50 protein-coding genes, 1 tRNA gene and 1 pseudogene are annotated in these 56,336 nt (G+C 64.7%); 28 read left to right on the top strand and 24 right to left on the bottom strand.

The features are described from left to right. Positions 1 to 102 precede the first annotated feature (102 nt). The gene (locus sphst_RS11575) at positions 103 to 1,881 is read left to right on the top strand and encodes a cation:proton antiporter domain-containing protein (RefSeq protein WP_107045561.1); all 1,779 of its coding nucleotides are present in this window, start codon (positions 103 to 105) and stop codon (positions 1,879 to 1,881) included. A 7-nt stretch (positions 1,882 to 1,888) separates the two neighbouring features. Here sphst_RS11575 and sphst_RS11570 read toward each other — a convergent pair whose 3' ends face one another. The 7 genes from sphst_RS11570 to sphst_RS11540 form a co-directional block, all read right to left on the bottom strand. Continuing rightward, entirely contained in the window at positions 1,889 to 3,481 is a 1,593-nt protein-coding gene (locus sphst_RS11570; RefSeq protein ID WP_031395752.1) for a long-chain fatty acid--CoA ligase, read from the bottom strand. A gap of 18 nt (positions 3,482 to 3,499) precedes the next feature. Further along, complete coding sequence (dnaE, locus tag sphst_RS11565) at positions 3,500 to 6,988, bottom strand: DNA polymerase III subunit alpha (protein ID WP_107045560.1); 3,489 nt, start codon at positions 6,986 to 6,988, stop codon at positions 3,500 to 3,502. Between the two features lie 321 nt (positions 6,989 to 7,309). Then, the gene (locus sphst_RS11560) at positions 7,310 to 7,786 is read right to left on the bottom strand and encodes a glutathione peroxidase (RefSeq protein ID WP_031396029.1); all 477 of its coding nucleotides are present in this window, start codon (positions 7,784 to 7,786) and stop codon (positions 7,310 to 7,312) included. Then, complete coding sequence (locus tag sphst_RS11555; RefSeq protein WP_031396030.1) at positions 7,783 to 8,379, bottom strand: GNAT family N-acetyltransferase; 597 nt, start codon at positions 8,377 to 8,379, stop codon at positions 7,783 to 7,785. The genes sphst_RS11560 and sphst_RS11555 overlap by 4 nt, the downstream gene beginning before the upstream one ends. Then, positions 8,376 to 9,089: an ABC transporter ATP-binding protein gene (locus sphst_RS11550; protein WP_042467156.1), complete on the bottom strand. Its 714-nt coding sequence runs from the start codon at positions 9,087 to 9,089 to the stop codon at positions 8,376 to 8,378. The genes sphst_RS11555 and sphst_RS11550 overlap by 4 nt, the downstream gene beginning before the upstream one ends. Continuing rightward, entirely contained in the window at positions 9,082 to 10,332 is a 1,251-nt protein-coding gene (locus sphst_RS11545; RefSeq protein ID WP_031396032.1) for a lipoprotein-releasing ABC transporter permease subunit, read from the bottom strand. Before sphst_RS11545 ends, sphst_RS11550 begins: the two co-directional genes overlap by 8 nt. Before the next feature lie 478 nt (positions 10,333 to 10,810). After that, positions 10,811 to 13,273 carry a TonB-dependent receptor gene (locus tag sphst_RS11540; RefSeq protein ID WP_199848964.1) on the bottom strand — a complete coding sequence of 821 codons (2,463 nt, stop codon included), beginning with the start codon at positions 13,271 to 13,273 and terminating at the stop codon, positions 10,811 to 10,813. Between the two features lie 242 nt (positions 13,274 to 13,515). Between sphst_RS11540 and sphst_RS11535 the strand changes: the two genes are divergently transcribed. Continuing rightward, entirely contained in the window at positions 13,516 to 13,980 is a 465-nt protein-coding gene (locus sphst_RS11535; protein WP_031395052.1) for an Hsp20 family protein, read from the top strand. Positions 13,981 to 14,344: 364 nt separating this feature from the next. On the opposite strand, the gene sphst_RS11530 is transcribed toward sphst_RS11535, so the two are convergent. Both sphst_RS11530 and secG read right to left on the bottom strand, forming a co-directional pair. Then, positions 14,345 to 15,979 (bottom strand): CTP synthase, encoded by a 1,635-nt coding sequence (locus sphst_RS11530; protein ID WP_031395051.1) that lies wholly within the window; start codon positions 15,977 to 15,979, stop codon positions 14,345 to 14,347. A gap of 84 nt (positions 15,980 to 16,063) precedes the next feature. Further along, positions 16,064 to 16,456: a preprotein translocase subunit SecG gene (gene secG, locus sphst_RS11525; RefSeq protein ID WP_031395050.1), complete on the bottom strand. Its 393-nt coding sequence runs from the start codon at positions 16,454 to 16,456 to the stop codon at positions 16,064 to 16,066. Between the two features lie 235 nt (positions 16,457 to 16,691). On the opposite strand from secG, the gene sphst_RS11520 reads away from it, so the two are divergent. From sphst_RS11520 to eda, 8 genes and pseudogenes are all read left to right on the top strand, one after another. Beyond that, on the top strand, positions 16,692 to 17,009 hold the full coding sequence (locus sphst_RS11520) for a MarR family transcriptional regulator (RefSeq protein WP_031395049.1): 318 nt from the start codon (positions 16,692 to 16,694) through the stop codon (positions 17,007 to 17,009). Beyond that, the gene (locus tag sphst_RS11515; protein ID WP_234387592.1) at positions 16,948 to 17,379 is read left to right on the top strand and encodes a hypothetical protein; all 432 of its coding nucleotides are present in this window, start codon (positions 16,948 to 16,950) and stop codon (positions 17,377 to 17,379) included. Before sphst_RS11520 ends, sphst_RS11515 begins: the two co-directional genes overlap by 62 nt. After that, a complete protein-coding gene (argC, locus tag sphst_RS11510) occupies positions 17,376 to 18,305 on the top strand; it encodes an N-acetyl-gamma-glutamyl-phosphate reductase (protein ID WP_107045558.1) in 930 nt (309 codons plus the stop codon). The genes sphst_RS11515 and argC overlap by 4 nt, the downstream gene beginning before the upstream one ends. A gap of 23 nt (positions 18,306 to 18,328) precedes the next feature. Continuing rightward, positions 18,329 to 19,792, top strand: a complete 1,464-nt coding sequence (gene zwf / locus sphst_RS11505; protein ID WP_037528659.1) for a glucose-6-phosphate dehydrogenase — start codon at positions 18,329 to 18,331, stop codon at positions 19,790 to 19,792. 251 nt (positions 19,793 to 20,043) lie between these two features. Then, positions 20,044 to 20,748, top strand: a complete 705-nt coding sequence (gene pgl / locus sphst_RS11500) for a 6-phosphogluconolactonase (protein WP_031396120.1) — start codon at positions 20,044 to 20,046, stop codon at positions 20,746 to 20,748. A 1-nt stretch (position 20,749) separates the two neighbouring features. Then, positions 20,750 to 22,563, top strand: a pseudogene (edd, locus tag sphst_RS11495) (phosphogluconate dehydratase). A gap of 88 nt (positions 22,564 to 22,651) precedes the next feature. Further along, positions 22,652 to 23,620 (top strand): glucokinase, encoded by a 969-nt coding sequence (gene glk / locus sphst_RS11490; protein WP_031396123.1) that lies wholly within the window; start codon positions 22,652 to 22,654, stop codon positions 23,618 to 23,620. Then, positions 23,617 to 24,225 carry a bifunctional 4-hydroxy-2-oxoglutarate aldolase/2-dehydro-3-deoxy-phosphogluconate aldolase gene (eda, locus tag sphst_RS11485; protein WP_031440818.1) on the top strand — a complete coding sequence of 203 codons (609 nt, stop codon included), beginning with the start codon at positions 23,617 to 23,619 and terminating at the stop codon, positions 24,223 to 24,225. The genes glk and eda overlap by 4 nt, the downstream gene beginning before the upstream one ends. Before the next feature lie 44 nt (positions 24,226 to 24,269). Here eda and mltG read toward each other — a convergent pair whose 3' ends face one another. The 6 genes from mltG to fabD form a co-directional block, all read right to left on the bottom strand. After that, on the bottom strand, positions 24,270 to 25,238 hold the full coding sequence (gene mltG, locus sphst_RS11480; RefSeq protein ID WP_031440819.1) for an endolytic transglycosylase MltG: 969 nt from the start codon (positions 25,236 to 25,238) through the stop codon (positions 24,270 to 24,272). Positions 25,239 to 25,338: 100 nt separating this feature from the next. Then, the gene (gene fabF, locus sphst_RS11475; protein ID WP_031393970.1) at positions 25,339 to 26,601 is read right to left on the bottom strand and encodes a beta-ketoacyl-ACP synthase II; all 1,263 of its coding nucleotides are present in this window, start codon (positions 26,599 to 26,601) and stop codon (positions 25,339 to 25,341) included. A 121-nt stretch (positions 26,602 to 26,722) separates the two neighbouring features. Beyond that, a complete protein-coding gene (locus sphst_RS11470) occupies positions 26,723 to 26,959 on the bottom strand; it encodes an acyl carrier protein (protein ID WP_031393971.1) in 237 nt (78 codons plus the stop codon). Positions 26,960 to 27,120: 161 nt separating this feature from the next. Then, positions 27,121 to 27,858 carry a 3-oxoacyl-[acyl-carrier-protein] reductase gene (fabG, locus tag sphst_RS11465; RefSeq protein ID WP_031393972.1) on the bottom strand — a complete coding sequence of 246 codons (738 nt, stop codon included), beginning with the start codon at positions 27,856 to 27,858 and terminating at the stop codon, positions 27,121 to 27,123. 1 nt (position 27,859) lies between these two features. Beyond that, positions 27,860 to 28,288 (bottom strand): GxxExxY protein, encoded by a 429-nt coding sequence (locus sphst_RS11460; RefSeq protein ID WP_031393973.1) that lies wholly within the window; start codon positions 28,286 to 28,288, stop codon positions 27,860 to 27,862. Between the two features lie 33 nt (positions 28,289 to 28,321). Next, on the bottom strand, positions 28,322 to 29,281 hold the full coding sequence (gene fabD / locus sphst_RS11455) for an ACP S-malonyltransferase (RefSeq protein WP_056405616.1): 960 nt from the start codon (positions 29,279 to 29,281) through the stop codon (positions 28,322 to 28,324). A gap of 194 nt (positions 29,282 to 29,475) precedes the next feature. Between fabD and sphst_RS11450 the strand changes: the two genes are divergently transcribed. From sphst_RS11450 to sphst_RS11410, 9 genes are all read left to right on the top strand, one after another. Next, on the top strand, positions 29,476 to 29,832 hold the full coding sequence (locus sphst_RS11450; protein ID WP_031393976.1) for an RcnB family protein: 357 nt from the start codon (positions 29,476 to 29,478) through the stop codon (positions 29,830 to 29,832). 172 nt (positions 29,833 to 30,004) lie between these two features. Next, the gene (gene rpsF, locus sphst_RS11445) at positions 30,005 to 30,439 is read left to right on the top strand and encodes a 30S ribosomal protein S6 (RefSeq protein WP_031393977.1); all 435 of its coding nucleotides are present in this window, start codon (positions 30,005 to 30,007) and stop codon (positions 30,437 to 30,439) included. A 2-nt stretch (positions 30,440 to 30,441) separates the two neighbouring features. Next, complete coding sequence (gene rpsR, locus sphst_RS11440; RefSeq protein ID WP_031393978.1) at positions 30,442 to 30,666, top strand: 30S ribosomal protein S18; 225 nt, start codon at positions 30,442 to 30,444, stop codon at positions 30,664 to 30,666. Between the two features lie 11 nt (positions 30,667 to 30,677). Beyond that, positions 30,678 to 31,274, top strand: coding sequence for a 50S ribosomal protein L9 (gene rplI / locus sphst_RS11435; protein WP_031393979.1), 597 nt, complete (start codon positions 30,678 to 30,680; stop codon positions 31,272 to 31,274). A 379-nt stretch (positions 31,275 to 31,653) separates the two neighbouring features. Beyond that, complete coding sequence (locus sphst_RS11430) at positions 31,654 to 31,965, top strand: hypothetical protein (protein ID WP_031393980.1); 312 nt, start codon at positions 31,654 to 31,656, stop codon at positions 31,963 to 31,965. A gap of 75 nt (positions 31,966 to 32,040) precedes the next feature. Next, positions 32,041 to 32,853, top strand: a complete 813-nt coding sequence (locus sphst_RS11425) for a hypothetical protein (protein WP_107045557.1) — start codon at positions 32,041 to 32,043, stop codon at positions 32,851 to 32,853. Further along, positions 32,850 to 33,212, top strand: coding sequence for a Rap1a/Tai family immunity protein (locus sphst_RS11420; protein WP_031393653.1), 363 nt, complete (start codon positions 32,850 to 32,852; stop codon positions 33,210 to 33,212). Before sphst_RS11425 ends, sphst_RS11420 begins: the two co-directional genes overlap by 4 nt. A gap of 267 nt (positions 33,213 to 33,479) precedes the next feature. After that, positions 33,480 to 36,560, top strand: coding sequence for a TonB-dependent receptor domain-containing protein (locus tag sphst_RS11415; RefSeq protein WP_031393652.1), 3,081 nt, complete (start codon positions 33,480 to 33,482; stop codon positions 36,558 to 36,560). A 206-nt stretch (positions 36,561 to 36,766) separates the two neighbouring features. Then, entirely contained in the window at positions 36,767 to 37,078 is a 312-nt protein-coding gene (locus sphst_RS11410) for a hypothetical protein (RefSeq protein WP_031393651.1), read from the top strand. Positions 37,079 to 37,217: 139 nt separating this feature from the next. On the opposite strand, the gene sphst_RS11405 is transcribed toward sphst_RS11410, so the two are convergent. Together sphst_RS11405 and mutL are read right to left on the bottom strand one after the other, a co-directional pair. Continuing rightward, complete coding sequence (locus tag sphst_RS11405; protein ID WP_146163682.1) at positions 37,218 to 37,529, bottom strand: hypothetical protein; 312 nt, start codon at positions 37,527 to 37,529, stop codon at positions 37,218 to 37,220. A gap of 529 nt (positions 37,530 to 38,058) precedes the next feature. Continuing rightward, positions 38,059 to 39,873: a DNA mismatch repair endonuclease MutL gene (mutL, locus tag sphst_RS11400; RefSeq protein ID WP_107045556.1), complete on the bottom strand. Its 1,815-nt coding sequence runs from the start codon at positions 39,871 to 39,873 to the stop codon at positions 38,059 to 38,061. Positions 39,874 to 40,022: 149 nt separating this feature from the next. On the opposite strand from mutL, the gene sphst_RS11395 reads away from it, so the two are divergent. The 6 genes from sphst_RS11395 (at position 40,023) to sphst_RS11370 (ending at position 46,008) form a co-directional block, all read left to right on the top strand. Then, positions 40,023 to 41,066, top strand: a complete 1,044-nt coding sequence (locus tag sphst_RS11395) for a rod shape-determining protein (protein ID WP_031439534.1) — start codon at positions 40,023 to 40,025, stop codon at positions 41,064 to 41,066. Between the two features lie 101 nt (positions 41,067 to 41,167). Further along, positions 41,168 to 42,055, top strand: coding sequence for a rod shape-determining protein MreC (gene mreC / locus sphst_RS11390; RefSeq protein ID WP_107045555.1), 888 nt, complete (start codon positions 41,168 to 41,170; stop codon positions 42,053 to 42,055). A gap of 46 nt (positions 42,056 to 42,101) precedes the next feature. Then, the gene (gene mreD, locus sphst_RS11385; RefSeq protein ID WP_031440173.1) at positions 42,102 to 42,623 is read left to right on the top strand and encodes a rod shape-determining protein MreD; all 522 of its coding nucleotides are present in this window, start codon (positions 42,102 to 42,104) and stop codon (positions 42,621 to 42,623) included. A 13-nt stretch (positions 42,624 to 42,636) separates the two neighbouring features. Then, positions 42,637 to 44,709 (top strand): penicillin-binding protein 2, encoded by a 2,073-nt coding sequence (mrdA, locus tag sphst_RS11380; protein WP_107045554.1) that lies wholly within the window; start codon positions 42,637 to 42,639, stop codon positions 44,707 to 44,709. Then, complete coding sequence (gene rodA, locus sphst_RS11375; RefSeq protein WP_031392826.1) at positions 44,706 to 45,815, top strand: rod shape-determining protein RodA; 1,110 nt, start codon at positions 44,706 to 44,708, stop codon at positions 45,813 to 45,815. The genes mrdA and rodA overlap by 4 nt, the downstream gene beginning before the upstream one ends. Before the next feature lie 117 nt (positions 45,816 to 45,932). Continuing rightward, a tRNA-Lys gene (locus tag sphst_RS11370) sits at positions 45,933 to 46,008 on the top strand. Between the two features lie 410 nt (positions 46,009 to 46,418). On the opposite strand, the gene sphst_RS20540 is transcribed toward sphst_RS11370, so the two are convergent. Both sphst_RS20540 and sphst_RS11365 read right to left on the bottom strand, forming a co-directional pair. After that, a complete protein-coding gene (locus tag sphst_RS20540) occupies positions 46,419 to 46,664 on the bottom strand; it encodes a hypothetical protein (RefSeq protein WP_159043590.1) in 246 nt (81 codons plus the stop codon). 1,533 nt (positions 46,665 to 48,197) lie between these two features. Further along, the gene (locus sphst_RS11365) at positions 48,198 to 48,377 is read right to left on the bottom strand and encodes a helix-turn-helix domain-containing protein (protein WP_199848963.1); all 180 of its coding nucleotides are present in this window, start codon (positions 48,375 to 48,377) and stop codon (positions 48,198 to 48,200) included. Between the two features lie 333 nt (positions 48,378 to 48,710). On the opposite strand from sphst_RS11365, the gene sphst_RS20535 reads away from it, so the two are divergent. Further along, positions 48,711 to 49,874: a hypothetical protein gene (locus sphst_RS20535; protein ID WP_159043589.1), complete on the top strand. Its 1,164-nt coding sequence runs from the start codon at positions 48,711 to 48,713 to the stop codon at positions 49,872 to 49,874. Further along, positions 49,871 to 50,419, top strand: coding sequence for a GNAT family N-acetyltransferase (locus sphst_RS11355; RefSeq protein WP_199848962.1), 549 nt, complete (start codon positions 49,871 to 49,873; stop codon positions 50,417 to 50,419). The genes sphst_RS20535 and sphst_RS11355 overlap by 4 nt, the downstream gene beginning before the upstream one ends. Here the strand turns inward: sphst_RS11355 and sphst_RS11350 are convergent. The 5 genes from sphst_RS11350 to sphst_RS20530 all read right to left on the bottom strand — a co-directional run bounded on the left by sphst_RS11350 (position 50,397) and on the right by sphst_RS20530 (position 55,309). Beyond that, positions 50,397 to 50,966, bottom strand: coding sequence for an ATP-binding protein (locus sphst_RS11350; RefSeq protein ID WP_081877373.1), 570 nt, complete (start codon positions 50,964 to 50,966; stop codon positions 50,397 to 50,399). The genes sphst_RS11355 and sphst_RS11350 overlap by 23 nt on opposite strands. Then, positions 50,930 to 51,349 (bottom strand): hypothetical protein, encoded by a 420-nt coding sequence (locus tag sphst_RS11345; protein WP_051916152.1) that lies wholly within the window; start codon positions 51,347 to 51,349, stop codon positions 50,930 to 50,932. The genes sphst_RS11350 and sphst_RS11345 overlap by 37 nt, the downstream gene beginning before the upstream one ends. Next, the gene (locus sphst_RS11340; protein ID WP_031392830.1) at positions 51,327 to 52,382 is read right to left on the bottom strand and encodes an acetyltransferase; all 1,056 of its coding nucleotides are present in this window, start codon (positions 52,380 to 52,382) and stop codon (positions 51,327 to 51,329) included. Before sphst_RS11340 ends, sphst_RS11345 begins: the two co-directional genes overlap by 23 nt. 624 nt (positions 52,383 to 53,006) lie before the next feature. Next, on the bottom strand, positions 53,007 to 54,173 hold the full coding sequence (locus tag sphst_RS11335; RefSeq protein WP_031392831.1) for a tyrosine-type recombinase/integrase: 1,167 nt from the start codon (positions 54,171 to 54,173) through the stop codon (positions 53,007 to 53,009). Positions 54,174 to 55,132: 959 nt separating this feature from the next. Further along, on the bottom strand, positions 55,133 to 55,309 hold the full coding sequence (locus sphst_RS20530) for a hypothetical protein (protein ID WP_156360243.1): 177 nt from the start codon (positions 55,307 to 55,309) through the stop codon (positions 55,133 to 55,135). A 407-nt stretch (positions 55,310 to 55,716) separates the two neighbouring features. On the opposite strand from sphst_RS20530, the gene sphst_RS11325 reads away from it, so the two are divergent. Continuing rightward, a complete protein-coding gene (locus tag sphst_RS11325) occupies positions 55,717 to 56,181 on the top strand; it encodes a DUF6265 family protein (RefSeq protein ID WP_031392833.1) in 465 nt (154 codons plus the stop codon). The last annotated feature ends 155 nt before the right edge of the window (positions 56,182 to 56,336 follow it).

Raw genomic sequence — 56,336 nt, 5'->3', positions numbered from 1 at the left:
CCCCCCCCCCCCCGCGCTGCCGCTCGCAGGCGCACGAACCGCGCGGCGGTGGGGCGGTATTATTCCCTGACGAATCGGGGAGGCGTCGCCTAAGGTCGGGGGATGGCATTACGGCTCGACAATCAGGGTTTCAGCGACACACTCGTCATTCTCGGTGCGGCGGGGCTGGTGATCCCGGCGTTTGCGCGGTTCAGGGTCAGTCCGGTGATCGGGTTCATCCTGGTCGGGCTGCTGGTCGGGCCGGCGGGGCTGGGTTCGCTCACCGGGGCGGTGCCGTGGCTCTATTACCTGACGATCTCCAACCCCGAGGCGATCGAGCCGTTCGCCGAGTTCGGGATCATCCTGCTGCTGTTCTCGATCGGGCTCGAGCTGTCGTTCCGACGGCTCTGGTCGATGAAGCGGCTGGTGTTCGGGACCGGGGCGGCCGAGCTGATCGGGTCGGCGATGATCATCGCGGTCGCGCTGCATTTCATCGGGCAAGGCTGGGCAGGCGCGATCGGGCTGGGCTTTGCGCTGGCGCTGTCGTCGACCGCGCTGGTGCTGCCGCTGGTCGGGACGACCGGCGCGGTCGGGCGCGGGGCGTTTGCGATGCTGCTGTTCGAGGATCTGGCGCTGGTGCCGCTGATCTTCGTGCTGGGCGCGCTCGCCCCGACCGCGACCGCGGACGGGTGGAGCAATCTGGCAGGCGTGGCGCTGCGCGGCGCGGGCACGGTGGTGGCGATGTATGTCGGCGGGCGGCTGATCCTGCCGCGGCTGTTCGGGCAGGCGGCGCGGACCAAGAGCCCCGAACTGTTCCTGGCGGCGTCGCTGCTGGTGGTGATCGTGGCGAGCGTGGCGACGACCGCGGCGGGGCTGTCGCCGATCGTCGGCGCGCTGCTCGCCGGGCTGCTGATCGCGGAGACCGAATATCACAGCGAGGTCGAGGTGATCACCGCGCCGTTCAAGGGGCTGGCGCTGGGCGTGTTCCTGATCACGGTGGGGATGAGCCTCGACCTGCGGCTGATCGCGCAGAACTGGCCGTCGCTGCTGCTCGCGGTGACCGGGGTGGTCGCGACCAAGGCGGTCGTGACGTTCCTGTTCCTGCGCGTCGCCAATTCGCGGCGCGGGGTGGCGGCGGAGACCGGGTTGCTGATGGGCAGCCCGTCCGAGACGACGCTGATCGTGCTGGCGACCGCGGCGCAGGCGCAGCTGATCCTGCCGTCGACCGCGAGCTTCTGGCAGACGGTGACCGCGATCGGGCTGACGATCACGCCGCTGCTCGCCAAGCTCGGCCGCACCGTGTCGCGTCAGCTGGAAAGCCGGTCGACCGCGGATGCGGGCGATGTCGAGATCGACGAGGAGGGTCCGGGGACGGTGGTGATCGGCTTCGGCCGGGTTGGGCGGATGGTCGCGGACATGCTCGCGGTGCACGGCCAGCGCTATGTCGCGGTCGAGGCGGATATCGATTCGGTCGAGGCCGCGCGGGCGCAGGGGCATCCGGTGCTGTTCGGCGACGTCGCGCGGCTCGAACTGGTCGACCGGTTGAAGCTCGATACCGCCAAGGCGCTGATCCTGACGATGGACGACCCGGTGTTGACGGTGCGGCTGGCGCGGCGGGTGCGATTGCTGGCGCCCAATTTGCCGATCGTCGCGCGTGCGCGCGACACCGCGCATGCCGCCGAGCTGTACCGCGCAGGCGTGACCGATGCGGTGCCGGAGACCTTGGAAAGCTCGCTGCAGCTGGCGGAGGCGGTGCTGGTCGACCTGGGCGTCGCGATGGGGCCGGTGATCGCGTCGATCCACGAGAAGCGCGACGAACTGCGGCAGGAGATCAAGGCCGCGGCGGACATGCTGGTCGAGCCGCGGGTCCGCAAGGCCAAGCGGACGCCGCGGAAGGTTTAGGAGGGCGTCAGGCGTCGGTGAGGGTGAAGTCCCTGAACCGTTCGCGCAGTGCGGTTTTCAGGAGTTTGCCCGTTGCGGTGTGGGGCAGTTCGTCGACGAAGACGATCGCGTCGGGGAGCCACCATTTGGCGACGTGCTGCGCCAGGTGATCGCGGATCGCGGTGTCGGTGACGGTGCTGCCGGGCTTGCGGACGACGATCAGCAGCGGGCGCTCGTCCCATTTGGGGTGGTGGATGCCGATCGCCGCGGCCTCCGCGACGCCGGGGCAGCCGATCGCGGCGTTTTCGAGATCGACCGAGCTGATCCATTCGCCGCCCGACTTGATGACGTCCTTCGACCGGTCGGTGATCTGCATCGTGCCGTCGGTGTGGAGCATCGCCACGTCGCCGGTGTCGAACCAGCCCTCCGCATCGACCGCGTCGCTGTCCGCGCCGAAATAGCGCTGCACCACCCAGGGCCCGCGGACCTGGAGCGAGCCGGCGATCGAGCCGTCGCGCGGCAGCACCTGCCCCTGATCGTCGATGATGCGCAGTTCGATGCCGAAGGGGACGCTGCCCTGTTTGGTGACGAGATCGAGCTTCTCGTCATGCGTCATCATGTCCCAGTGCGGCGGCGCGAAGCCCGCGGTGCCGATCGGCGAGGTCTCGGTCATGCCCCAGAGGTGCTTGACGGACGCGCCCATGGTCATGATCCGGTCGATCATCGCGCGCGGGGCCGCCGCGCCGCCGATCGTCACCAGCTTCAGATGCTCGGGCGCCTCGCCGGTGGCGTCGATATGCCCGAACAGCGCGAGCCAGACGGTCGGCACGCCCGCCGAATGCGTGACATGCTCCTGGTTCATCAGCCGGCACAGCACGCCGGGATCGTTGATCGCCGAATAGACGACCTTCGCCCCCGACAGCGCGCAGGCGAAGGGCAGCCCCCAGGCGGCGGCGTGGAACATCGGCACGACGGGCAGCACGACCGCGCTGGGGGACAGATCGAACACCCAGGGCGCGACCTCCGCCATCGCGTGGATCAGCGTCGAGCGGTGCTTGTAGAGCACGCCCTTGGGATTGCCGGTGGTGCCGCTGGTATAGCAAAGCATGCACGGATCACGCTCCGGCCCCTCGACCCAGGCATAGTCGCCATCCTGCTCGTCGAGCAGCGCGCGAAAGCCGTCGGGGCCGAGATCGTCGAAACAGACATAGTGCCGCACGCTCGACCATTGGCCGCGCAGCCGGTCGACGATGGGCTGGAAGGCCTTGTCGTAGAGCATCACCCGGTCTTCGGCGTGGTTGGCGATATAGACGAGCTGTTCGTCGAACAGCCGCGGGTTGATCGTGTGGATCACCCCGCCCATCCCGATCGTGCCATACCAGGCGATCAGGTGGTGTGCGTGGTTCATCGCCAGCGTCGCGACCCGGTCGCCGGGACGGACGCCAAGCTTCTCAAGCGCTTGGGAGAGCTTCTTCGCGTCGCGTGCGATCCCGGACCAGTCGGTGCGGGTCTCGCGGCCGTCCGCCCAGTAGCTGACGATCTCGCGACGCCCATGCTCGCGCGCGGCATGGTCGATCAGCCGGGGGACGCGAAGCTCGAAGTCCTGCATTCCACCCAGCATTCCCGCTCTCCCAAGCTGTTATCCGACGAGAGCCAGCCGCGTTTCCGAGGTCTTGAGCTCCACCTTTGTCACACCGTGCAACGACTCGATGTGCTCTGCAAGCTCGCCGTCGAGCAGGAAATCGCGGCCGAGCAGGATGCTGACCTCGCCGTCCGGGAGCATCGCGCGGACGCGCACCTCGCCGCGCGCACCGCGGTGATCGGCGAGCAAGGACGCGAGCCCGGCGAAGGCGGCCATGTCCGAAATGGTCACGACGACCTGGAAGCGCGCGATGTTGGCGAGCCCCTCGAACGGCTGGATCCGCTTAATGCTGACGCGCGGCGTGTCCTCGCCGGGCTTGCGGTCGAGCTCGACGGTGATGAGGCCGCAACCGCCCGCCTTGGCGGCGTCCTCGAGATCCTTCGAGACCTGATCGTCGAAGCAGGTCGCCATGAACTGGCCGCTGGCGTCCGAGCATTGCGCCATCATGAAGCGCTTGCCGCGGGCGGAGGTGCGGTAGCGCGCATCCTCGACCAGCACCGCCATCGTCGCGCCCGCGCGGCTGCCGTCGTCGGGGATGTTGAGCTCCGACAAGGCGGTATAGGCGCGCGCGCCGTGGCTGTTGGCGATGTGGCGGTGGCGGTCGACCGGGTGCGCGGAGAAATAGAAGCCGAACGCCTCCTTCTCCTGGTCCATCCGCTGGCTGAGCGTCCAGCGGACCGCGGGCGGCAGCTTGATCGCGTCGCCCGCGGGCTCGGCATCGCCGAACAGACCGCCCTGCCCGCTGGTCTTGGCGGCGTGGGTACGGGCGGCGATCGCGAGGATCGTCTCGGCGGTGGCGTGGATGCCGGCGCGGTTGGGCTCGAACCCGTCAAACGCGCCCGCGGCGGCGAGCGTTTCGAGCTGGCGCTTGTTGAGCAGGCGCGGGTCGACGCGCTTGGCGAGATCGTCGAGCCCGGCGAACGGGCCGTTCTGGACGCGCTCGACGATGAGCTTCTCCATCGCGCCTTCGCCGACCGACTTGAGCGCGCCGAGCGCGTAGCGGACCGCGGGTTCGCCGTCCTTCACCTCGACGTCGAACTCGGCCTTGCTCGCGTTGATGCAGGGCGGCAGCGTGGCGATGCCGAGGCGGCGCATATCGTCGGTGAAGATTGCAAGCTTGTCGGTCTGGTGCAGGTCGTAGCACATCGACGCGGCGAAGAATTCGTGCGGGTGATGCGCCTTCAGCCACGCGGTCTGGTAGGCGAGCAGCGCATAGGCGGCGGCGTGGCTCTTGTTGAAGCCATAGCCCGCGAACTTGTCGATCAAATCGAACAGCTCGTTCGCCTTGGCCTTCGGGATGGCGTTCACCTTGGCGCAGCCCTCGACGAAGATCGCGCGCTGTGCGTCCATCTCGGCCTTGATCTTCTTGCCCATCGCGCGGCGCAGCAGATCGGCGCCGCCGAGCGAGAAGCCCGCGAGGATCTGCGCGGCCTGCATGACCTGTTCCTGGTAGACGAAGATCCCGTAGGTCTCCGACAGGATCGATTCGAGCGCGGGGTGCGGATATTCGATCGTTTCGGTGCCGTTCTTACGCCTGCCGAACGACGGGATATTGTCCATCGGGCCCGGTCGGTAGAGCGAGACGAGCGCGATGATGTCGCCGAAATTGGACGGGCGGACCGCGGACAGCGTGCGGCGCATGCCCTCCGATTCGAGCTGGAACACGCCGACGGTGTCGCCCTTCTGGAGCAGCGCATAGACGCCGGCGTCATCCCATTCGAGCGCGTCGAGATCGACCTTGATCCCGCGCTTCGCGAGCAATTGCACGCCCTTCTGGAGCACCGAGAGCGTCTTGAGCCCGAGAAAGTCGAACTTCACGAGGCCCGCACCCTCGACATATTTCATGTCGAACTGCGTGACGGGCATGTCCGAGCGCGGATCGCGGTAGAGGGGGACGAGCTGGGCCAAGGGCCGGTCGCCGATCACCACGCCGGCGGCGTGCGTCGACGAGTGGCGCGGCAGCCCCTCCAGCTTCATCGCCAGATCGAGCAGCTTTCGCACGCCATTGTCGTTGGCATATTCCTTGGCGAGTTCGCCGACGCCGTTCAGCGCGCGCTCGAGCGTCCAGGGATCGGTCGGGTGGTTGGGGACGAGCTTTGCCAGCCGGTCGATCTGGCCATAGCTCATCTGCAACACGCGGCCGGTATCCTTCAGCACCGCGCGCGCCTTCAGCTTACCGAAGGTGATGATCTGCGCGACCTGATCGCGGCCGTATTTCTCCTGGACGTAGCGGATCACCTCGCCGCGGCGGGTTTCGCAGAAGTCGATGTCGAAATCGGGCATCGACACGCGTTCCGGGTTCAGGAAGCGCTCGAACAGCAGCCCCAGCTTGATCGGGTCGAGATCGGTGATCGTCAGCGCCCAGGCGACGACCGAGCCTGCGCCCGAGCCACGGCCCGGACCGACCGGAATGTCGTGATCCTTCGCCCATTTGATGAAGTCGGCGACGATCAGGAAATAGCCGGGAAAGCCCATCTGGACGATCACGTCGACCTCGAAGGCGAGGCGCGCGCGATAGACGTCGCGCCAGCCGTCCTCGGCCTCTCCGTGGAGCTCGGTGATACGCGCGAGACGCGCCTCGAGCCCGGCCTCGGCATCGTCGCGGAGCAGTTTCGCCTCGCCCTCGATATCGCCGGCGAGGCTGGGGAGGATCGGCTTGCGATAGGGCGCCATCACCGCGCAGCGCTGCGCGACGACCAGCGTGTTGGCGATCGCCTCGGGCAGGTCGGCGAACATCTCGTGCATCACCGGCGCGGGCTTCATCCACGCTTCGGGGCAGCTGCGGATGCGGTCCTCGGTCTCGACATAGGTCGAGTGCGCGATGCAGAGCATGGCGTCGTGCGCGTCGCCGAACGCGCTTTCGGTGAAGCAGCACGGGTTGGTCGCGACCAGCGGCAGGTTGCGCTCATAGGCGATGTCGATCAGCGCGTCCTCGGCGGCGATCTCGGTCGCGTCGCCGCGGCGTGAGAGCTCGATGTAGAGGCGGTCACCGAACAGGTGCTGGAGGCGGTCGAGATAGGCGCGGGCGCGGTCGGGCTGGCCCTCCGCGAACAGCCGGGCGAGACCGCCCTCGCCGCCCGCGGTCAGTGCGATCAGCCCGTCGGCATGGCGCTCGAGCGCTGCGAAATCGACATGCGCGGGCATCTCGATCGGGCGGTCGAGATGCGCCATCGAGACGAGCGCGCAGAGATTGTCATAGCCCTTCGCGTTCTGGGCGTAGAGCGCGATCCAGTCGAACGGGGTGGCGATGCCGTCGGGCATGTCGGGACGGCTGAGCCCGAGCATCACGCCGATGACCGGCTGGACGCCGTCCTTCTTGGCGGCGTCCGAATAGGCCATCGCGGCGTAGAGCCCGTTGCGGTCGGTCAGCGCGGCGGCGGGAAAGCCGAGCGCGCGCGCCTGCTTGGCGATCGCCTTGGGATCGATCGCGCCGTCGAGCATGGTGTAGCAGGAAAAGACGCGGAGCGGGACGTAACCGGAATGCATGGGTGAGAGGTAGGCGTTGCGGCGTGATTCGACCAGACGCGATGGCGGGGGGTGCGGGTTGGGACGCGATGAGTTGAGGTGGGGTGTGGGTTTGTGGTTCGAGGCTGTTCTCCCGCGAAGGCGGGAGTCCAGTCTGGGCCCCCGCCTTCGCGGGGGAACGGTCTTGTGGTGCGGGTGCTGCCTACAAATACCACCCCGGCGGAGGCCGGGGCCCAGGTGGGGGACGTTGCTGACTGAGGTCTGCGCTTCGTTACGGCGACCTTTCCAACTGGGCCCCGGCCTTCGCCGGGGTGGTGCCAGTGGGGCCGGTGGTAGTGTGCGTTAGAGCAGTTTTTCGATGTCGGTGCGGATGTCGGCGGGTTTGGTGGTGGGGGCGTAGCGGTCGACGACCTTGCCGTTGCGGTCGATCAGGAACTTGGTGAAGTTCCATTTGATCGCCTTCGAGCCGAGCACGCCGGGCGCGTCCGATTTGAGGCGGTCGAACAGCGGGTCGGCCTCGCCGCCGTTGACGTCGACTTTCGCGAAGACGGGGAAGGTCACGTCGTAGGTGAGCGTGCAGAAATTCGCGATCTCCGCGGCGTCGCCGGGTTCCTGCGCGCCGAACTGGTTGCAGGGGAAGGCGAGAACCTCGAACCCGCGATCGGCATAGTCGCGGTGGAGCGCCTCGAGCCCCTCATATTGCGGGGTGAAGCCGCATTTGGAGGCGGTGTTGACGATCAGCAGCACCTTGCCGGCATAGGCCGCGAGCGACGCGGGGGTGCCGTTGGCGGTCTTCACGGTGAAGTCGGTGATGGTCATGCGCGGTCCTCGTGTCGGGCGAGCAGATAGGTCAGGTTCTGACGGACGCCCGGCCATTCGTGCGCCAAAATGCTGTAGACGATGGTGTCGCGCAAGCGGCCGTCCGCCATCACCTGATGCCCGCGCAGCACGCCGTCGCGTTTCGCGCCGAGCCGCTCGATCGCGGCCTGTGAGCGCTTGTTGAGGCTGTCGGTGCGGATCTGGACGCATTCGCAGCCGAGCGTGTCGAAGGCGTGGGTCAGCAGCATCCGCTTGGCCTCGGTATTGACGCCGGTGCGCTGGACCGCGGTGGCGTAGAAGGTGCCGCCGATCTCGAGCCGCTTGTTCGCCGCGCTCATCCGCATGAAGCGGGTGCTGCCGCGGACGATGCCGTCCACCACCACCGCGAAGACCCGCGCGCGGCCAAAGTCCTGCTGCTCGAACGCCGCCGCGAGCCAGCGATCGGGCGCCTTCATCAGCGCGACATTGGCGTAGAACAGGTCCCACAGGTTGTCCGCCGATGCGGCGGCAACGAGCGCATCCTTGTCCGCCGCGACCAGCGGGCGGAGCGTGACGTGACGCCCGACGAGCGTCGGTGTCGCGTCCCAGCTCAAGCCAGCCGGCCCTCGTGCAGCCGGAACACGCGGTCCATCCGCGCGGCGAGGCGTTCGTTGTGGGTCGCGACCAGCGCCGCGGTGCCCTGTTCGCGGACCAGCCGGACGAATTCGGCAAAGACGATGTCCGCGGTATGCTCGTCGAGATTGCCGGTCGGCTCGTCCGCCAGCACCAGCGCGGGCTTGTTGGCGAGCGCGCGGGCGACCGCGACGCGCTGCTGCTCGCCGCCCGAGAGCTGGCTGGGGCGGTGCGTGAGGCGGTGGCCGAGCCCGAGCTGGGTCAGGAGTTCGGCCGCACGCGCATCCGCCTGCGCGCGCGTCGCGCCGTGGACGAGCTGCGGCAGGACGACATTCTCGGTCGCGTTAAAATCGGGGAGGAGGTGGTGGAACTGATAGACGAAGCCGAGGCTGTCGCGGCGTACCACGGTGCGCTCGTGCGCGTTGAGCTTCGACGCCTCGGTGCCGGCGATCTTGATCGATCCCTGGAAGCCACCTTCGAGCAGCCCGACCGCCTGGAGCAGCGTCGACTTGCCCGAGCCCGACGGGCCGAGCAGCGCGACGATCTCGCCCGGTGCGATTCCGAGGTCGATGCCGCGCAGCACGTCGATCGTCGCGCCGCCCTGCGTGAAGCTTTTGGTCAGGCCGCTGGTCTGCAGGACATAGTCGTACGCCTGCGCGCTGCGCCGCTCGATCGGAAGGCCATTATTCATAACGCAGCACCTGCACGGGGTCGGTACTCGCCGCCTTCCAGGCCGGATAGAGCGTGGCGAGGAAGCTGAAGATCAGCGCCATCAGCGCGATCACGATGATCTCGACCGGATCGGTCTTGGACGGGAGTTCGGTCAGATAGCGGATCGAGGGATCCCAGAGATTCTGCCCCGTCACGAGCTGGACGAAGTTCACCACGCCCTGCCGATAGAACAGGAAGACGAAGCCGAGCCCGAGCCCGGCGAGCGTGCCGAGCGCACCGATCGTCGTGCCGACGACGATGAAGATCCGCATCAGCCCGCCGCGCGTCGCGCCCATCGTCCGCAGGATCGCGATGTCGCGCGTCTTGGCGCGGACCAGCATGATCAGCGACGACAGGATGTTGAACACCGCGACGAGGATGATGATCGACAGCACGGTGAACATCGCGACGCGCTCGACCGCCAAGGCCTCAAACAGCTGCGCGTTCATCGTCCGCCAGTCCTGGATGACCGCGCGGCCGCCGATCTTTTCGGCGAGCGGCCGCAGGATCTCGCCGACCTTGTCCGCATCGACGGTCTTCAGCTCGACCATGCCCGCGGCGTCGCCCATCAGGAGGAGCGTCTGCGCATCCTCGATCGGCATGATGATATACGCCTTGTCGTAGTCATAGACGCCGATCTCGAAGATCGCGCCGACCTTGTAGCTGACGATGCGCGGCACGGTGCCGAACGGCGTGGTCTGACCCTGCGGGCTGAACAGCGAGATGTCCGAGCCGACCTGCGCGCCGAGCGACTCGGCGAGCCGCGAGCCGATCGCGATCCGGCCGGACCCTTGCGTGATCGACTGGAGCGACCCCATCAGCACCTTGTCCTGGATCGTCGAGTTGCGACGGATGTCGTCTACGCGCATGCCGCGGACCAGCACCGCCTCCGCGCGGCCGTTATAGGTGGCGGCGAGCGGCTGTTCGATCAGCGGTACCGCGCTGGTGACGCCGGGGGTGGCGCGCGCCTGTGCGACGATCTCGCGCCAGTCGGGCATCCGGCCGCCGAGCGGCTGGACCACGGCATGGCCGTTGAGCCCGACGATCTTGTCGAACAGCTCGGCGCGGAAGCCGTTCATCACGCTCATCACGATGACGAGCGCGGCGACGCCGAGCATGACGGCGACCAGGCTGATCGAGGCGACGAGGAAGATGAACGCCTCGCCCTTGCCCGGCAGCAGATAGCGCCGGGCGATCATCCGTTCATAGCGTGACAGGATCATGGGTGCGGGGGTTCGATCGTTAGAAGAGATGTCCACCGGCTCTAGGACGCGGCCCCGCGCGAGGCAACCGTGGCCGCGTCTGGATTGGTCTGTTGCGGATTCGACACAGCCCCCTGCCAATCGTGTGGCGCGCCCCGCAAACAGGGTGACAAACACCACGCAATTACTTAGCAAAAACCTCGCTGAGACACAGGCAACGGCCGTGGTTCGGGGAATGCTTTGACGCCGCACCGAAGGTGCAGAGCGGAAGCGACAAAATGGGGGCTGACGAGCGATCGTCACGCAGGCGCCCGGATCGGAAACGGTCCGGGCGTTTGCTTGTCCGGGCCATTTTCCTTACAACGAATACACTATTCGCCGTTCCCGGAACCCCCGAAGTGCAACAGGCACCGGACGAAGAGTGGGAGCTTCCAATTCTCACCCTTCGCCCGGATCTCTCTTTATAGCAGATAGAGTAGAGCAGCGTTTGTGAACCGTATCAGAACGAGCGCGAGATCGTGACGCCGTAGGTGCGCGGATCGCCCGGCTGGCCGACCACCAGCCCCGTGCTGCCCGATTGCAGCGCGAGCAATTCGTAATAATCCTTGGCGAAGACGTTACGGACCCAGCCGAAGACGTTCAGCCGGTCCTCGCCGCGGAAGCCCAGCCGGACATTGCCAAGCGCATAGCCCTTGATGTCGGTATAGGCCGAGGCGGACGGGTTGGACGAGAAGGTCGAGCGGTAGCTGCCGTCATAGCCCAGATACACCTGGCCATCGAGACCGCCGATCCGTGCGGGCAGGTCGTACTCCGCGCCGTAGGAAAAGGCCCATTTCGAGATGCCCGGCAGGCGCTGGCCCGATATGTCGCAGTTTGCGGGGCTGATCCCGCCCGGGGTCCCTGCCGGGCTTGGGCTCTGGCCCGCGGTGGCGGTGGTGCCGCCCGACAGCTCGGGCGGGCATGGCGCATCGACGAAGCGGACATATTTGGCGTCGGTATAGGCGCCGTTGACGTAGAGGTTGAAGCGCGACGTCGGGCGGAACGCCGAGTCGAATTCGAACCCGCGCGTCCGCACCTTGCCCGCATTGGCGAGATAGCCGCGCAGCACGCCGAGCTGGCCGTTGGTGACGGTCGCCTGGTAATCGTTGATCTCGGTCCAGAAGCCCGCGAGGTTGAGCGTCACGCGGCGGTCGAGGAACTGCGTCTTGAGGCCCAGTTCGTAATGGTTGACCGTCTCGGGCTTGACCGTCGCCGAGGCGAGGATCGGGTTGTTCGCGCCGTCGAGCGGGAGCCCCGACAGGTTGATGCCGCCCGATTTGTAGCTGCGCGCATAGGTCGCATAGGCATGGATGTCCTGGGCGACGTCATAGGCGAGCGTCGCGTCGCCCGACACGTTCCAGTCGTCGAAGGCGGGGGTGTAGACCTGGGGCGCTAGCGTGCTGCACCGGTCGCGGGTGACCGAGCTGGCCGCCTGCGCGGTCGTCGAACAGTTGAGTACCGCCCCCGCCCCTGTCGTCACGACCGAGACATAGGAACCGGTCTTCTTGTCGTAATTGACGCGGACGCCCGGGGCGAAGGACAGCTTGTCGGCGATGTGCCACGTCACCTTGCCGAACCCGGCAGCCGACGTGTTCTTGAAGCCGATCGTGTTGGTCGAAGTCAGGCCGTCCAGCACCGCGGGGTTGGATGCGTTCGCGCTGGTCGGGTTGAGCAGGTAGCGGCTCGCGGCGGCGCCCTGGACCTGGAGACCCTGCGTGTCGATCGTCTGGTGGAAGTAGAACAGCCCGGCGACGTAATCGACCGTGTTGCGGCCGTTGGACGAGAGGCGGACCTCCTGGCTGACCTGTTCCTGCTGCGACGGGTTGGCGGAGACCGAGGTGATCGGCAGGCCGATGAAGTCGCGGTCGTTCGACGGCTTCCAGTCCCAGATGCGCCATGCCGAGACCGAGGTCAGCGACACCGGTCCGAGATCCCATTCGGCGAGCAGTGCGGCGCCACCGAGCTCCTGCCGCGCGCGCAGCGGGGTGTCGAGATCGGTCACGCGGTCGAACGCGTCGCGCGACGGCGGGGTGTAGTTGAGCGCGGCGGCGAGCGCGTCATATTGCCGCGACACGGGCCGCTGCGTGGTGCCGACGCGTGCGAAGATCTGCGCGCAACAATCGGGGTTCTGGTGATTATAGTCGCCCGACAGCGTGAGATCGAGATTGCCGGTCGCGTGCCAGAAGAGCTGGCCGCGCAGGCTCTGATTGTCCTGCGCGTTGACGTCCTTGCCGGTGCGGAGATTGCGGATCGTGCCGTCGCGCCGGGTGATCGACGAGGACAGACGGATCGCGAGCCTTTCGTCGACCAGCGGGCCCGACACCGACGCCTTGGCCTGGACGAAGCGGAGATTGCCGGTGGTGAGCTCGATCCGCGCCTCGGGGGTGAAGCTGGGCTTGCGCGTGTAGATGTTGATCGCGCCCGCGGTGGTGTTCTTGCCGTAGAGCGTGCCCTGCGGCCCGCGCAGGATCTCGATCCGTTCGGTGTCGGTAAAGTCGAACGTCGCCGACGCGATGCGGCTGTAATAGACCTGGTCGACATAGATGCCGACGCCCTGTTCGATGCCGTCATTGGTGAGGCCGAACGGCGCGCCGAGCCCGCGGATGTTGGCGGCGGAGTTGCGCGGGTTGGTCGAGTAGAATTGCAGCGTCGGCTGAAGCTGCGTGATGCGGTTGACGTTGTACGCGCCGGTGTCGGCGATCGCCTGGCCGCCGATCACCGACATCGCGATCGGCACGCTCTGGATCGTCTCGGCGCGGCGGCGTGCGGTGACGACGATGTCTCCCCCGCCCTGCTGTGCCGCGCCGAGCCGGCCGGTGTCGCGCTGTGCGTCCTGCGGCGCGGGCGCGGCTTGATCGGCGGGTGCCGGCAGCGGTGATGCGGCCGCCTGTGCGGCGACCAGCATCGCGAAAATATGGGCCATGATCGTCTCCCTTGAACCTTGATGCTAAAAATCCATTGATTTGGTGGGAGTTCAATCGGGAACGGCTTTGCAGGGGCAAAGCTGCGCTATCGAGGGCCTTTAAAAAATCTTGGCGGGGCGATCTTGAAGGTTTTTGCGGGGTGACCAGATCACTGCCGCACGGCGCCTGATGGGCCGTGTGCCCGGGCCGCGCACAGGCGGGCCAGGGCTGATGTTGGATTGCTCAAGACGAGGATTTGACCATGCGACTCGACCTTACCCCCTATCGCCGCTCGACCGTCGGGTTCGACCGGCTGTTCGACATGATCGAGACGAACGCGCGCGGCGCGACGTCCGACAATTACCCGCCGTTCAACCTCGAGCGGATCGCGCAGGACCGTTACCGGATCACGCTGGCGATCGCCGGCTTCTCGCGCGACGAGATCGCGATCACCGCGCAGCAGAACCTGCTGCTGGTCGCGGGCAAGAAGGAGGAGCGCGCGCCCGAGGGCCAGCTGCTCCATGTCGGCATCGCCAACCGCTCGTTCGAGCGGCGGTTCGAGCTGGCGGACTTCGTGCTGGTGGAGGATGCGCGGCTGAACGACGGGCTGCTGGTGATCGACCTGGTCCGCGAAGTGCCCGAGGCGATGAAGCCGAAGAGCATCGCGATCAAGACCGGCGCACCGCTGGCTGCGGTCGATTCGGTTGCTGTCGATCAGGCTGCCTGATTTCTGGTCAGCGCTGTGGGGCGTCCGGATCTTTAGGGTCCGGGCGCCTTTTTTGTGTCTGGGGTTCGGAGGGTAGAAGGGTTTGTTCGCGCGGAGGCGCGGAGGCGCGGAGGTCTTCCTGGCCGCGTTGCGGCCCTCATGAATTCCTGCGCGAACCTGAGTGAGGCTGGCTGCGATAGGCCAAGAATGCACTCCGCGTCTCCGCGTCTCCGCGTGAACCACTTCTTCTGTTCGGACTGTGCGGAGGGGGTTGTTGTTCGCGCGAAGGCGCGAAGGCGCTAAGATTCTGGGTCCCTTTGCGCCTTTGCGCCTTCGCGTGATCGATATTCGCTCTGGCGGGCGCCCGTGAGGGCGCCCGGTCGGGTCAGACGAGGCGGCTCTGTTTGACGGCGGCTTCGATGAAGCTGGCGAACAGGGGGTGCGGGTCGAAGGGTTTGCTTTTGAGTTCGGGGTGGAACTGGACGCCGACGAACCAGGGATGGTCGGGACGCTCGACGATTTCGGGCAGCGTGCCGTCGGGCGACATGCCGGAGAAGACCAGACCGCCCTGTTCGAGCACGTCCTTGTACCCCGTATTCACCTCGTAGCGGTGACGATGGCGTTCCGAGATGTCGGTGCCGCCATAGATCGCCGCGACGACGCTGTTGCCGTCGAGCTTGGCGTCATAGGCGCCGAGCCGCATCGTGCCGCCGAGATCGCCCTCGGCCGCGCGCGTCTCGAGACCCTCGCGGCCCATCCATTCGGTGATCATGCCGACCACCGGCTTGTCGGTCGGGCCGAATTCGGTCGACGAGGCATCGGGGACGCCGCCGAGACCGCGTGCGCCCTCGACGCACGCCATCTGCATCCCGAAGCAGATCCCGAAATAGGGGATCTTGCGTTCGCGCGCGAACTTGACCGAGGCGATCTTGCCCTCCGCGCCGCGTTCGCCGAACGCACCGGGGACGAGGATCGCGTCGCAGGGCTCGAGCTGGCCGGCGATGTCGCTTTCGGCATTCTCGAACAGCTCGGCATCGATCCAGCGGACGTTGACCTTGACGCGGTTGGCGATGCCGCCATGGACCAGCGCCTCGTTGAGCGACTTGTAGGCGTCCTGCAGCCCGACATATTTGCCGACCACGCCGATCGTGACCTCACCCTGCGGATTGGTCAGCCGGTCCATGATCTCGGTCCAGCGCGACAAATCGGGCGCAGCGGCCGGTTCGATCCCGAACGCGCGCAGCACTTCGATATCGAGACCCTCGCCGTGATACTGGAGCGGCACCGCATAGATGCTCTTCGCGTCGAGCGCGGGGATGACCGCACTGGCGGGGACATTGCAGAACAGCGCGATCTTCGCGCGCTCCGACGGCGGCAGCGGGTGTTCGCAGCGGCAGACGAGCACGTCGGGCTGGACGCCGAGTGCGGCGAGTTCGCGGACCGAATGCTGGGTCGGCTTGGTCTTCAGCTCGCCCGCGGCGGCGATGTAGGGGACGAGCGTCACGTGGATGCTGATCGCCTTGCCGCGCCCTTCCTCGTTCTTCAGCTGGCGAATCGCCTCGATGAAGGGGAGCGATTCGATGTCGCCGACGGTGCCGCCGATCTCGCAAAGCACGAAGTCGACATCGTCGGTCTCGGCCCGCGCGAACGCCTTGATCGCGTCGGTAACGTGCGGGATGACCTGCACCGTCGCGCCGAGATAGTCGCCGCGGCGTTCGCGCGCGATGATCTGCTGATAGATGCGGCCGGAGGTGACGTTGTCCGACTGGCGCGAGGGCACGCCGGTGAAGCGTTCATAGTGACCGAGGTCGAGATCGGTCTCGGCCCCGTCGTCGGTCACATAGACCTCGCCGTGCTGATAGGGCGACATCGTGCCGGGATCGACGTTCAGATACGGATCGAACTTCCGGATCCTGACGCTGTAGCCGCGTGCCTGGAGGAGGGCGGCAAGCGATGCCGCCATGAGACCTTTACCGAGCGACGATACCACGCCCCCGGTGATGAAAATGTACCGAGCCATGGGAAGAGTCTCGTAGCGTGTGTTGGGGACGAACGACAAGCGCCCGCGGATCACGCAGGGCGCTTTTGTCGGCGAATGGAGTGTTTAGCGGGCGAGCGGGACCGCGCCATTGTCGGCGGGTGCCGGTGCGGCGGCGCCGGCATTCTCTGCACCACCGGCGAACGGTGCCGCATCGCCCTTGGGCTCCGCGGTCGGAACCGCGGTGGCGGCGGCGGCGGGCGTGCGGGCGAGCGACGTGTCGATGTCGGTGCTGCGGTGATTCGCCGCGAGGATCGCGAGCAGGATCGAGAACAGCACGAACATCGTCCCGAGTACGCCCGTTGCGCGCGTCAGGAAATCGGCGGCGCCGCGGGCCGACATCAGCCCCGAGGGACTGCCGCCCATGCCCAGACCGCCGCCTTCCGACCGCTGCATGAGGATCACGGTGACGAGGGCGGCCGCGATGATCGCGTGGATGACAAGCAGGAAGGCGAACATTGCGCGGAAAACCCCGGAACTTTTACGAAGCCGCGCACATAGGCGAGCCGGCGGCAACGATCAACCGCATCCCGGGCTCCGGATATCGCACACGACACCGAAACACACGGAAACAAGCCGTGCGGGCGGGCGTTGTGACAGCGTAATGACGTTCCTTAACGGGACGTAGACCCTGAAATTCAGATGGCGGATCAACGCTGTGGCATCAATGGCAGTCAATACTCTATCGACGTGGATGACGGCTCTGGTCGATTATGTCCGTTCGGGTGAACCGGATCTGACCAATCGCCAGATGGCGCTTTTGCTGCTCGTCTATCTCAAACCCGGCCCGCATACGGTGCGCGGTCTGGCGCGTGCACTGAACGTATCGAAGCCGGTCGTCACGCGCGCCTTGAACAGATTGGGTGCCCTCGGCTATCTGCGCCGGCAACGCGACGATAGCGACAAGCGCAACATCTTCGTCGCGCGGACGAGTGAAGGGGCAGATTTTCTTGAAGAATTCGGGCAGTTCATCGGCGATAACGACGCCGCGCCCCGCGCCGCGACAGCCTGACGGCGTCATTCAGCCGCGTGATTCTGCCGACTCGCGTCGCCAGAGTTTCGCGCTGACCGGGCGTTCGGTCGATCTCGACCTGCGCACGCACGCGGTCCGCCGCGACATTGCCGACATCCGCCTCGCCGAGCATGTCTTCGCGCCGCACTACGCAGTGCCGATGGTCCGGCTGGTCGCGCGCACCGCGACGCTGCGCGCGGGCCGTGACGCGGCGAGCGAGCCGGTCACCGCGCTGGCGGTCGGCGACACGATCGAAGTGCTCGAGATTGCGGGATCGTCCGCCTGGGGCGTCGCGCAGCCGCACGGCCTTGTCGGCTATGTCGAGATCGACGCGCTCGACCTGCCGGACGGCAAGGCGGTGGCGGCATGACCGCGACGGTGTTCATCGACGGTGCGGCAGGCACCACCGGGCTCGAGATCCGCGACCGGCTCGCCGGGCGGTCCGACATCCAGATCGCCTTGCTCGACGAGGCGAACCGCAAGGATCCCGCGGCGCGGCGCGCGGCGCTCAACGATGCCGATTTCGTCATCCTCTGCCTGCCTGACGATGCCGCACGCGAAGCGGTCGCGCTGATCGACAATGACCGCACGCGGGTGATCGACGCGTCGAGCGCACACCGCGTCGCGCCGGGCTGGACCTATGGGTTCGCCGAGCTGCCGGGCCAGGCCGCGCGGATCGCCGCGGCGACGCGCGTGTCCAACCCCGGCTGTTACCCGACCGGCTTCCTCGCGCTCGTCGCGCCGCTGGTCGCCGCCGGGCTGCTGCCGGCGGGCCATCCGCTGAGCGTCAACGCGACATCGGGCTATTCGGGCGGCGGCAAGGCGATGATCGCGGAGTTCGAGGGGGCCGGCGCCACCCCGACCGCGTTCCGCGCCTATGCGCTGGGCCTTGCGCACAAGCATATCGCCGAGATGACGCAGCATGCCGCGCTGACGCATGCGCCGATCTTCGCGCCCGCAGTCGCCAACACCTATCGGGGGATGGTCGTCGAGGTGCCGTTGCACCTTCATGCCCTGCCCGGCCGGCCGACGCTGGCCGCGGTCGAGGACGTGCTGCGGCAAGCCTATGACGGCGCGGCGCTCGTGACCGTGGCGGCGGGCGATGCGGCGGCGATCGCCATCGAGGAAAATGCCGGAACCGACCGGTTGACGTTGCGCGTCTGCGGCAACGATGCGACCGGTCACGCGCGGCTGGTCGCGACACTCGACAATCTGGGCAAGGGCGCCGGCGGCGCCGCGGTCCAGAACCTCAACATCATGGCCGGGGTCGACCCGGTCGCCGGTCTGGTTTCGTAAGACCGACTGACCCAGGAGCTCTCATGCACCGTAATCCCGTAGCCAAGCTGCTCCTGTTCGGCGCCACCGGCGATCTCGCGCAGCGGATGCTGTTGCCCTCGCTCTATGGCCTGCACGCCGACGGGCTGCTGCCCGAGGGGCTGACGATCACCGGCGCGGCGCGTCACGATCACGACGACGCGGCGTATCGCACCTTCGCGAGAGCCGCGCTCGACGAGTATCTGAAGGACGATCGCAAGGATGCGGGGACGATCGACGCGTTCCTCGAGCGCGTGCATTACCAGCCGACCGACCTGTCCGATCCGGCGAGCTTCCAGCCGCTGGCGGACAAGATCGGCGACATTTCGGGCGGGCTCGCCATCTATCTGTCGACCGCGCCGTCGCTGTTCGAATCGGCGATCGAGGGGCTGCACAAGGTCGGGCTGGCGGGCGAGACGGTCCGCGTCGGGCTCGAGAAGCCGCTGGGCTATGACCTGCCGACGAGCCGCGAGATCAACGACGCGGTCGCCAAGGCGTTTCCTGAGAACCGGACCTACCGGATCGATCATTATCTGGGCAAGGAAACCGTCCAGAATATCCTGGCGCTGCGCTTCGGCAACTCGTTCTTCGAGCCGGTGTGGAATGCGCAGGGGATCGACAACGTCCAGATCACGATCTCCGAGACGGTCGGGCTGGAAGAACGCGCGGGCTATTACGAGAGCGCGGGCGCGCTGCGCGACATGGTGCAGAACCATATCCTGCAGCTGCTCGCGCTGATCGCGATGGAGCCGCCGGCGCGGTTCGAGGGCACTGACGTGCGCGACGAGAAGTCGAAGGTGTTCCGATCGCTCCGGCTGATCAAGCCCGAAGAGGCGCCGCACGTCACCGTGACCGGGCAATATGCCGAGGGCGCGGTCAACGGGAAGTTCGTGAAGAGCTATTCGGAGGAGCTCGGCCAGACGTCGACCACCGAGACGTTCGTCGCGATCAAGGCGCATGTCGACAACTGGCGCTGGCAGGGCGTGCCCTTCTACCTGCGCACCGGCAAGCGCATGGCGGCACGCGGCAGCGAGATCGCGATCCAGTTCAAGGCGGTGCCGCATTCGATGTTCGCAGGCCGCGGCGGGCTGCTCCAGCCCAACATGCTGATCATCCGCCTGCAGCCCGAAGAGCATGTCCAGCTGCTGGTGATGGCGAAGGAACCGGGGCTCGACCGCGAGGGCGTGCGGCTGCGCGAGGTGCCGCTCAACCTCAGCCTCGACGCCGAGTTTGCGGGTACGCGCCGGCGCATCGCCTATGAGCGGCTGCTGCTCGACCTGATCGAGGGCGACCAGACGCTGTTCGTGCGGCGCGACGAGGTCGAGGCGCAGTGGACCTGGATCGATGCGATCCGCGAGGGCTGGAAAGCGAACGGAATGAAGCCCAAAAGCTATCCGTCGGGCAGCTGGGGCCCGTCCGCCGCGATCGCGCTGACCGAGCGCGACGGCGTGACCTGGCAGGACGACTGAGCATGTTTTCCTCCGTTCGTCCCGAGTAGCCGTCGAGCTTGTCGAGATGGCGTATCGAGGGATCGGCCCGGTTGTGGCATTGTACCTCGATACGGGCTCTCGGCTTCGCTCGATCCCTACTCGGTACGAACGGGACTGGTTGGTACGAACGGGCCGCTGAGTAGGAACGGGACTGCTGGGTGCGAACGGGACTGGCGGACACGACCTGAACTGTTGGGCACGAACACTAATTTCTAAGTGAGTTTGAGCATATGACCGAGATCGAATGGTGGGATTACGAGGACACCGAGGAGCTCGCAGCCGCGGTTGCCGGCGACATCCAGTTCGTCATCGAGAGCGCGCTCGACGCGCGCGGCTCGGCGGTGATCGCGCTGGCGGGCGGCAAGACGCCGATGGCGGCGTATGAGAAGCTCGCCCAGGCCAAGCTCGACTGGAAGAAGGTCACGATCATCCCCGGTGACGAGCGGATCGTGAAGCTGGGCGATCCGATGTCGAACGTCACCGCGCTCGCCAAGATCTTCCTGCCCAAGGGTGCGCGGGTGAAGCCGATCGTCCCCGATGCGATCTCCGACTACAAGGCCGCTGGCCGCTCGGCGGATGCGCTGATGCAGGACCTGCACTGGCCGCTCGACTTCTGCCTGCTCGGCATGGGCACCGACGGCCATACCGCGTCGATCTTCCCCGGCCCCGATTTCGACGAGGCGCTGAGCGGTCCCAAGGAACGCCGCGCGGTGGGCGTGATGCCCGAGCCGCTGCCGCCCGAGGCGCCGGTCGCGCGCGTCACCCTGTCCGCGGCGGCGATCGCGTCGTCCAAGGCGCTGATGATCATGATCACCGGCGAGGAGAAGAAGACGCTGCTCGAACAGGCGATCGAGCAGGGTCCGTCGTCCAAATATCCGATCGGGCGCGTGCTGGCCGAGGTCGAGCTGCCCGTCGACATCCACTGGGCCGCCTGAGATGCTGAACGCCGTCGTCTCCGCGGTCACCGACCGGATCATCGAACGGTCGCGCGACAGCCGCGCCGCCTATCTCGCGCTGATCGACCGCGAGGGCGAGGCGCAGGTGCGCCGGCCGTCGCTGGGCTGTGCGAACCTCGCGCACGCCTATGCGGGGACCGAGGAGGACCGCGATGCGATGAAGGCCGATGCCGGCATGAACATCGGCATCGTGACGGCGTATAACGACATGCTGTCGGCGCATGCGGTCTATTACCGCTATCCCGAACTGATGAAGGTCTGGGCGCGCGAGGCCGGTGCCACCGCGCAGGTCGCGGGCGGCGTGCCTGCGATGTGCGACGGCGTGACGCAGGGCTATCCGGGGATGGAGCTGTCGCTGTTCAGCCGCGACACGATCGCGCTGAGCACGGCGATCGCGCTGAGCCACGGCACGTTCGAGGGCGCGGCACTGCTCGGCATCTGCGACAAGATCGTACCGGGACTGCTGATGGGCGCGCTGCGCTTCGGGCATCTGCCGATGGTGCTGATCCCGGGCGGGCCGATGCCGACCGGGCTGCCCAACAAGGCCAAGGCCGCGGTGCGCGAGAAGTTCGCCGAGGGCCTGGTCGGGCGCGAGGAACTGCTCGAGGCCGAGATCGGCGCCTATCATTCGAAGGGTACCTGCACCTTCTACGGCACCGCCAACACCAACCAGATGATGATGGAGGTCATGGGCCTCCACATGCCGGGCGCGGCGTTCGTCAATCCGGGCACCAAGCTGCGCCAGGAACTGACGCGCGCGGCAGTCCATAGGCTCGCGAAAATCGGGGCGCGCGGCGACGATTACCGGCCGCTCGGCCGCTGCGTCGATGAGCGCGCGATCGTCAATGCGGCGGTCGGCCTGCTCGCGACGGGCGGGTCGACCAACCATCTGCTCCACGTCCCCGCGATCGCGCGTGCGGCGGGGATCGTGATCGACTGGGAGGATTTCGATCGCCTGTCGGCCGCGGTGCCGTTGATCGCGCGCGTTATCCCAACGGTTCGGCGGACGTGAACGCGTTCGAGGCGGCGGGCGGCATGCCCTATGTGATCCGCGAACTGCTGGGCGAAGGGCTGCTCCACGGCGACATCATGACGATCGGCGGGCAGGACCTGTCGGCCTATGCCAAGACCGCGGTCGTCGCGGACGGCGCGCTCGAGTGGCGCGACACGCCCGACAGCGGTGACGAGACGATCCTGCGCCCCGCGACTGCGCCGTTCTCGGCGGATGGCGGCATGCGGATCCTCGCGGGCAATATTGGCCGCGCGTGCATCAAGGTGTCCGCGGTCGAGCGCGAGCGCTGGATCGTCGAGGCACCCGCGATGGTGTTCGACGACCAGCTCGACGTGATCGAGGCGTTCAAGCTCGGCGAGCTGGAAAAGGACGTCGTCGTCGTCGTCCGCTTCCAGGGGCCGCGCGCGAACGGCATGCCCGAGCTGCACAAGCTGACCCCGCCGCTGGGCGTGCTGCAGAATCGCGGGTTCAAGGTGGCGCTGGTCACCGATGGCCGCATGTCGGGTGCGAGCGGCAAGGTGCCGTGCGCGATCCATTGCTCGCCGGAGGCCCTGCTCGACGGCGCGATCGGGCTGATCCGCGACGGCGACATGATCCGCGTCGATGCGGTCAACGGCACGCTCGAGGCGCTGGTCGATGCGGACGTGTGGGCGACGCGTGAGATGGTGACGCTGCCCCCCGCGGTCAGCGGCATGGGTCGCGAGCTGTTCGGCATGTTCCGCGGGCTGGCCGACGAGGCCGAAAAGGGCGCGTCGGCGATGCTGGCGGGCGCGGGGCTTTAGAGCCCGCGCGAACCGTTCGTTCCGGGCGATGTCCTTCGACTTCGCTCAGGACGAACGGCGATAAGAGATCAAGGATCGGGAGAGACCAATGGAAATCGTAGCGGCAGATATCGGCGGGACGCATGCGCGCTTTGCGATTGCCGAGGTCGAGAATGGCCGCGTCGTCAAGCTGGGCGAGCCGGTGACGATGAAGACCGCCGACCATGCGTCGCTGCAGACCGCCTATCAGGCGTTCGAGGCGGGGCTGGGACGGCCCCTGCCCCGCGCGCTGGGCATCGCGGTCGCGTCGCCGGTCGCCAACGACGTGATCCGGCTGACCAACAATCCGTGGATCATCCGCAAGTCGCTGATCACCGAGCGGCTGAACGCGGACCAGTGGGTCGTCGTCAATGATTTCGGTGCGGTCGGCCATGCCGTCGCGCAGGTTCCCGACAGCGACTTCATCCATCTGTGCGGCCCCGACACGCCGCTGCCGTCCGAGGGGATCACGACGATCTGCGGGCCGGGCACCGGCCTGGGCGTCGCGCAGCTGCTGCGGCACCGCGACCGGTACCAGGTGCTCGAGACCGAGGGCGGTCACATGGACTTCGCCCCGCTCGACGGGATCGAGGATGCGCTGCTCAAGCGACTGCGCAAGACCTTCACGCGCGTGTCGGCCGAGCGCGTCGTCGCCGGGCCGGGGATCGTCGCGATCTACGAGACGCTGGCCGAGATGGAGGGGCGTTCGGTACCCAGCCGCGACGACCGGACGATCTGGACCGAGGCGATCGACGGCACCGATTCGATCGCGCTCGCAGCGCTCGACCGCTTCTGCCTCGCGCTCGGCGCGGTCGCGGGCGATCTCGCGCTCGCGCAGGGCGCCAAGGCGGTGGTGATCGCGGGCGGGCTCGGCTTCCGGATCAAGGACCGTCTGGTCCGCTCGGGCTTCGACCAGCGCTTCGTCGCCAAGGGCCGGTTCCAGACGATGATGGCGGCGATGCCCGTCAAGCTGATCACCCATCCCCAGCCCGGCCTGTTCGGCGCCGCGGCTGCCTTCGCACAGGAACACACGCAATGACCGCAACCATCGCAGACATCATGCAGACCAGCGCCGTCATCCCGGTGCTGGTGATCGAGGACGCGGCGCTCGCGCGTCCGCTCGCCGAGGCGCTGGTCGCAGGGGGCCTGCGCGTGCTCGAGGTGACGCTGCGCACCGGCGCCGCGCTCGAGGCGATCGCCGAGATGAAGAAGGTCGAGGGCGCGATCGTCGGCGCGGGCACCGTCGTCAACACGCGCCAGTTCGCCGAAGTGATGGACGCGGGTGCCGAGTTCATCGTCTCGCCCGGCCTGACCGAGCGGCTCGCGACGCCGATCATCGAGAGCGGCGTGCCGTTCCTGCCCGGCATCGCCAATGCGGCGGACATCATGACCGGGCTCGACCTCGGCCTCACGCATTTCAAGTTCTTCCCGGCAGAGGCGAGCGGTGGGCTGAAGGCGCTGAAGGCGCTGGCGGCGCCGTTCTACCAGGCGCGGTTCTGCCCGACCGGCGGGATCACCGAGGCCAGCGCGCCCGAGTGGCTGGCGTTCAAGCCGGTGCTGTGCGTCGGCGGGAGCTGGGTGACCGGCGGGACGATGGCCGAGATCGAGATGAAGGCGCGCGCGGCCAACGCGCTGCGGGGGTAAGCGTGCGGATCGTCACCCCGGCAGGAGCCGGGGTGACGATCGCGCTACATCTCGCCGCGGGCCTTGCGGATCGCGTACCATTTGCGGACGTTGGCGTTGTGCTGGTCGAGCGTGTCGGCGAAGACATGGCCGCCGGTGCCGTCCGCGACGAAATACAGTGCCTGGGTCTGCGCCGGGTCGAGCACCGCGTCGATCGAGGCGCGGCCGGGATTGGCGATCGGGCCGAGCGGCAGGCCGGGGCTGGCATAGGTGTTGTAGCCGTTCTTCGCCTGCAGTTCGGAACGCAGGATGCGGCGGCCGAGCGGGCGGCCCTTGGTGATCGGATAGATCACGGTCGGATCCGCCTGGAGCGGCATGCCGACGCGCAGACGGTTGCCATAGACCGCGGCGACCATGCGACGCTCGGACGGCTTGCCGGTTTCCTTCTCGACGATCGAGGCGAGGATGATCGCCTGTTCGGGGGTCGCCACCGCGATGCCCGGCTTGCGCGCCGCCCAGGCCTTGGCGAGATAGGCGGTCATCGCCGACTGCATCTGCGCGACGACCGTGGCGCGCGTGTCGCCGCGCTCGAACGCATAGCTGTCGGGCAGGATCGAGCCTTCGGCGGGGACGGGCACGGTGCCGGTCAGCCCGTCGGCCTTCATCAGCGCATCGTGGACGAGGACCGAGGGATAGCCCTCGGGGACCGCGACGAGCCGCTGGACGACCTTGCCGCCCTGCATCAGCTTGAGGATGTCGGACGGGCTGGCCTGTGCGGGGATGCGGTATTCGCCCGCCTTGATCGGATCGCCCGAGCCGAAGATGCGGGCGTAGAGGCGGAAGCGGCTGGCGGAGCGGATCGCGCCGGCCTTTTCGAGCTCGGTCGCGGCGGCGGCGAGGCTCGACCCCTGCGGCACCTGGACGGTGAGCGTGCGCGCGGCCGGGCCGGCGCCGCCCCAGCCCTGGACGACGAGGAACAGCGCGACGATCGCCACGAGGGCGAGGATCACTCCGAAACAGCCGACCTTGCGCATTAAAGTTCCCCGGCGGAGGCCGGGGCCCAGTTGGGCGAACGGCTCGCTTCTATCGATAGACCATTCCAACTGGACCCCGGCCTTCGCCGGGGCGCAGCGGTTACTTTACCAGCGTCATCACAAGCGAGGCGTTGGTGCCGCCGAAGCCGAACGAGTTATTCAGCACCGCGCGGACTTCGCGCTTCTTGGCGACGTGCGGCACGAGGTCGACGCCGATGCAGCTGTCGCTCGGATTGTCGAGGTTGAGCGTCGGCGGCACGATCTGGTCGCGCAGTGCGAGGATGCAGAAGATGCTCTCGACCGCGCCGGCGCCGCCGAGCAGATGGCCGATCGCCGACTTGGTCGACGACATCGACAGGCCCGAGATCGCATCGCCGAACAGCCGGCGGACCGCGCCGAGTTCAAGCTCGTCGCCCATCGGCGTCGAGGTGCCGTGCGCGTTGATGTAATCGATGTCCTCGAGCTTGAGGCCCGACTTCCTGATCGCCATCTGCATCGAACGGAACGCGCCGTCGCCTTCGGGATGCGGTGCGGTGACGTGATAGGCGTCGCCCGACAGGCCATAGCCGATCACCTCGGCATAGATCTTCGCGCCGCGCGCCTTGGCGTGTTCATATTCCTCGAGCACGAGCACGCCCGCGCCCTCGCCCATCACGAAGCCGTCGCGGTCCTTGTCATAGGGACGCGAGGCCTTTTCGGGCGAATCGTTGAAGTTGGTCGACAGCGCGCGCGCCTGCGCGAAGCCGGCGATGCCGAGCGGGCAGACGGTGCCCTCCGCGCCGCCCGCGAGCATCACGTCGGCATCGTCCATCGCGATCATCCGCGCGGCGTCGCCGATCGCATGCGCGCCGGTCGAGCAGGCGGTGACGACCGCGTGGTTGGGCCCGCGCAGGCCGTATTTGATCGAGACCTGACCCGAGATCAGGTTGATCAGGCGGCCATGGACGAAGTGCGGCGAGACGCGGCGTGGCCCCTTGGTGTGGAGGACGATCGATTCGCTCTCGATGCCCGGCAGGCCGCCGATGCCCGAGCCGATCGACACGCCCGCACGCCAGCTTTCCTCGACCGTCATCTCGGTCAGGCCGGCGTCTTCGAGCGCCTGGCCCGCGGCGTCGATGCCGTAGATGATGAAGGGATCGACCTGGCGCTGGACCTTGTGGTCGACGCGCTTGGCGGGATCGAAGCCATATTCATGGTTTGCGGGCTTCACCTCGCAGGCGATGCGACAGACCTGGTCCGACGCATCGAACCGGGTGATCGGGCCCGCCCCCGACTTGCCGGCGAGAATGTTCGCCCAAGCCGTTTCAACATCGGCCCCCAGGGGGGTGACCAGGCCTAGCCCGGTTACGACGACACGCCGCATGACCTCAAACTCCACATGCTTCCAAAACGAAACGGCTCCCCGCCCTCTTAGCCCAAGGACGGGGAGCCGCTCAGATCATAGCCACCAGGGCAAGCCCGACGGATCGGACCTCAAGCCCTGATCAGGCCTTGTGCTCGTCGATATAGGTGATCGCGTCCTTGACGGTCGCGATCTTCTCGGCCGCGTCGTCAGGGATCTCGACGCCGAATTCTTCTTCGAACGCCATGACCAGCTCGACGATGTCGAGGCTGTCGGCACCCAGATCGTCGATGAAGCTCGCATCTTCGGTCACCTTGTCGGCTTCGACGCCGAGATGCTCGACGACGATCTTCTTCACGCGGTCTGCGGTCTCGCTCATGTTCGTTCCCTCTATCTTTGGGGGTTTTTACCAGTTCCTGAACGCCCGTAGAACGGGGTCCGTTTCGTGGCAAGGGTCAGTTCATCGCCTTGCCGGGTCGCTTTGCGCGATTGCGGGCGAAAACCGGGCGTTAGCCCAGCTCATGCCGCGGATCTGTGACGTCAGATCATCGCCATCCCGCCATTCACGTGGAGCGTCTGCCCGGTGACATAGCCCGCCTCGCGGGTGGCGAGATAGACGATCGCGGCGCCGATGTCCGCGCCCTCGCCCAGCCGGCCGGCCGGAATCTTCGTCGTCAGCGCGGTCTTCTGCGCGTCGGGGAGCGCGTCGGTCATCGGCGAGGTGATGAAGCCGGGGGCGACGCAGTTGACGGTGATGCCGCGGCTGGCGAGCTCCTGCGCCATCGATTTCGACATGCCGATCAGCCCCGCCTTCGACGCGGCGTAATTGGCCTGGCCGGGATTGCCGGTGACGCCGACGATCGAGGTGACCGAGATCATCCGGCCGAAGCGCGCCTTCATCATCGGCTTGGCGGCGGCGCGCATCAGGCGGAACGCGGCCTCGAGATTGACGCGGATGACGCTGTCCCACTCGTCGTCCTTCATCCGCATCGCGAGATTGTCGCGGGTGACGCCGGCATTGTTGACGAGGATGTCGATCTTGCCGAGCTTCTCCACCGCCTGGGGGACAAGCGCGTCGACCGCGGCGGGGTCGGACAGGTCGCAGGGGAGCGCGACGTGATCGCCGCCGAGGGAGGCGAGGAAGGCGTCGAGCTTGGCGGCGTTTGAGCCGGATATGGCGAGGCGCGCGCCCTGTGCGGCGAGGGCCCGGGCGATCTCGGACCCGATCCCGCCCGATGCGCCGGTGACAAGGGCGGTCATGCCTGTGAGGTCGAACATTCTAGTCTCCAATAGATTGGTTCACGCGGAGACGCGGAGACGCGGAGGGGCGATGGTCATTGACGATCCGTCGCACCCCTTCCTTGAGCGTCGCGCCACCGAAGTTGATAAGCAGCCCGACGGGCTGTTTGGTGAGGCGTAGATAGGTGAGCAATTGCTTGCCGTGGACGGCGTTCAGTTGCTCTACCGATTTGATTTCTACGAGAAGGCGCTCGTCGACCAGGAGGTCGATCCGAAAGGCCGCTTCGAAGCGGGTCCCGTCGAATTCGATGTCTACCGGTCGCTGCCGCGCCACGTGGTAACCCAGACTGGCGAGCTTACCCGCCAGCACCAGTTCGTAGACGCTTTCGAGAAGTCCCGGACCCAGAGCACGGTGAATCCGAACGGAGAGATCGAGCACATCGCCGCTGATCTGGTCGATCTCTCTCAAATCTTCTCTCCGCGGCTCCGCGTCTCCGCGTGATCACATCTTCTTCACGAAATCCTCGATGTCGTCCATCGTGATGACGCTGGTGGTTTCGGCGTCGGGGGCGGTGCGTTTTACCATGGGGGCGAGGACCTTGCCGCCGAATTCGACGAAGCGGCCGACGCCGGCTGCGTGCATCGCGAGGACCGATTCGCGCCAGCGGACCATGCCGGTGACCTGCTGGACGAGCAGGTGGCGGATCGCGCCGGGGTTGGCGACGGAGACCGCGTCGACATTGGCGAACACCGGCACCAGCGGCGCGCGGAGGTCGGCGTCGAGGAGGGCGGCTTCCATCGCCTCGGCGGCCGGCTGCATCAGCGGGCAGTGGAACGGCGCGGAGACCGGGAGCAGGACCGCGCGCTTGGCGCCGAGATCCTTGGCGAGCGCGATCGCCTTCTCGATCGCGAGGCGGTGGCCCGAGATCACGACCTGCGACGGGTCATTGTCGTTGGCGACGGTGCAGACCAGCTCGGCCCCGCCCTCGGCGAGGATCGAATCGACCGCGGCGCCGGCGATCAGCTGCGCCTTTTCGAGGTCGGTACCGAGCAGCGCGGCCATCGCGCCCTCGCCCACCGGCACCGCTGCCTGCATCGCCCGGCCGCGCAGCTTCAGCAGCCGCGCGGTGGTCGACAGGTCGAGCGCGCCCGCGGCGCACAAAGCGGTATATTCGCCGAGGCTGTGCCCGGCGACATAGTCGGCCTTGTCGGCGAGGCGCAGACCGCCCTCCTTCTCGGCGACGCGCAGCGTGGCGATCGCGTTCGCCATGATCGCGGGCTGCGCATTCTCGGTGAGGAGGAGGTCGTCGGCCGGCCCCTCGCTCATCAGCCGGAACAGATTCTGGCCGAGCGCCTCGTCGACTTCGGCGAAGACCTCGCGCGCGGTGGCGCTGGCGTCGGCGAGCGCCTTGCCCATGCCGACAGACTGGCTCCCCTGGCCGGGGAAGATGAACGCGCGCATGACCTCTCCTCTTTGAAGCGGGCGGACTAGAAAGGTGTGGCCCGAGTTGCAACCGCGCGAACCTGAACGGACCCGGCAGGTTTGCGACAAAATGCGACCAATTCGCGACCCCTGCGACAAGCGCCTGCGACAAGCGGCCCCCAGATTATGGAGGACGCCGCAGCATCGGCGCCGTGTTTCAACGGGAGAGTATCATGAAGAAGTTCATCCTCAGCGCGCTTGCCGCCACCCTCGTCGCCAGCCCGCTGCTGGCCGCCGCACCGGCCGAGGCGCAGCAGCGCCGCGAAGTGACCACCGTGCGCCAGAACAATAATGGCCGCACCGTCGTCACCAAGCGGACCACCGTCCGCCCGAACCAGTATCGCAATTTCCGCACCGGCCAGCGGTTCGACCGCCGCTATGCGCAGAACTACCGGGTGATCACCACGTATCGCAACTATCGCCTCGCCGCGCCGCCGCGTGGCAGCCAGTGGGTCCGTTCGGGTCGTGACGCGCTGCTGGTCAACGGCCGCGGCAACGTGGTCCAGGTGCGTGGTGGTGCGTTCCGGTAATCAGACCGCCAGGGTCGTAACCAACCTTGCCTTTCCCCGCCAATCGGGTAAGGGCCATCGCAACCGGGGTGAGGGATTCGCGTCCCTTGCCCCGGTTTGCATTCTAGACGACAGCCGGAGGGGTGCACGCATGGGGCGTGTATCAGCGATCGGCCAAGACGAAGGACAAGACATGGCTCTTTACGAGCACGTGTTCCTTGCGCGCCAGGATCTGGCACAGGCGCAGGTGGACGCTCTGGCGGAAATCGCCACCAAGATCGTGAACGACAACGAAGGTCGGGTCGTAAAGACCGAGAACTGGGGCCTGCGTTCGCTGGCGTACAAGATCGCCAAGAACCGCAAGGCGCACTATGTGATGCTCGAGATCGATGCCCCGGGCAACGTGATCGCAGAGCTGGAGCGCCAGACGCAGATCAACGAAGACATCATCCGTTACATGACGGTCAAGGTCGACACGCTCGAAGAGGGCCCGACCGTGATGATGCGCAAGTCGGACCGCGACCGTGAGCGTCGTGGCGACCGCGAAGGTGGCCGTGAAGGCCGTCCTGACCGCGGCGATCGTCCGGACCGTGGTCCCCGTCGTGACCGCGAAGAGGGAGCTGAATAATCATGGCACGTCCATTCTTCCGCCGCCGCAAGAGCTGCCCGTTCTCTGCCAAAGACGCTCCCCGGATTGACTATAAGGACGTCCGGTTGCTGCAGGGCTTCGTGTCCGAGCGTGGCAAGATCGTCCCGTCGCGTATCACTTCGGTGGCCGCAAAGAAGCAGCGCGAACTGGCCCAGGCCATCAAGCGTGCGCGTCATCTGGGCCTGCTGCCCTACATCGTTAAGTAAGGAGCGCCCCCATGGACGTCATTCTGCTTGAGCGCGTCGAAAAGCTCGGTGCCATCGGCGACGTGGTGAAGGTCAAGGACGGCTATGCCCGTAACTTCCTTCTCCCGAACAAGAAGGCGCTTCGTTCGAACGAAGCCAACCGCAAGGTTTTCGAAGCGAACCGTGCGCGGATCGAGTCGGACAACGCATCGCGCCGTGCCGATGCCGAGACCGAAGCGAAGACCTTCACCGACGCGAGCGTGACCCTGATCCGTCAGGCGTCGAACACCGGTCAGCTCTACGGCTCGGTCGCGGTTCGCGATCTGGTCGATGCGCTGGTGGCCGATGGTCACAAGGTCGGCAAGTCGGCGATCGTGCTCGACAAGCCGATCAAGGCGATCGGCGTGTACACCGTCAAGGTTGCACTCCACCCCGAGGTGTCGGTGTCCGTCAAGGTCAACGTCGCCCGGTCGCCGGAAGAAGCCGAGATGCAGGCTCAGGGCGTCGACGTCATGTCGTCGATGTTCGAGCGTGACGAGGCTGGCTTCGTCGAGGATTACGATCCGAACGCAGAGCCCGGCGCGACCGCCGAAGCCCCGCGCGACCAGGAGGCAGAGGCACAGGGCTAACCCCCTCGCCTTTCCTGGCCAAATCGAAAAAGGCCCGTCCGGAGCGATCCGGGCGGGCCTTTTTCATGTCCGCGGCAGGAACGCCAGCGGCTCAGGGGCAGGTGACGCAGGCACCGACCATCGCGGCGAGGGGCACGAGCGCGAAGATGACGGGGAGGATCTGTTTCATGGCCGGCGAACTCTATGAAAAGGGACGCGGCGATAATGCCCAAGGCCTGCAAAAGGTTGCGGGCAGATGAACCGCGCGGCGCGGCGAACCGGCGGCATTCACCCCGCCCCCTGCTCCACCGCAGAAGACGCACATTCTGGCCAAAATCGATTGTCAGCGCGCGATTGTGATCGCTGAGTGCAGGTTCCAGTTTTTGGAAAGGTTAAGAAAATGCGTACGAGTCTCCAGAAATATCCGACGGTTGCCCTCCTGCTGATCGGGTCGATCGGGCTGGGCGGTTGCGCCACCAAGGGCTTTGTCCGCGAGCAGATCGCGACCGTCAACACGCGCATCGACGGCATGGACGGCCGCCTGCGGACCGTCGAGGGCACGTCGGGCGAGGCGCTGACCCAGGCCCAGGCCGCAGCCGGCCAGGCGCAGCAGAACGGCCAGCGGATCGACCAGATCAACGGTCGCGTCGACGGCATGGAGCAGAAGATGCAGCAGCAGATGCAGCAGCGCCAGCGCAAGCCGCGCGGCTGAGCCTGACCCTGCTCCATGCCAATACCCGGGACGGCTTTCGCCGCGCAGGATCGCCATCGTGAGAGGATCTTGCGCATGAGAGGGCCGTTACCGGTACGGTACCGGGCGGCGGCGCTTGCCGGCCTGGCGCTGGCGCTCGTCGCCGCGCCGGTGCCGCTGGCGGCCGCTGCCGGTGCCAAGGTCGCCGCGAAGACTGGTGGCAAGGCGGGTGGCAAGGCCGCTGGCAAGACGCGCGCGAAGCCGCGGCGCGGGGCGGCGGTGGCTGCCCCGGTCGTGCCGCTCGCGCTGCCGCTGCTGTCGCCGGCCGCGGACCAGATCGTCGCCTGGGTCGCGGCGGCGAAGGACAATGCCGGCCTGCCCTATGCGGTGATCGACAAGCAGGCGGCGTCGCTGCTGCTGTTCGATGCGAAGGGCGCATATGTCGGGCAGACGCCGGTGCTGCTCGGCGTCGGGATCGGTGACGATTCGTCGCCGGGCGTCGGCGCGAAGGATCTGGCCGAGATCGGCCCCGCCGAGCGGACCACGCCCGCGGGCCGGTTCGTCACCAGGTTCGGGCGCGCGTTCGGACGCCAGTCGGTACTGTGGGTCGACTATGCCAATTCGGTCGCGATCCATGCGGTGATCACGACCCACAAGAAGGAACGCCGGGTCGAGCGGCTGGTGTCGCCGAGCCCGGAGGACAACCGGATCAGCTTTGGCTGCATCAATGTCGGCAGCAAATTCTACACCGGCCAGCTGAGCCCGCTGTTCCGCCGCAAGGGCGGCGTGGTGTATATCCTGCCCGAGAGCCGGACGCTCGACGACGTGTTTCCGCGGGCGCGGCTGCTGCCCTATCTGAAGCCGACGCCGGTCGCGGCGACCCCTGGTGCGGAAAGCGAACCGACATGATCCTGTTCTGGCTCGCTGCGGTGGCCGCTGCCCCCACTCCTGCCCGCACCCCCGCTCGCGCTGACCGCCCCGTGGTGGTGAGCGCGCTGACGACCGAGGAGCTGATCGCGCAGTGCCGCGGCAAGGATGCGGACCCCGCGCCGAGCTTCTGCACGGGCTATATCCTCGGCGCGTTCGACACGCTGTCGATGGCGCGCGAGATCTGCCCCTCGGCGACCAAGGGTTCGACGATCGACGCGGTGGCGACGACGCGCAAATATCTGCGCACCAAGGGGAAGAAGGCCAAGGCCGCACCGATCTTCGTGGTCCGTGACGCGCTGCGCCGGTCCTTTGCGTGCAAGCGGAACGCCAAACGCTAGCCTGTCCGCCGGACCGGTAGCGGTACGGCCCTATGACAATCCGCCGAAGTGTCACCCGCGACGATTCGTCGGCGGGCGGCCTGCCAATGTGCGGCGCCACGGTGAACGCCGATGGCTCTCGATAACCGAAATAGTGCCTATTCTGAACATGCTCGCAACATTCGTATGAAGAGGTCATATTTGGGTATTGTCATATAAGTCATAATGGAGAATTCATGCCCCGGAACCGGACCAAGCGCGATCGCGCAGCCGGACAAGGGGGCCTTCATGAACTTCAGACATACCACGTCCTATATTGCACTTGCCGGATCGCTGTTGCTGACGGCGATCCCCGCTGCGGCGCAGACCGCGACGGACAGCCCGGCGACGCCGGCCCAGGCCAAGGTCGAGGCCGATGCGCAGACCGCGTTCGCCGCGGGCGATACGGCCAAGACCGTGTCCGACGATATGATCGTCGTCACCGGATCGCGGATCCAGCGGCCCAACATGACATCGGCCGCGCCGATCACCTCGGTCACCGCGCAGGACATCCGCGCGCAGGCGGCGATCACCGTCGAAGACGTGCTCAACCGCCTGCCGCAGGTGTCGCCCGACAGCCAGCAGACCTATCAGGATTCGGACGGCCGCCAGCGGATCAAGCTGCGCAGCCTGGGCTTCGAGCGGACGCTGGTGCTGGTCGACGGCAAGCGGCTGGGCACGCAGAACGGCCAGGACGTCGGCATCATCCCGCCCTCGCTGCTCGAACGCGTCGACGTGCTGACCGGCGGCGCGTCGTCGGTCTATGGATCGGACGCGGTCGCGGGCGTGGTGAACTTCATCCTGAAGAAGGATTTCGAGGGGATCCAGCTCGACGGCAATTACAGCTTCTACAATCACGAGAACAAGGACACGATCGTGTCGCCGCTGGCGCGCGCGAACGCGTTCGAGGCGCCGCGCGCGCTGACCAATGACGGCGGCCGGTCCGACGTCACGCTGACCGCGGGCACCAAGCTGTTCGACGGCGCGCTGCGCGTGTCGGGCTTCGTCAATTACCGCCAGGCCAATGACGTCCCCTATGACGCACGGTCGAGCTCGGCATGCCAGCTGGTCCAGACCGGCAAGGACGGCCCGCTGTCCTGCTCGCTGTCGACCTATTCGCCGAGCGGCTATATCTCGCCGCGCAGCGGGGCGAACAGCGGCGTCGGCTATGTCAACGATCCCGCCGGCACGCGCAGCTTCGTGCCCTACGGCGCAGGCGCGGGCAACGCGGCCAACCCCTATGACGGCTATTCCTACCAGCGCGAATTCGAACGCTATACGGCGGGCGGCTTCGTCAGCGCGAAGATCGCGCCCGAGCTCGAGCTCTATGGTTCGGGAATCTGGTTCCGCGACAGGTCAGTGAACCCCTATCCGACGCGCGTCTACAGCTACACCGCCTATGGCGACACGCCGTACCAGGTGAACTGCAACAACCCGTTCCTGTCGACGTCGCAGGCCAGCACGATCTGCGGTGCGCAGGCGGGGACGTCGGCGCTCGCGCCGCTCGACGTGCGCTATCGCTTCAACGACCTGCCCTTCTCACCCGACGTCTATCTGAACAAGGGGATCCGCGCGACCGCGGGCATCCGCGGCACCGTCGGCGAGGCGTGGACCTATGATCTGGGCGGCGTGTTCTCGCGCAACCAGCAGGACATCACCTTCGGCAATTTCGCCGATTTCGACCGGGTGAACCGCTCGCTCAACGTCGTCAGCGTCAACGGCACGCCGACCTGCGCGGCGACCGTGTCGGGGGTCGACCCGGCCTGTGTCCCGTTCAACGCGTTCAGCGCGGGGACGCTAGGCGGACCGCTCGCCGATTACCTCTTCACCGCGCGCAGCGGCACCTCGACCGGCGTCGCCAAATTGTGGGACATCGTGTCGTCGGTGACCGGCGACCTCGGCAAATACGGGGTCACCTCGCCCTTTGCGAACCAGGGCGTCGCGATCGCGCTGGGCGGCGAATATCGCAAGGACAGCTATGCCTCGTCCGCGGATGCGATCTACCGCGAGCAGAATGGCGGCGAGGATTTCAACCTGAGCCAGGACGTCTGGGAATCGAACATCGAAGTCCAGGCGCCGCTGATCGAGGAGCGCCGCTTCGCGCATCTGCTGCAGGTCACGGGCGGCTATCGTGTGTCGAAATACAGCAGCAATCCCAAGACCTTCAACACGTGGAAGCTCGAGGGCACCTATGCCCCGGTCAGCGACCTGACGTTCCGCGCGTCGTTCAACAAGGCGCAGCGCGCACCGACCGTGTTCGAGATCCGCCAGGCGACCGCGATCAACTATAGCCGGCAGGGCGGATCGCAGAACGACTTCTGCGCCCCCGTGCCGCGCCAGATCGCGGACCCCGCCAATCCCGGCCGGACGATCACCACGACCACGCCGATCGCCTCGCGCGAGGTGTGCGCGGCGACCGGGCTGTCCGACGCACTCTATGGCAGCGCGACCCTGCTGTGCCCGAACGACCAGTGCGCGGTGCGATCGGGCGGGTTCACCGCGGATCCGGAAACCGCCTATACCCAGACCTATGGCCTGGTCGTGAAGCCGAGCTTCCTGCGCGGGCTGGTCTTCTCGGTCGATCGCTACCGGATCAAGATCAACAACTCGCTCGGCTATAACGACGACAGCTATTACACCGATGGCTGCCAGCGCTCGAACGGCGACCCGTTCTTCTGCTCGGGGATCGTCCGCCAGCCCGGCACCGGCATCCTCTACGCCGCCGCCGCGAACAACCCGACCAGCGGCTTCATCCGCGCGGGCACGACCAATTATTATTTCTCGATCGCGCGCGGCTGGGACTTCCAGAGCCAGTATACACTGGGTCTGGGCGGGGCCGGCAAGATCGACTGGAACTTCAACGGGTCGCTGACCACCTTTGCCGGCGGGCAGGATTCGCCGCTCCAGCCCAAGCGCAATTGTGCGGGCTATTATGGCAATGGCTGCGGCCAGCTGCTGCCCAAATGGTCGCACGGGCTGCGGACGACCTATACGACGAGCGACGGCATCTTCAGCACCTCGTTCAACTGGCGCTATGTCGGGTCGCTGACGAGTGCGGACAATTCGGGCGATCCGGCGATCGGCGGCACGCCCGACCGCGCGCGGACGACCTTCTACAGGATCGCGCCGGTGAATTATTTCGACCTGGCGCTGACCTTCGCCGTGTCGCGCGATTTCTCGCTCCGGCTGATCGCGAACAACCTGCTCGACAAGACGCCGCCGATCCTGGCGAATTCCTACGACATCAGCCTGGCGCGCAGCAACACGATCCCCGCGCGCTACGACGCGCTGGGCCGCAACCTCGCGGTCGGGGCGACCGTGCGGTTCTGATCGAACCGGGGCGTATCGGGGGGCTCGTCGTTCGCGACGGGCCCCCTTTTTTTTGGGAAGCGCGCCGGCGACGTCCGGCCGTCGCTCCGCCCTCAAGACGCGTTAAGATCCGCGTGCGGGGCGCCGGCACTTTCGACGTCATGACGCAAACGGAACAAGACTGCGTCGAGAGTGTTCGAACCTGTTGTAAGTACAGGGAGAGTTAAATGTCAGATTATCGGGGCGGCGAGCCAATTCATCAGAAGAGCGGCGCAGGCAAGACGATCGTCATCGTCCTTGTCCTCATTGCGGCCATCGTCGGTGTCCTCTTTGCGACCGGGTTCTGGAGCGCCAACGTGAAGGAAGGTTCGCTTCCGGAGGTCTCCGTCAAGGGCGGTGACATGCCGAATGTCGATCTGGATTCCAAGGCGGTCGTCGTCGGCACGAAGAAGACCGAAGTCGAGGTCCCCAAGGTCAAGACCGAAACCGAAACGGTCGACGTGCCCACCGTGGGCGTCAAGGACAATGGCGAGAAGTAAGACTTCGCCTGACGTCACGAGCCCTCACCTGACGGTGGGGGCTTTTTTTTTGTGACGCGACGCGGATGTAAGGGCGTTATCGCCGGGCACCGGGCAGCCGGTGTCAACGGCTCAACTTGGTGGAAACTCGACTTTCAGCCTATAAAGCGAGCATGAGAATCCTCATGCCGAGAAGGTGCAAAGCCGGCAGTGCGAGCGCAGTGACGAAGCGCCATTTTGTCAATCGGCGATAGCAGAGAAAGCCCGCCGTCATAGCAGCGACGAGCATGATAGGCTGAGCGAGCAAGAACAATACCAGCGCCCACGCGCCGACAGACTGTCCACCGTCCATCGCCATCGGCGAAACTAACGCGAGCATTGCCGCTCGACCCAATAGAGTGCCAGACAGCAGCGATGCCGCGAGCGGAAGCATACGCGTCACGGTAATTGCCGGATGTTTTGCCGTCGGCATGAACGCTCCTTTGCTTCCAACCCCGCTAAGCTTCGAATGTCTGCAATTGTGCGAAGGTGTAAGTGTCAGCTTAATCCACCTGCCAAGTTAACCTGTTGCGAACAACGTTGGCAATGGCCATGGACGACGCTCGCAGTAGATAGCACTCCTGCCACGAAAGTGTTTAAGTATCTCGTCGAATCAAAATATGCAGAAGCACAAAGAAGTCGATCCTAAAACATAACCTATGTTATGCATTATGCGCTTTATCCATGTCCGCATAAGCCTTGAAGTACACCTGAAAGGCGTATTTTCCATAAATCGTAGTATCAATAGTTAATTGTCGATCCTCGGATCAAACTTAATAATAGTCCTGAGCAGCCTGCTTTATTACATGCCGATGCGTTCGGCAGGCGGTTCTGCTGGGGGGGGGTACCGTGAGCAGTGCCTGTCGAACACCATCGTTGGTCAAAGCTCTTGTATTTACGATAATCACGAACGGGAGTGTGGGGGGCTGCGGGAGACGGCGCCCACCCCCACGCCGCACGGTTTACTTGCGGCCGAACAGCTTCTCGATGTCGCCGTGCGCGAGTTTTACCCAGGTGGGGCGGCCGTGGTTGCATTGGCCCGAATGGGGGGTGATCTCCATTTCGCGGAGCAGCGCGTTCATCTCGGGGACCGAGAGGATGCGGCCGGCGCGGACCGAGCCGTGGCAGGCCATGGTGCCCGCGACCGCGTCGAGCCGTTCCTTCAGCGACAGCGCCTCGTCGAACGCGGCGAGTTCGTCGGCGAGGTCGGTGACGAGCCCTTTGGGATCGCTCTGGCCGAGCAAGGCGGGGGTCGCGCGGACCAGCATCGCGCGCGCGCCGAAGCGCTCGAGGTCGAGCCCGAACTCGGACAGTTCGGCGGCGCGCGCCTCGAGCCGGTCGCAGGCGGGTTCGTCGAGCTCGACGACCTCGGGGATCAGCAGCGCCTGGCTGGCGACCGTGCCGCCGGCGAGCGCGGCGCGCATCCGTTCGAGGACGAGGCGTTCATGCGCGGCATGCTGATCGACGAGGACGAGACCGTCCTCCGCCTCGGCGACGATATAGGTCTTGGCGACCTGGCCGCGCGCGACGCCCATCGGGAAGGATGAGGTTTGCGGCGGGGGTGTCCAGGCGGGTTCGGCTCTTGCCTGTGGGGGCGCGGCGAAGAACGTCGGGCGGGCGTCGTTTACCGTGGCGTAGCTGCGGGATTCGAGCGGTAGTCTTTGGGGCGTGCCCTCACCTTCCCACCCGCTTTGCGGGCGGGCCCCTTCCTCTCCCCCGGGGGGAGAGGAGGTTTCTGGCTGCCACATCGACAGGGCGGACTCAGATGCGCGCTGGCTGCGGTGGCCGGCGGCGTCGAGGGCGCGGCGGAGGCCCGAGACGATCAGGCCTCTTACCATCGCGGGGTCGCGGAAGCGGACCTCGGTCTTGGCGGGGTGGACGTTGACGTCGACCTGGTCGGTGGGGACGTCGAGGAACAGCGCGACGACCGCGTGCCGGTCGCGCGGGAGCATCTCGGCATAGGCGCCGCGGATCGCGCCCATCAGCAGCCGGTCCTTAACCGGCCGGCCGTTGACGAACAGATACTGGTGGTCGGCGATGCCGCGATTGTAGGTCGGCAGACTCGCGACCCCGCCGAGCACGAGCATGCCCGAATCGACCGGGCGTTCGAGGTCGATCGTGACCGCATTGTCGGCGAGCGCGCGATCGGTGAGCGTCGCGACCCGGCCCGGCCGGTCCTCGACCTGCGTCGCCGCCAGCGTGCGACGGCCGTCATGCTCGATCGTGAAGCCAATATCGGGACGCGCCATCGCCAGCCGGCGGACGACATCGAGACAGGCGGCATATTCGGCGCGCGGCGAGCGCAGGAACTTGCGGCGGGCGGGGACGCGCGCGAACAGATCCTCGACGACGACGCGCGTGCCGGGGGGCAGCGCGGCGGGCCCCTCGCGCTCGACGCGGCCATTGTCGACGATCCGCCACCAGCCTTCGGCCCCCCTCACCCGGCTTTCGATCGTCAGCCGTGCGACGCTGGCGATCGAGGGCAGCGCCTCGCCGCGAAAGCCGAGCGTCACGACCGATTCGATGATCTCGTCGGGCATCTTCGAGGTCGCGTGCCGTTCGAGCGCGAGCATCATGTCGGCGGGCGTCATGCCGCATCCGTCGTCGGCGACTTCGATGCGCGCGGTGCCGCCTTCGACGAGGAGAATCGCGATGCGTCCGGCGCCCGCGTCGATGGCGTTCTCGACTAACTCCTTCAACGCGCTGGCGGGTCTTTCCACCACTTCACCGGCGGCGATACGATTGACGAGATGCTCGGGGAGACGCCGTATTGACATGGGTTTGCGTCTAGACCAAGCGACGGCATCCCGCGACCCGCAAACGCCCGCTTATTAGGCACCCGGTGCTCGAAAACACCGGCGGGGCCCGCGAGATGATGTGCGAAATGCCGCCCGTCCGGCGGCCAGGATTACGGGACCCTGATTGAATGGCCTTCTACTCGCGTTTCTTCAAGTTCATGTCGCACGACATGGCGATCGACCTCGGCACCGCGAACACGGTTGTCTATGTCCGTGGCCGCGGCATCGTCCTGAACGAGCCGTCGGTGGTCGCGGTCGAGACGATCAACGGCATCAAGCGCGTCAAGGCGGTCGGTGACGACGCGAAGCTGATGATGGGCAAGACCCCGGGCAATATCGAGGCGATCCGCCCGCTGCGCGACGGCGTGATCGCGGACATCGACGTCGCCGAGCAGATGATCAAATATTTCATCCAGAAGGTGCACGGCCCGCGCCGCTTCGCGCGCTGGCCCGAAATCGTGATCTGCGTGCCGTCGGGATCGACCAAGGTCGAGCGCCGCGCGATCCGCGACGCCGCGTCGAACGCGGGCGCGAGCACGGTGTGGCTGATCGAGGAGCCGATGGCGGCCGCGATCGGTGCCGACATGCCCGTGACCGAGCCGATCGGCAGCATGGTCGTCGACATCGGCGGCGGCACGACCGAGGTCGCGGTGCTGAGCCTGCGCGGTCTGGCCTATACGACGTCGGTCCGCGTCGGCGGCGACAAGATGGACGAGGCGATCGTCAGCTATGTCCGCCGCAACCACAATCTGCTGATCGGCGAAGCGACCGCCGAGCGGATCAAGCAGGAGGTCGGGATCGCCAAGCCGCCGGTCGACGGCATCGGCACGATCATCCACATCAAGGGCCGCGACCTGGTCAACGGCGTGCCCAAGGAAATCCAGATCAACCAGGGCCAGATCGCCGAGGCGCTGAGCGAGCCGGTCGCGACGATCGTCGAGGGCGTCCGCGTCGCGCTGGAGAACACCGCGCCCGAGCTGGCCGCGGACATCGTCGACCAGGGCATCGTCCTGACCGGCGGCGGCGCGCTGCTGCAGGGCCTGGACGAGGTGCTGCGCGACGAGACCGGGCTGCCCGTGACGGTCGCCGAGGACCCGCTGACCTGCGTCGCGCTGGGCACCGGTCGCGCGCTCGAGGACCCGCTGTTCCGCGGCGTGCTGATGAGCGGCTGAGAAGCGTGTAGGTGGGAAACGGGTCAGTGGAAATCGCATCGACCGAGTCGCGGGGATAGGGCCCCGGACCCGGCGATGCCCGAGAACGAGGGGACAGGCGCATGGCGCCAGCCCGCGACCGCCGGACGGGGTTTTCCCGACGGCGTCAATATGGGGTGTTCGTAGGCTATGTGCTCGCCATCGCCGGTGCGGTGGTGGGCGCAGCGTTGCTCGTCGTCTCGACCTTCAATCCGCCCGCCTTTGCCGGCGCGCGGATGGGCGTGGCGGGCCTCACCGCGCCGGTCTCGTCGGGTCTCGCCTGGGTCGTGGGCGGGGTCGCCGCGGTGCCCGAGGCGATCGGGACCTATTTCTTCGTCCGCCAGGAAAATGTCGCGCTGCGCCGCGAGCGTGACCAGACGCGGGCGTTGCTGATGCGCGCGCGGACGATAGCCTATGACAATCGCCGGCTGCGATCGCTGCTGAAGGTCCGCGACCGGATCGCCGAACCGGTCGTCGCCGCGCGACTGGTCAGTTCGAGCGCGTCGAGCGGGCGCCGTTTCGCCTTGCTCAACGCGGGCCGCTGGAGCGGGGTGCGGCCGGGCATGGCGGTGCGCGGCCCCGACGGGCTGGTCGGGCGCGTCGTCGAGACCGGCCCGAATGCGGCGCGCGTGATGCTGCTGACCGACGGCGACAGCATCGTGCCGATCCGCCGGACGCGCGACGGGCTGCCCGCGATCGCGGTCGGGCGCGGCGACGGCATGCTCGACGTCCGGTCGGTCAACGCGACCAACGTCAAGTTCAATGCGGGCGACCTGTTCGTCACGTCGGGCGTCGGCGGTCTGTATTCGCCCGGCATCCCGGTCGCGCGGGTGATGACCGCGGGGGCGGATTCGGTGATGGCGCGGACCTTCGCCAATCCCGACACCTTCGATTTCGCGGTGGTCGAGCCAGGCTTCATGCCGGTGCCGCCGCCGCGCCCCCTTGCGCCCTCCGACAATAGCGCCAAGTGACTGCCAAACCACCCTATCCCGTCTTCCCCCAAATGATCGACCAGCCGTGACCACCCGCAACAGCGTCGACTACAAGCCATTCGAACCGAAGGTCGCAGGCGGCCGGGCGCGGGCGATCCCGTGGCTGACCGTCATGGCGGGATCGCTGATGACGATCGTGCCGCTGATCGCGACGATCCCGATCCTGCCGCCGTTCGGCTTCGTCATGCTGCTCGCATGGCGGCTGCTCGCGCGTTACGCGCTGCGCCCCTGGGCGGCGGCACCGCTCGGGCTGTTCGACGACCTGCTCAGCGGGCAGCCGCTGGGCAGCGCGGTGCTGCTCTGGTCGCTCGCGTTCGTGGCGATCGACATGATCGAGCAGCGGCTGGTGTACCGCGATTTCTGGCAGGACTGGCTGATCGCGAGCGGCGGAATCGCGTGCTGCGTGATCGGCGGGCGATTTCTGGGCGTACGGGTCGGCACGCATGTCGACACCGTGCTATTGGCGCAGATCGTGATCACCATGATGCTCTTCCCGCTGGCGGCGCGGATCGTCGCGACGATCGAACGACGCAGGGTTCAGGAATGAGGCGGGTTTCCGAATGAGACGGCCGCCGCGTGTCGTGACCGAGATGTCGCAAGCCTATAGTTTCTCGCGCCGTGCCTGGATGCTGGGCGCGGTGCAAGGTGGCGTCGGGCTGATGCTGGCCGGGCGGATGGCATGGCTGTCGATCGCGCAGAACGAACGCTACACGATGCTGTCCGAGAGCAACCGCGTGAACATGACGCTGTTGCCGCCGCGGCGCGGCTGGATCGTCGACCGCCACGGCGTGCCGATCGCGAACAACCGCACCGATTTCCGCGTCGACATCATCCCCGACCGGCTGCGCGACAAGGAACGCGTGCTGCCGCTGCTCGGCCGCATCCTCCAGCTGCCGCCCGAGGAGATCGAACGGATCGCGATCGACCTCGACCATGCCGCCGGGTTCCAGCCGGTCCAGGTCGCGGAGAATCTCGACTGGGAGCGGTTCGCCGCGGTCAGCGTGCGCCTGCCCGAGCTGCCCGGCGTCGCGCCGACGCGCGGCTTTGCGCGCAACTATCCCGCAGGCGCCGCGGTCGCGCATCTGACCGGCTATGTCGGCGTGCCCAATGCCGAACAATACAAGAAGACGCGCGACCCGCTGCTCGTTACCCCCGGCTTCAAGCTCGGCAAGGACGGGCTCGAGAAGATGCTCGAACCCGCGCTGCGCGGCGAGGCGGGCGCGAAGCGGGTCGAGGTCACCGCGCGCGGCAAGCTGGTCGCCGAGCTCGCGACCAAACCCGACGTGCCGGGCAAGACCGCGCGGCTGACGATCGACGCGGGGCTGCAGGAATATGCCGCGCGCCGGCTGGGCACCAATTCGGGCTCGGTGGTCGTCATCGACTGTCGCACCGGCGAGATGCTCGCGATGGTGTCGATGCCCGCCTATGACCCGAACAGCTTTTCGGACGGGATCAGCCATCTCGAATGGCAGATGCTGAGCGACGACGATCACGTGCCGCTGATGAACAAGGTCACGCAGGGGCTGTATCCGCCGGGCTCGACGGTCAAGCCGATGAACGGGCTCGCGCTGCTCCATGCCGGCGTCCCGGCCGACGCGCGGGTCAATTGTTCGGGCGCGATGCGGCTGGGGACGAGCGTGTTCCATTGCCACAAGCGCGGCGGGCACGGGCCGCTCGACCTCAAGAACGCGATCATGCAGAGCTGCGACATCTATTTCTACGAGATGGCGCGGCGGGTCGGCTATGCCGCGATCGCGCCGATCGCGCGGACGCTGGGCATGGGGCAGAAGTTCGACCTGCCCTTTTCGACGCAGCGGTTCGGGACGATGCCCGACCCCGACTGGAAGCTTCACAAGTACAAGCGGCCCTGGACGGTCGCGGATTCGCTCAACGCGTCGATCGGCCAGGGCTATGTGCTCGCCAACCCGTTGCAGCTGGCGGTGATGGCGGCGCGGATCGCATCGGGCCGCGACCTGCAGCCAAGCATTCTCGCGAGCCAGGTCCACCGCGACGCGCCCGCGCTGGCGATCGATTCCGAAAATCTCGCGCGGGTGCGCGAGGCGATGTTCGGCGTGATCAACCAGGGCGGCACCGGCGGCGCGGCCAAGCTGCTGATCCCGGGCGTCGCGATCGCGGGCAAGACCGGCACCGCGCAGGTCCGCCGCATCACCATGGCGGAGCGGCGGTCGGGCGTGCTCAAGAACGGCCAGCTGCCGTTCAAGCTGCGCGACCATGCGCTGTTCATCGGCTTCGCGCCCGCGGACAACCCGCGCTACGCGCTCGCCGTGGTACTCGAGCATAACGGGCACACGGTGCGCAACCTCGACACGCCGATGATCGGGCGCGACATCATGACCTACATGCTCGACCGCGAGCGCGCGCTGAAGACGCTCGCCGAGGTCGAACCGACCTGGGGCGGCGACATCAGGACGCGGATGGCGGCGACCGCGGCGACCTATCGCGCGGCGCAGAGCGCCCCGCCCGCCGCGATCGCGACCAAGACCGACGCGACCGTGCCGAGCGACGCCCCGGCAGTCGAGAACGCCACCGACGTCGCCAACCGGACGCAGGCGGATCTGGCGACCGCGGGCGGCGGGGTCGCGGAAGACGGAACCACGGAGCGCGGCCAATGACATCGCGGATCATCCCCGAACAGCTTGCCACCCTGCCCTGGCGCACGTTGCTGCTGGTCACGGCGATCGGGACCTTCGGGCTGGTCGTGCTCTATTCGGCGGCGGGCGGCTCGCTGCGCCCCTGGACGCTGCCGCAGGGCATCCGCTTCTTCATCCTGCTGGCAGGCTCGGTCGTGCTCTCACGCATCCCCGAGCGCGTCTGGAAGGCGGCGGCGTGGCCGACCTATGGTGCGCTCGTCCTCGCGCTCGTGCTCGTCGAGCTGCTCGGCGCGGTGCGCGGGGGCAGCCAGCGCTGGCTCGACCTCGGCTTCATCCGGCTGCAGCCGTCCGAACTGATGAAGCCGGCGATCGTGCTCGCCTGTGCGCGCTTCTACGACATGCTGCCGCCCAACGAGACGCGGCGGTTCGCGGCCGTCTGGCCCGCCGCGGTGCTGATCGGCATCCCCGCGGCGATCGTGATGAAACAGCCCGATCTGGGCACCGCGCTGATGATCTGCGCGGGTGGCGCGACGGTGATGTTCCTAGCGGGCATTCCGCTGAGGCTGTTCGTCGGCGGCGCGGTCGCCGCGTCGGTCGCGATCCCGCTCGCGATCAACTTCGCGCTGCACGACTATCAGCGCAACCGCATCCTGATCTTCCTCGATCCCGAAAGCGATCCGCTGGGCACCGGCTATCATATCAGCCAGTCGAAGATCGCGATCGGATCGGGCGGGCTGTGGGGCAAGGGGTTCCTCAACGGCACGCAGAGCCATCTCGACTACCTCCCCGAAGGGCATACCGACTTCGTCTTCGCGACGATGGCGGAGGAATGGGGGCTGGTCGGCGGCTGCCTGCTGATCCTCGCCTTCCTACTGGTGATCCGCTGGGGGATCGAGGTCGGCCAGCGCGCGCAGTCGCGGTTCGCGCGGCTGGCCGCTGCGGGGCTCGCCACGACGATCTTCTTCTATGTCGCGATCAACCTGATGATGGTGATGGGCCTCGCCCCCGTGGTGGGCATCCCGCTGCCGCTGTTCAGCTATGGCGGGTCGTCGCAGATGACGGTGCTGCTGTGCCTGGGGATATTGATGTCGATCGACCGGGAAAATCGCAAGACGACACGCTGGTAAGCAGAAAAAGACAGCAATTTGGACGAAAGGGGGTTGCGGCCCCCGATGAGTCTGCTAACAGCGCGCCTCCAGCAGCGGGGCGCCACACCAGGGCGCCACTCAAAACCGCCCCGGAATGGACGCATAGCTCAGTTGGTAGAGCAGCTGACTCTTAATCAGCGGGTCCTTGGTTCGAGCCCAAGTGCGTCCACCACCTTTTCAATGACTTACGTTGCATTCGACAGGCCGCAAGCGTGTCCAAGTAGCAAATAGGTAGCGGACGGTTCTGTATCTAAGGGTACCACCCTTTTTTACTCTACAAATCGACGCTCAGCTGAATACCTTGCGGTGGCGTCGCGATATATTTTCTGGGATTGGTGGAGCAGTCTTTCTGCTTTCATAGGCCGTGACGAGCGTACACCCCCGATCATCGACGCTAACTGCTGGTGCACGACCATGCGGCATTGTATCGATAAGGCCAGACCAATGCCGGATAGCGAGTGTGAGCGATCTACGGAGCAACGTAGTTCTTGCAGAATCTTAGCTAGAGGCCGGCGGCCGACATCGGTTAAAGCGCTGACGCCAGGTTAAACTGGCGAATGGCGGGCTATCTTTCACAAAATGTCAGAGCGGAACACAGATCGCGATGGGTGGAGACGAGGGAATGAATCCCACCGCGCCTTGCGCCCGCGCAGAACGTTCGCTTTCCACCATGCGCTGCTTGTAATCGTCGAGAATCGCTTGCCGCCCCTTATGGCAAGCTGCCGAAGTTTGATAAATATGGGTGTAGCCTGGCTGATCGCCGAAGAAGCGAACGACTAGCTCATGTTGTCCAGCAGATGCCGCCAGCGCCAGCAATACCGCAATCACTTTGTTTCCTCCGTCCGCTTATGCACCACCGGCCCCCCAACGCGTCTTGCGAAACGCTCCGTGTGTTCGTCAGTCTTGGGAACGCGCGCCGTCCCCTGTAGCTTGCCGGATTAAAACTGCGGTACACCAGCCATACGAATGCCCCGCTAAGTTGGGTACTACGGTTTGACGCGTAAGATTGATAATCCCCTCACTGCCGGGTCAGAGCCTCGCTTACAGCCCCAACTAGCACATCTATTCCTCCCAAGCGTCACAGAGCTTCCAGAAAGGGGTTATGCGCCACAACGGCGCGGGGGCCTCCCAAGCAGCCCTTTTCGCGCTCTGTGAAGCTTAAATCACGCCACAAGCGATCAACGGAGTTGGGCGGCCGAGGGCCAGCAGCGGAAAACCATGGCCGCCGCCGATCAACGCGAAATGGAGCCATTTACGGGAATCCGCTTTGCCCCTTAGGGATCTACAATAATTACTTTTTCTTCTTCTTCTTTAAGCCAAGTGAATGATTATACATGAACATGATTACGCCGGGTATCATGATCAAAAGCATCCTTAAGGGGCGAAGCAGCAATTTATATATGGCGCGGATTCACGAATTATGAGGCAGGCTTGTCAGCGGCGGCGCGTCCTGCCGACAAACGATCAAATCGGTATCTCGGAGAGTGACATGGAACGTACCCTCCCCCTTCCCTCTTAAATAACGCGCCGTCGCCTTTGCTGACGCCACGTCGTGATGCTGAGCACGCTGCATCATCACGAATGGCTCCCCTACCGGTAGGCGATACCACCACGCCAATTTGGTGTGTTGTCCTGGCTCTACGCGCCACCAAAACACTCCGTCGTCTCGTTTCTCGACCCGGAATGCCCGCCCCCATGTCCGATAGCTCCGGGCGAGCCGTGAAAGCCGCTTGTATAGAGCGTCAATTGTCTCATTGGGCTTAGGACCAACTATCTCCCATTCTCCGAGTGGCGTATAGAACAAACGGTTCATTGGTTTCATAATAGGCTTTCAGAAATTCTGACAAAGCTCCCGATAGGACCAGCTTTGATAAGATTGGCAACGCGCCCCCAGGTTACGACTTAAACGTTTAAGTTATGTCACTCGGGATACCCATAGCGTGCGATCCGCCCGCTGTTGAATCTTGAAACGGCCACGACCTTTCCCTTGTAAATAAGATGCTCGAGCTTCAGCCTGATCTTGTTCGGATGCAGACGGCTCAGGGTGCCAAAGGATGGACATGCCAACTTCGAGCTGCTCCCACTCACTTAGCTTCATGATCGGCCCTGAGGGCAGACGCCGCATGCAAAGAAAGCGGCCTGCCACTCGGCGACTTACCCATTCGCCTTGCTGAGACGGGCGCTTCTCATAGGCTGGTGTCCGGTTTGCACCTGCGATAGCCTCAGTATTGTTTTTAAATTCCAACCAATGCGCATGCCACAACGAAGGGGCCGCTAAATTGGGAAAAGTATTAAATCCCGGCCAAACGTCTAATATATTCTCATTATTGGGCCATGTGGGGATAAGAAGAGCCTGATCCATCACTGAACGCCCTCCAGACCAGCAAACCGCTGTAGATCGGGCATTGTATAACGAACAGCGCCGCCCACTTTTTTGAAAGTTGGGCCGCGCTGTGCCCACCGCCAACGTTCCAGCGTACGAGGTGAGAGTTTTAGATAGTCGGCTGCTTCATTGTTCGTAAGTAAGGGGGTATTTTGCACTTGATTAGTCCTTCGATTAGCGTGAAGGAACGTAGTACCGCGCTGATTTGGTAGGGCTAGGGCGATGTCGTGAACCGCGCCGCACCACACGTTGGTAGCGCAGTGGCCTATGAATGGAGCTGCGCAGATCGGCAGATACAAAGCAGCAAGTCCCCTGCGCAGTTTTTATCAGCCTGGCACGTGAAGGGTGCCTTTTCCGATTTTCTAGGAAGCTCGAAGAAACTTTAACGCTATCTATTCGGCCTCGGTACGGTATCCGGGCATGCAATGTGCCGGCTATGTCACAGCAAGTGCGCACCATATAAGACGTTATCAAATTTCTAGGGGGCAAGGATGCAAAGTAACGGTACGATTGCAATCTGGTGCGTGCCAAAACTCAATTCAACGCCTACCGATCTAGAAGTGCATTTTAATTATTGGAGGATTGCCGGCGATCCGGGCTTTACAGCCAAGACAAAAAAGGCTGTCGAGGATTTCGTCGAGATCGGCCTACTGATCACAGACATTAGACAGATCGAGAAAATACGCGTCTATTTGCCCACAAAGATCAACCGCGGAATGGTTGAGGATTGTGCGCCCTATCTTGCTCAGTCGCAATTTGCACAGGGCATCTTTAACGAGGTTTTCAAAATCACTGCGCCTGTTGCGGGCGGGACGGGCTGCATCGAACTCAACGACAAGCCAAATAGCGTCTTCTGCCGAGTACATAGTTTCGCGAAAGGGTCCCAGGGCATCGAACCAAATGAACTGGAGATTGCCGCACAGCATGACGGCACGGTGCTCACAATCGAAAGAGATGCGATCCGGGAAGCGTGCAACCATGCCTCACCGGCAGCTCCGTCCTATTTTCGTCTACGTATCCGCTTGAAAGCCGGCCGTGACGAGAACCCGTTTGTGAAAGTAATTCGCCCCCTCGATCGTCGATTTCAGAGTGGTTTCGATGAAATCGAATATATTGACTTTCGTATGAACGAAGCACGGACGCTTCCGGCAGCAATTGAGCAGCGAATGCGTAACGACCGCGCTAGGGGCGGACCAGTCGCTTTCAAGCTTGTAGCATTCTTAACCGCGGTGCCGGTTCACTCGGAACTCAGCGTTTCGAACACCCCCTCACATAAAATGAGGCTATTGGAGCAAAGCTGGAACAGCTATGTCGCTTCGGGCATTCCTGAAGGCATGGTTGTCTATCACTGGAAGCGTGAAAGCCGCCTAGGAGTGCCGATAAGTGATTTCTCGGCGTTCGTGAAGCTGCAGACCCGGCGCAGTAGTCGCAAGATATTAGTGGCCTACCTGGTAATCGCGTTCAGCTTCGGTCTAGCTGGCAACCTCGCGGCCTCACTGATCCAGTCGCTTTGGGATATATCCGCGACTCCCGCCACTTTGACAAAAGCCCCTACCGTAGATCGCAAATCAGTCTCCGTTCCTCCTGCATCCGGCCGACCTGCCAAGGATGACACTAGGCGCGACACGGCAACTGTCGTAGGAAATCAATCGTGATTTTCGATCCCTTACCCTCTGTCGCCCGACCGGCTAGCCCCTCGCCTCTCGAATTGAGCGCTGCCGAGGCACAGGCGCTATCGTTTCTCCTGCCATTGTCTAACGATTATCCCGGCATCGCCCAGTGGTTTAGCCAGAAAGTCGTCCCGGGTGCACGCCAGGGCACGCGGCTGTTGCTACCGATCGAGCGTGACGGCGAAGTGGTCGGTTTAGGGATTGCAAAAAAGGAAACGGATGAGCGCAAGATCTGTACGGTTCGTGTTGCATCCAGCCACGTAGGTCGCGGTATTGGTGTGCGGTTATTCGACGGATTGCTCAAATGGCTCGACGATGACCGGCCTCATCTGACCGTCAGCGCCACCAAGCTCCCCCAATTTGAACGAATTTTCGACTATTACGGCTTCAACGTCACTTCGGCTAATGAAGGGCTCTACGTGCCGCGGATGACCGAATTAGGCTACAACGAACCAATGACCCTACCTATCGCCAAGCCGATAATCTCGAACGGGATAAACGTCTTACCTACAGAATTTCATCCAGCTTGAAACCGTCTCTCAAATTGGCGATGACGAGGTCGACATTCAATGCGATTGCATAGCTAGCGACCATCTGACGCTCTGCCGCAATTTCTTCGGCAAGTGCTTCAAGGGTCCGAACCGGCCGTGACCGCTCAGCACCAGCGCGGCGGGCCGCAACCTCCTCGACCGACGCTTCGAGTAAGATCAAACGATCAGGCGAAAGCATCACGATTGTTGACACCGGCACGCGCACTAGTTGCTCATCATTGTCGATGACCCCATGTGCGTCAATTAGGATCGGACGTTGCTCCCGGCCAGCTCGAAAGGCAGCAAGCGCTGGACTCAGAAGCTCCTGATTTTGAATGATCCTGTCAGCAGTTTCCGTACGTAACGCCTCTGTGCTGCTTCGCCGGGCCGCTTTTAAAAGCTCGCTTGCACTTACGAACAAAGTGCCGGGATGAGCCGCGACATATGCCTGACAGGCGCTGGTCTTACCTACGCCAGAGACCCCGAATACGAGAGTACATTGGCCGGCCATCAGAGCATTGCCAACTGTCGCGGCGGCGGGCAGCATGCTTCGGCGGCGGCGACATACATGTACGATTGCGGCGGCGTAAAATTATCGAACCAATCGCTCGGGCAGATCGGCTCATCATATATCCGTAGGGCGCCGATCTGGAGCGCGTAGCCGCGCAGCCGTCCTTCAAAATAAGCGTCGAAAAAGTCTTTCGATATTCCGGAACCGCCGGCTGTCGAGGCCCAAAGCGCCTCCGGCTCGTCCTCAAGGATGTCGGCGATATCGAACTCACCAATCAGGCGACTCACCGGACGAGTACAATAGATGAGAACTGTCTGGACATCACGGCGAGCGAAAATACGACGCCGAAACTCGAATGTCTTAGTGCCACGCCGAATATTCTCTACATGCTCCGGCTTAATCGACAATAAGACGCGCATTAACTTCTCCCATTCCGAGTATTTGGTCGACCTGACCTTTATTAAGCTCGCGGAAATCCCAGCGAGGCTGTTCCGATATCACGCCACTGTCCAGAAGCTGTCCGCGGGTGGTTCGCTTCTGAAACGCAGCATTGTAAGTCATCTTAGCGACATATAGCCGCTTCGAAGCACTCCACTGGTTGCGCAACTCCTCTTCGGTAAAGACGCTGCGCGGCATCGTGTACGCTAGAAATGCGTCGACATTACTAAAATCTTTCTTCGCCTTAACCTCCTCAACAACGCATATCGAGCTTACCACCGAACGAAAATACGCCGGCCCCTTTTTGTCGCTGGTCCGGTAGAAAATGACGATATCCCCTGGTGTCATCCGACCAAGCGCCAATTTCCCAATATAGACTTTGTGAATGGTGTTGGTGTGGGAGACGTCTTGAACAAGCTCAGCGGGCTCATTCTTAAGAATGGAGTCCGGCAAGAGACGGGTGTGGTAAGCCGGATAAATCGCCAGCAACCACGCTTTGCGGCCCTCACGACGCACAAACGGGTAATCCTTTAGGCGATCGCCCGTGAGTTCGGTCAGAGAGCGTACCAGCACCTTTTCAATACCGTCACCCGTCGTCTTACTCGCTTGCTCGACAAAACCATAGCGCTTGAACAGATTGATTAAAGTCTGATGAAGCTCGAACACGGTGACGTAGATTCCGTCGGCACCCGTATTGATTGCGGTGTCGAAGATCTTTTTGATAACGCGCTCACCCAAGCGAGTTCCCTTACCCTCAATCTTAAGCGTACCGACCTTCAACCAAGCGCGATCAGCTAGCGGCGGCTCAACGTCAGTTACTGGCCCGTTTTCCTGCTTCAGATAAATCATTCCGCTCAGTTCGTCGGTTTGATCGTCAATGACCGCATAAACCGGCTCGTTCGCCTTGCTGGCGAACCACTGCGGAAAACCGTTATAGCCTGATTTCAGGCTATCAAAGAACGGATCTGCAAGCGCTAGATCGCTGAACTTAGCCAGCTTTAACTGACGTGACATTGCCCCTCCCGAACATCAATTTCGCCCGCTAGGAAAGCCAACGAACGTGGACAAAACGGTCGCATTAGTTATGGCAGTCTACAAGGGCGAAAATATTTTCTGCATCTCAGCAGGATACCTGCAATTAAACTTGCCTTTCAGCAGAGCGTTTTCATTGGTACTAGTGGACCACGTTAGCTGCCTAACCGAAAGGGTATACGCGACCACTGGTAGTAGTCGACAAAGCGGGCGCGGTATCCACCTTTAAGCGATAGCGTAGCCGTCGCAATCATGGCGGAGGTGGACCGCGCTTTGTCATTGCAGTTTTACGCCCCGGAGAGTCCCGAACACGAGCGTACTAACTCCGCTGATAGGTCCGGTGGGGTACGTCAGCGGGTAGCCGCAATTTCCAAGCCTCCACGGCGGTGGCGCATGATCCATGTGGTACATCGCCAGGCGCATAATGATTAAACGGCTCTGCTCATCACAACACAGTCCATGACATTTATAAAAATATAACTTTTTTCGTGGCCCACCTATTTCTAGCACCACCCAAAAACTATTATCTTTTATCGTAATCTATATTATTATCGAATAACAGTTTACTATCATATAACAGCTCAATTTTCTTACTGCCGGATACTCTTATCCGGATGTTAGCCGCATCAACTCTACGCTGATAGCATCGGCGGCGACCTGCACCGGTGACTGAGCGAGATGCGCGTAACGCGCCGTCGTTGCAGGTTGAGTGTGACCTAACAATCGACCAAGAAGCGGTAAGCTCATCCCTAATCCTGCGCCGACGCTGGCATATGTATGCCGGAGGTCGTGGATACGGACGTCGTCAAGGGATGCGAGCGATCGTAACAACCGCCAAGGTTTTTGTAGGTTTACCAACGGAGCATCCTTTCGCTGCCCCGCAATCACAAATGTTTCATCACGCCCTGCTGCTTGCAGCTCCGCGAGAACTGCAACGGCGGCGTCACCTAGGGAAACGACTAGCGCACCACTCTTCGTGTCGGGCAGACTCATGAGCTTAGCATCCAGGTCGATCCACGCCCATCGCAGCCCGAGGATTTCATTTAATCGCCGGCCGGTGAGCATCAGCAGTTTGATTGCAGCTATAGCGCTTGGCGACGCCTTAGTAGCGCCATCAACGGAGTTGAGCGTCGCCCACAATCGAGCAACCTCAGCCTTTGACAAATAACGCTCGCGCTTCTGCTCGTTATAGCGATCAATGTTTTTTGCGGGATTGGAACCGTCCGGTCGCAACCCCCAACGCTCGGCAAGGCCAAACATTTTGCTAGCCATCGCCAACATTCGGTTTGCTTCATAAGGGGTGGCACGAAGTGCATGATGCAATGCGGCTATATCGGGCCGCATGACGGACGCAATCTTCTTAGCACCGATCGTCGGGAGCAGATGATTTTCGATCAACCGCCGATCGTTGCGGATCGATGACGCCTTCTTTCGAGTTTCAGCATGCTCTTCCATATAGCGTGCGCATAGGTCTCGAACCGTTGGAGCCGCCCGTTCATCCGTTCGCGACTGTGACGGGTCTTTTCCTTGGGCCACCTCTGCGAGCCAGCGACGTGCAATCTCGCGCGCACCCTCGGGGCGTGTCGGTCCGTGCACGCCGATTGTCGGCCGCCGCTGCTGCCCCTCCTTTGTCCGGTAATACAAAAAATACGACCGCTTACCTTTTGGGGTCACCTTGCAACCAAAGCCCGCCAGTTCGACGTCCCAGACAATCACGTCTGCGCTCGCAGGCTTTATTGCCTCGACACTGCGTACCGTCAATTTGGCCTTCATTACCGCTGCTCCACCAGGTAGCGCCTAGGTAGCACGTTACAGCGAACCGAGACAATGGCTAACAGCGTTTAGCGTAGTACGAGTCGAGATAATTCAGTCATTTAGCGAGCTTCTGCATATTACAGCGCAGGACGGCAAACAATGTGTCCAGAGACTCTTAATCAGCGGGTCCTTGGTTCGAGCCCAAGTGCGTCCACCATTCTCCACCGCAGAAAACAAATGTTTTCCACTGCGGCGGAGTCATGTCTGTTCGATATGGTCTGATCTGTCTTCCGACAGTTTCTCTCCCAACTGGATGATATACGCTCGCCGCGCGACCGCGATCTTTCGCGCCTTGTTCGCGATTGGCTCGCTGCAGGTTCGCATGACGTTGAGCATTGCGTGACCGGAGATCGGTCGTACGACCGGGTTGCCCGTCTTCGACTGTATCAGGGCGATCTGCTCGCCTAGCTGGGCCCCTGCCCGCGCGATCGCGCGGTACCCGGCGCCTGTGGCATCCTCCGAGCCTAATACGTCCCAGGCGCGCCGGCAGCGGTCGCTCGGACTCGCTCATTGGGCCGCAGTCCCTGCCCGTCCCAGCTGGGGCGGCATCGTGACGAGCAGGGAACCCTTGCGGGGAGGCGAGGCCTCATCTGCCGGGTGAGGCTTTGTGGTTAAGAAATGGTTAACGCCGTGGATCGTGGCGCCGTTTGTACGAACAACGAGGCTGGTCGAAGGCCACAGCACCTCGGCACGGATCGACTTCGGTGATGTCCCGACCATGACGGGACAGATGATGCGGAGCGATAGCTCTTCCGCATCGCGCATCGGCCACGCCTTGCGGATGGTCGCAAGCATACGTTGCTATTCGGCAACCGCGATGGCTGAACCGCTTCTACGGCTCACCATCGCTGACCTTGCCGACCTCTCAGATATGCCCCTGACGTCTGTTGCCAGTGACAGCCGAGCTCGGCTTTGAGTTAGATATAGGCCGGCGTCGTACCATGGCCCTGGTATTTCTCGCCTTTCACGCTGCTGCGATTGAACATGCCGAGATCTCGGTTGCCCGCCTTCATACTGCTCGGCATCCGCTGGCAGTAACCACGATCCTGGTTTGCTGATCCAGCACCATGTGGTGTCGAGGCCTTGTCGCGCATCGTGAACTCCTATTAACCCTATTGTTTAACTCTTTTCACAATCGCGTTAATTGCGACGTAACTGAGTTCGTGAGAGTCCAAGAATTGAGCGGCGCATTGGTTCCGACCCAAAATTCCGGTAAATTTTGCGAGCAACCAAAGTACCATAGTGCCCTTGGTGCCGTGATACCCAGGGCCGAGGACGTGACGAGCCGGGCAAGGCCGAAAGGTCGCAACGGCCCCCTGTTCGGGCAGGCCAAGCGCGCCGAGATAGAGCCGGGGACAAATTTTCGCGCGATCGTGCTGGTCGACGCGGCCACGGTCCAGGCACGAAAGACACGGTGGATTCCGTCGGCCGAGGCGCTAGGCTGCGCCTGATCACAGGGAGACGTGCCGTGATACGGACCTTGGCCGCTATTGGTCTTGCGATGGCCGTTCCAGCGACCGCGCAGCACACGCGCTCACTGGGGACCGGCACGTCGCCACCCGCGTCAATCGATCAACTGGCCTGGCTGGCTGGCAGCTGGGTCGGCACGGGAATGGGCTCCGACGTGACGGAAACCTACTCCGCACCGCTGGGAGGCCGGATCACGGGCCATTTCGCGATGGCCGACGGCAAGGGCGGCGTTTCGTTTACCGAACTCGTGGACTACGTCCCGCTCCGGGGATCGCTGGCCTATCGGGTTCGTCACTTCAGCCAGGACATGACGGGCTGGGAAGATGGGACGGGCAAGCCCGTAATCTTCCCGCTGGTGGCGGTAGAGAAGGATCGATGGTTTTTCGACGGCATGACGATCGAACGCACGAGCCCAAGCGCGCTCACCATGTGGGTAAGGATCACCGAAAAGGGCACGACGAACGAGGTTCCCTTCAGACTGGTCCGGACGCGCTAGGTGGTTCGATAGGTGAGCGGGATTGGTAGCAAGGTGTCCGCGATGTCAATTTGACCGATGTCTGCATTCGGGTCGGAGGCAGAATGGCCGGAGTTGGTGGTGAACAGACCGACCGCTTTCGGGCAGAAACGTGGCGAAGCTGCCGTTTACTTGCA

It is taken from the genome of Sphingomonas sp. STIS6.2, from assembly GCF_000732685.2.
Classification (GTDB): domain Bacteria; phylum Pseudomonadota; class Alphaproteobacteria; order Sphingomonadales; family Sphingomonadaceae; genus Sphingomonas; species Sphingomonas aerolata.
This window is presented reverse-complemented; position numbering and strand designations above follow the sequence as displayed.

Coding starts and splice junctions, on each gene's coding strand:
- sphst_RS11575 (WP_107045561.1), top strand. CDS start 103: ATGGCATTACGGCTCGACAATCAGGGTTTCAGCGACACACTCGTCATT.
- sphst_RS11570 (WP_031395752.1), bottom strand. CDS start 3,481: ATGCTGGGTGGAATGCAGGACTTCGAGCTTCGCGTCCCCCGGCTGATC.
- dnaE (WP_107045560.1), bottom strand. CDS start 6,988: ATGCATTCCGGTTACGTCCCGCTCCGCGTCTTTTCCTGCTACACCATG.
- sphst_RS11560 (WP_031396029.1), bottom strand. CDS start 7,786: ATGACCATCACCGACTTCACCGTGAAGACCGCCAACGGCACCCCCGCG.
- sphst_RS11550 (WP_042467156.1), bottom strand. CDS start 9,089: ATGAATAATGGCCTTCCGATCGAGCGGCGCAGCGCGCAGGCGTACGAC.
- sphst_RS11545 (WP_031396032.1), bottom strand. CDS start 10,332: ATGATCCTGTCACGCTATGAACGGATGATCGCCCGGCGCTATCTGCTG.
- sphst_RS11540 (WP_199848964.1), bottom strand. CDS start 13,273: ATGGCCCATATTTTCGCGATGCTGGTCGCCGCACAGGCGGCCGCATCA.
- sphst_RS11535 (WP_031395052.1), top strand. CDS start 13,516: ATGCGACTCGACCTTACCCCCTATCGCCGCTCGACCGTCGGGTTCGAC.
- sphst_RS11530 (WP_031395051.1), bottom strand. CDS start 15,979: ATGGCTCGGTACATTTTCATCACCGGGGGCGTGGTATCGTCGCTCGGT.
- secG (WP_031395050.1), bottom strand. CDS start 16,456: ATGTTCGCCTTCCTGCTTGTCATCCACGCGATCATCGCGGCCGCCCTC.
- sphst_RS11520 (WP_031395049.1), top strand. CDS start 16,692: ATGACGGCTCTGGTCGATTATGTCCGTTCGGGTGAACCGGATCTGACC.
- argC (WP_107045558.1), top strand. CDS start 17,376: ATGACCGCGACGGTGTTCATCGACGGTGCGGCAGGCACCACCGGGCTC.
- zwf (WP_037528659.1), top strand. CDS start 18,329: ATGCACCGTAATCCCGTAGCCAAGCTGCTCCTGTTCGGCGCCACCGGC.
- pgl (WP_031396120.1), top strand. CDS start 20,044: ATGACCGAGATCGAATGGTGGGATTACGAGGACACCGAGGAGCTCGCA.
- glk (WP_031396123.1), top strand. CDS start 22,652: ATGGAAATCGTAGCGGCAGATATCGGCGGGACGCATGCGCGCTTTGCG.
- eda (WP_031440818.1), top strand. CDS start 23,617: ATGACCGCAACCATCGCAGACATCATGCAGACCAGCGCCGTCATCCCG.
- mltG (WP_031440819.1), bottom strand. CDS start 25,238: ATGCGCAAGGTCGGCTGTTTCGGAGTGATCCTCGCCCTCGTGGCGATC.
- fabF (WP_031393970.1), bottom strand. CDS start 26,601: ATGCGGCGTGTCGTCGTAACCGGGCTAGGCCTGGTCACCCCCCTGGGG.
- sphst_RS11470 (WP_031393971.1), bottom strand. CDS start 26,959: ATGAGCGAGACCGCAGACCGCGTGAAGAAGATCGTCGTCGAGCATCTC.
- fabG (WP_031393972.1), bottom strand. CDS start 27,858: ATGTTCGACCTCACAGGCATGACCGCCCTTGTCACCGGCGCATCGGGC.
- fabD (WP_056405616.1), bottom strand. CDS start 29,281: ATGCGCGCGTTCATCTTCCCCGGCCAGGGGAGCCAGTCTGTCGGCATG.
- sphst_RS11450 (WP_031393976.1), top strand. CDS start 29,476: ATGAAGAAGTTCATCCTCAGCGCGCTTGCCGCCACCCTCGTCGCCAGC.
- rpsF (WP_031393977.1), top strand. CDS start 30,005: ATGGCTCTTTACGAGCACGTGTTCCTTGCGCGCCAGGATCTGGCACAG.
- rpsR (WP_031393978.1), top strand. CDS start 30,442: ATGGCACGTCCATTCTTCCGCCGCCGCAAGAGCTGCCCGTTCTCTGCC.
- rplI (WP_031393979.1), top strand. CDS start 30,678: ATGGACGTCATTCTGCTTGAGCGCGTCGAAAAGCTCGGTGCCATCGGC.
- sphst_RS11430 (WP_031393980.1), top strand. CDS start 31,654: ATGCGTACGAGTCTCCAGAAATATCCGACGGTTGCCCTCCTGCTGATC.
- sphst_RS11425 (WP_107045557.1), top strand. CDS start 32,041: ATGAGAGGGCCGTTACCGGTACGGTACCGGGCGGCGGCGCTTGCCGGC.
- sphst_RS11420 (WP_031393653.1), top strand. CDS start 32,850: ATGATCCTGTTCTGGCTCGCTGCGGTGGCCGCTGCCCCCACTCCTGCC.
- sphst_RS11415 (WP_031393652.1), top strand. CDS start 33,480: ATGAACTTCAGACATACCACGTCCTATATTGCACTTGCCGGATCGCTG.
- sphst_RS11410 (WP_031393651.1), top strand. CDS start 36,767: ATGTCAGATTATCGGGGCGGCGAGCCAATTCATCAGAAGAGCGGCGCA.
- sphst_RS11405 (WP_146163682.1), bottom strand. CDS start 37,529: ATGCCGACGGCAAAACATCCGGCAATTACCGTGACGCGTATGCTTCCG.
- mutL (WP_107045556.1), bottom strand. CDS start 39,873: ATGTCAATACGGCGTCTCCCCGAGCATCTCGTCAATCGTATCGCCGCC.
- sphst_RS11395 (WP_031439534.1), top strand. CDS start 40,023: ATGGCCTTCTACTCGCGTTTCTTCAAGTTCATGTCGCACGACATGGCG.
- mreC (WP_107045555.1), top strand. CDS start 41,168: ATGGCGCCAGCCCGCGACCGCCGGACGGGGTTTTCCCGACGGCGTCAA.
- mrdA (WP_107045554.1), top strand. CDS start 42,637: ATGAGACGGCCGCCGCGTGTCGTGACCGAGATGTCGCAAGCCTATAGT.
- rodA (WP_031392826.1), top strand. CDS start 44,706: ATGACATCGCGGATCATCCCCGAACAGCTTGCCACCCTGCCCTGGCGC.
- sphst_RS20535 (WP_159043589.1), top strand. CDS start 48,711: ATGCAAAGTAACGGTACGATTGCAATCTGGTGCGTGCCAAAACTCAAT.
- sphst_RS11350 (WP_081877373.1), bottom strand. CDS start 50,966: ATGCTGCCCGCCGCCGCGACAGTTGGCAATGCTCTGATGGCCGGCCAA.
- sphst_RS11345 (WP_051916152.1), bottom strand. CDS start 51,349: ATGCGCGTCTTATTGTCGATTAAGCCGGAGCATGTAGAGAATATTCGG.
- sphst_RS11340 (WP_031392830.1), bottom strand. CDS start 52,382: ATGTCACGTCAGTTAAAGCTGGCTAAGTTCAGCGATCTAGCGCTTGCA.
- sphst_RS11335 (WP_031392831.1), bottom strand. CDS start 54,173: ATGAAGGCCAAATTGACGGTACGCAGTGTCGAGGCAATAAAGCCTGCG.
- sphst_RS20530 (WP_156360243.1), bottom strand. CDS start 55,309: ATGCGCGACAAGGCCTCGACACCACATGGTGCTGGATCAGCAAACCAG.
- sphst_RS11325 (WP_031392833.1), top strand. CDS start 55,717: ATGGCCGTTCCAGCGACCGCGCAGCACACGCGCTCACTGGGGACCGGC.